Raw genomic sequence first — 56275 nt, 5'->3', positions numbered from 1 at the left:
AGGATCCCCGCGAACGCCACTCCCAGCGAGAAGATCACGAAGACCACGAGGGCGACCCGGACACTGGAGATCCCGCTGAGAAGCGCCGTCTCGCGGTTCGCTCCGAAGAGGATGAGCTGCCGCCCCAGGACGGTCTTGCGCATGAAGACCACGACCAGCACCGTGACGACGAGGAACACGTACACCGGGATCTGCAGGCCGAGGAACGCGGTGTTGCCCCATGACGGCCCCAGGTTTCCGAGGGAGACGTTCGTGCCGCCGGTGATGGTGGCGAGTACGCCTAGGATGACCGTCGCTGTGGCCAGCGTCGTCAGGATCGGGTTCAGCCCGCCCGAGACCACCAGGCCCTGGGCGATGCCGATCGCGCTGAGCAGGACGATCGTGATGAGGCAGGCGAGCAGGATGCTCCATCCGGAGCTGACCATCTCGATGAAGACCACCGCGGCCAGCGCCCCCGACGCCGACCCGGCGATGGAGACGAAGTGGCCGGAGAGGATCATCGGGGTCATCGCGACGGCGACGATGCCCGTGATGGAGGCGCTCAGGAGGATGGCGGCGACGTTCTCGCCGGTGGCGAATCCCGGCGTCGTGAACATCCCGGCCAGGAACAGCGCGAGGACGGCGATGAGGAGATTCACCTCCGGGGAGAAGATCCTCCGCACGGCTGACCCGCGGTCGGGGACGCCACCCGGAGGAGCCGCCACCACTGGAGCCGCCACCGGTGTGCTGGTCATGCGGCGACCTCCTCCTTCTGCATGACGGCCTTGACCAGCCGCTCCTCGGTGAGGTCTTCGGTCCGGTGGATCCCGGTGAGCTCGCCCTTGTAGAAGGCGGCCACGCGATCGCAGATGCCGAGGACCTCGGAGGTATCGGAGGAGGCCACGATGACGGCCATGCCCGCGTCGCACAGCGACGTCAGCCGCTGATAGATCTCCGCTCGCGCCCCCACATCCACCCCCCGCGTCGGCTCTTCGACGATGAGGACCGCCGGTTCCACTCCCAGCCATTTGCCGAGGGCGACCTTCTGCTGGTTGCCGCCGCTGAGGTTCCTGACCAGGGCGTCCACACGGCTCCCGTCGATGGCGAACGCGGCGGCATCCGCCCGCACGCGCCGTGCTTCCTTGCCCCGGGACAGCCATCCGCCGCGCGCGATGGCCCGGAGCCACGGGGAAGACATGTTGTAGCGGACGCTCACGTCGGCGAAGATGCCGTCGCGCTTGCGATCGGCGGAGCAGTACGCCACCCCGGCCTTGATGCCGGCGTGGCGCCGGCCGAGCGCAAGGTCACGACCGCGGATCCGCACGGCGCCCGCGGTGGCCGGCACGACGCCCGCCAACCCGCGCGCGATGTCGGCCGCACCGCTTCCGATCTGGCCGGCCAGGCCCAGGATCTCTCCGGCGCGGACCTCGAAGGACACCGGGGTCCGCAGGGTCGGAACGAGCAGGTCGGTCACCTCGACGCTGACGTCGCCGAAGGTCCCGGATCGCTTCGGATACATGGAGCTGAGCTTGCGCCCCAGCATCATCTCGACGATGTGGTCGGTGGTGAGGTCCTTGAGCGGGCGCGGTGGGCTGGCCCGGCCGTTGCGCACGACCGTCACCCGGTCGGCGATCTCGAAGACCTCCGGCAGGCGATGGGTCACGTAGATGACGCTCTGCCCGTTGTCCGCCAGGCGGCGCACCACATCCAGGACCCGGCGGATCTCGGCGTCGGACAACGCTGCCGTCGGCTCGTCGAAGATGACGATCCGGGCGTTGTCGGCGAGGACGCGGGCGAGCTCGACCAGCTGCATCTCGGCGACCGTGAGCTGCTCCACCAGGGTGGCCGGATCGACGTGGGACAGCCCCACCTCCCGCAGAAGCGGCAGGGCCTGCTGCCGCAGGCGGTGCGGCGTCCACACCGCTGGTGCGCCAGGGCGGCCCAGCGCGAGGTTCTCCGCCACGCTCCGGCAGCCGACCAGGCTGAACTCCTGCTGCACGACGGCGATACCGGCCAGGCGGGCGCGCGTGCCAGTAGACAGGTCGGCGTCGACACCGTCGATCTCGATCACGCCCGCGTCGGGACGGACGAGACCGGTGAGCGTCTTCACCAGGGTGCTCTTTCCCGCACCGTTCTCGCCGAGGAGGGCCATGACCTCGCCCGCACGGAGCTCGAAATCGACATCGGTCAGCGCTCGCACGGCGCCGTACTGCTTCGACAGGCCGCGTACGGCAAGACGAAGGGGCGGGGATGATGCGGGGGGGCGGGTCTCGATCGGTTCTGGCTCAGACATCACTGTGCTTTCTTGCCGAGGGTGTGGGGCCGGCTCTCTGCCGCCGGTGCGAGGCCGGTCAGGCCGGCCGAGTCGCGCCCGGCCGGCCTGACCGCTATTACATGGGGCAGAGCTCTTCGACGGACTTGCCCCAGATCTTCACGCTGTCCAGCTCGTCGACACCGGAGACGGCCACCACCGGCGGACTCGTGATCTGGGACGGCGCCTCCTCCAGGTCCACGGGCGGGGGGCCTTCCGGGCTCACCGGTGCGATCGTGCTGCCCGGGGTGCTCTTCCCCGCCGCGATCACCTGGAGGATCGTCTGCACCCAGATGTGCCCGCTGGCGTCATGGGAGAGGACCGCCTGCGCGGCGACCTTGCCCGTGCGCTGATCCTCGACTCCGTATCCGCTCGTCGAGCAGTCGCCGGAGACGATGGTGACGTCCTTGCCGGGTTCGATCCCGGCCTGCTCGAAGGCCTTGATGACGCCGGCCGTCTGGTCACCGTTGTTGGAGAGCACGAAGTCGATGCCCTCGTTCTTGATCTGAGGCAGGACCTGGGTGACCATCTCGTAGGTGCCCTGCGTGGCGTTGTCCTCCACACGGAGTTCGCGGATGATGTTGAACGGCTGGTCCTCGAACTGCGCATAGGCGGCGGCTTGCCGCCGCTCGTACTCGGGGTAGTTGGGCATCGCCCCCACGACCAACAGGTTGCCCTCCGGGCTGTGCAGCTGCTTCCCGGACGCCTTGACGTCTTCGCGCACCTTCACCAGCGCCTGGCCCATCACCTCTCCGATCGCCTCGGGGTTCAGCCCGGCGAACGCCGAGATGAACTCGAAGTCCTCCTTCTCCGGCTCGATCTGCACTTGCACGACGGGAGCGACGGCGGTGAGGCTCTTGACCGAGGCGGAGACCACCTTCGGGTTGAGGGCCATCACCATGAAGCCGTCCGGCTTCTGTCCGCTGTCGATGAACTGCTGGATCTGCTGCACCTGGGCCGACTGGTCAAGGCCCGACAAGACGTACTTGACGTCCACGCCCAGCTTCTCGGCCTCGTCGTCGACGCCGGCGTACATCAGGTCCAGGCACGGACAGATCGCCCGGTCCAGCCCGAAGAAGACGATCTGCTTGGCACCGGACTCGGCGCTCCCCTCGGAGCCCCCGGCGCCTGCGCCGCTCGCGCATCCGGCCACCAGGACGCAGATCGCCGCGCCGGAGATCAGCGCTTTGCCCCCGCGGCCGATCCGTAGGCCGGAACCCCGCGCCGCGACTCTCAGCGACCGCCAGCCCTGCGCCAACCGCTTCGGCCACCTGAGTGTGCTGCTCGTCGTCGACATGGATCACTCCTTCGTGATGTGGACATCGCTGCCCGCTTGCCTCTAGGACACCGTCAGGTTGAATATCACTCTCGCGGCTGCATTTTGTCAATGGGTTTGGATACGATACGTCAAACCAGTCCGGTCGCGGCTCGGCTTAGTCCGGTCGGCGCCTTTCATATATTGACGCCGAATCTTGCGGCAGTTCCCATATTTGTATATTCTAAACGCACCATCGCGCTCTCATCCGGTCGGCCGATGCAGCAGACGTCCGCACGCGCGCCGCAGCGACTCGCCCAAGTAAGGGCGGTCCGGCGCCCGCATCGCAGGCGCCACACCCTTGCTCGCCACCACCCAGCTGGAGGTCCCGATGTTCGAACCCTTCCCCGGGAGATACGTGTGGAACTTGTCCGTCGGACTCGCTCTGGCCGTGGGCGGCCAGATCGGTGAAGTCGATCGGGCATGCCGCGAGCTTCAGGGCCGCATCGGTGCGAACGACGACAGCGCCGCATTGGCGTTCTTCGAGGAGTGGTGCCGCCTCGGTGATCGCCTCGTCGAACTGGCGAAGGACGACGAGGCCGCCGGCAATCTCCGCAGCGCGGGCCTGAAATACGGACGGGCCTCGGTGTACTACCAGACGGCGGAGCGGATGCAGGCGCGCACGTACGCTCCGCGAAAGGCCGCCTACGCCAACGCCCTCGACACGTTCGGGCGCTTCCTCGAGCTATCGGGCGAGCCCGGCGAACGGGTGCGGGTGCCCTTCGGCGACACGGATCTCGGCGGCATCCTCGTCGTGCCCGATCGGCCGGGGCCTGTGCCGTGCGTCCTCTTCTTCAACGGTCTGGACAGCACGAAAGAGCAGATCTACGGCACCGGCACGGCACAGGAACTGGCTCGCCGCGGGATCGCGACACTGATCGTGGACACACCGGGTTCCGGCGAGGCGCTGCGCCTGGCCGATCTGCGCGCCATCCCCGAGACGGAGATCTGGGCGAGCGCCTGCATCGACTACCTCGAGACCCGCGAGGAGATCGACAGCGAGAGCATCGGCATGGTCGCGTGGTCGCTGGGCGGCTACTACGGCCCGCGGGCGACGGCATTCGAGCCGCGGATCCGATTCGGCGTGGCCTGGGGATCGAACTACGACTGGGGTGAGGTCCAGCTTCAGCGCATGCGCGATGAGGGAGACCGCCCCGTCCCGCACTACTGGGACCACGTCCAGTGGGTGTGGGGAAGCGACAGCCTCGAGGAGTTCCTCGAACTGGCTCCGAAGGTCACCCTCCGGGGAGTAGCGGACCGGATCACCGTCCCCTTCCTCGTCGTGCACGGCGAGCACGACCGGCAGATCCCCCTGCGCTACGCGTACGCCCTCTACGACGATCTCGTGAACTCCCCCGCCCCGCAGTTGAAGATCTTCACCGACCGCGAGGGCGGCGTCGAGCACTGCAGCGTCGACAACATCCCGGTGGTCCGCGACTACATCTGCGACTGGATCGACCGCACCGTGCGGGAGCTCCCGGCCTCGGACGCCCACTCCCGGTCGCGCGCGTTTCCCGAAGCCATCGTCTGAGGCCGGGGTCGTCCGACCGGGCGTCAGGCGAAGTCGCCCAGCTGACGCTCGATCGGAACACCGCCCGACACGGTGACGTCCCCGGTGTGCGCGGTGGTCACCGTCTCGATGAGGACGATATGGACCTCTTCGTCGGCGACGGGGTTGTGCCGGACGCCGCGCGGCACCACGTAGAACTTGCCAGGCCCGAGGTGGACGTCCTCGCTCCCCTCGAGCCCCACCGCCCGGGGGTCCAGTGCGCTACGACGTGGTCGATCTTCGCGGCGATGTCTGTCGCAACAGGTTCGTCCACATATCCAGTGTCGTCGATCACACGCCGGCGGTGCTCACTGCAGCTGCTGCCTCAGCACGGCGGCGTCGTGGATGGCGGACATGTGCCGGAACCTGCCGTCGCGAAGGGTGTAGATCGCGTACTCGACGATCTCGAACCGCCGGTGATGGGGCGCCACCCCCAGCCACTCCTTCGTGGGCGTGCCGGAATTGAGCAGGCGCGCGCCGAGACGATCGCCGTCGACGACGAGCTCCTGCACTTCCCAGTGGAAATCGGGCACCGCATCGGTGATCGAGCGCAGGTTGGCGATGAGGGCGTCGCGCGACGCCGGCTCCCCCTGCTGCGACACGTCCTCGTGAGCGAACTCCTCCATACGGTCGAACTCGTGGGCGTTGAGCGCCTCGATGTAGCGCGCGTAGAACGCCCGTAGGTCTCTGTCGGACATCCGCGGCACCTTCCCGTCGACCCGTGGGTCATCACGCCTGCTCAAGCGGATGCTCGGCGAGCGGATGCACGTCGATGTCCATCCACGGCCACATGGGCAGAGAGCTCAGCACGTCGTGGAGGGCCGTGGCATCCGCGATCGAGTACAGGCTCCAGTTCTCCCGCCTGCCCGGCACCCGCCAGGCGCGCAGGAGAGTGCCGGCTTCGCGGAGCTCGAGTCCTCGAGCCAGTTCTCCTCGGCGCAACTCCCCCTCCACGTCCGCGGGCATGTCCGGCGGCAACTGGATGCGGATGTTCACCAGGAACTCCACGGCGATCACCCTGCCAGGAAATCGGCGATCGGCTGCATCTGGCCGACCAGCATGTGCCTGCCCTCATGGACGGCCAGCCCGCGAGCTGCCGCCGCCGCCAGGAACGGCGTGAGCTCGGCGGAGACGATGACCTCGGCCGCGACGGCGCCCGCAGCGAACCGATCCACGTCGAAGGAGACCTCCGCGCCGGGGGTCATCCCCACAGAGGTCGCATTGACGACCAGGTCGGCGTCGGCCGCACCGGTTCCGCCGACGGTGACGTCCGCGAACCCCAGCCGGTCGGAGAGCCGCTCGGCCAAGGCGTCCGCCTTGGCGAGCGTGCGGTTCTCGATGTCGAGCGAGGCGATCCCCGCGCCGACGAGGGCAGCGGCCACGGCGCTCGCCGCGCCGCCGGCACCCATCAGGCGCACCGAGCGGCCGGCCGGATCAATCCCCTGCGCGCGCAACCCGGCCACGAAGCCGGCGCCGTCGAAGGTGTCGCCCACCAGCCGCCCGTCCTCCGTGCGGCGGATCGCGTTGATCGCTCCGCTGATGACGGCGTCCGGGCCCAGCTCGTCGCACAGTTCCGCCGCATCCTGCTTGTGCGGCACCGTCACGACAGCACCGGCCGTGCTCGGGGTGGCACGCATCACGTCCAGAAAGGAGCGCAGGTGCGCGGCCGGCACATGTGCGGGCACCGTGACCAGGTCGGCACCGCGTTCGCGCCAGATCGCGTTCTGCGCTTGCGGCGTCCGCAGCTGGAACACCGGATCGGCGATCACGAACACGGTCCGGGTCATCCCGGTGATCTCCATCGGGTCGAGCGTCATCTCAGGTCCTCTCCGTGGCCGCGTGCACCGCGGCCCGTCTCATGATCGCCGCCGCCGCCGGGAACACCGGCGCGGCCGGCGCCGAGGGGCCATGACCACTCGGCACCGGCCGCGGGATGCCGCACGGGACGGCTGAGGCGCTGGTTTCGGTCAGCTGATGCCGCGGATGGCGAACGGGCTCGTCTCCAGGTCGCCCTCCGGGTTGATCGCGCCGGCACGACCGCCGGGGAACAGCTCGTTGATCGAGTCGGGAACGGACCGGTTGCGGAACGCGTCCAGCGAGCCCTGCTTCGCTAGCCAGCCGACCGGCTCCCAGTCGGGCATGTAGTTGCGGTAGCCACCGGAGAAGAGCTCGATCCGGAAGCCCGAGGGCTCGCGGACGTAGAGGAACGTGTTCTCGCCCATGCCGTGCTTGCCCGGTCCGTATTCCACCGGGAAGCCCGCCTCGATGAGGACGTCGGCGGCACGATAGACGTCCATCTCCTGGTCGAGCCAGTAGGCGACGTGGTGGACCGCGCCCGAGACGCCGGTGGTGTTGTGCAGGATGCCGAGGTTGTGGGCCTGCTCCGTGGTGGACACCATGCCGAAGAACGGCGTCTCCGGAGACTCGTCGAGCGCGGTGTACTCCATGTAGCGGAAGTTCAGCTTGTCGCGGAACCACGAGACGTCACGGAGCACATCGTCGGTGCCGAAGGTGACGTGGTCGATCGAGCGAGCCGCCACTCCGAGCGGAGAGAACTTCTGGCGACGGTTGGGGTAGGTGGAGCGGAGGTTCTCGGGAACCTCCACGGACTTCAGATCCCAGAAGATCTCGTGCCCGTGTCCACCCGGCGACCGGAACTGGTACGCGCGACCGCGCCCCAGGTTCTCCCCGGTCCACTCGCCCTCGCCGCCGTCGGCGGTGAGCACCTCGACGGCGTGCTCGAGATCCTCGGCGCTGTCGGCACGCCACCCGATGCGCACCGCCTGCGCCTCGGCACCCTCGGTCAGCTGCAGGCTGTAGGGAAGGAAGTCACCCCAGGCGCGGAGGAAGATCCCCGCGTCGTTATGGGCGACCTCGGTCATTCCCAGCACGTTGACGTAGAAGTCCCGCGACTGCTGGAGCTGCGGCGTTGCCAACTCCACATATGCCAGCTGGGAAACCGTGCGGTTTGACATGGTGTTCTCCGTTCGATTGGTAAGGCGACTCGACTGCCCGACGGCGGATCTCCGTTGATGGGTGAGCGGCTCGGATACGACACATCGCTGCATCCAGACGAATCGCGTACGACTTGTATATTATAGGCCCTTTAATCCGCTATCCCAAGCAAATATGCAGTCTCAGTACATGACGAGTCCGGAAGAGACGTTCATGTCCTCACCCGTCACAGACGCGGAATCGTCCGAAGCCAGGAAGACAGCGGCATTGCCGACGTCCTCCGCCGGCGTGAACTGGCCGAGGGGAGACAGGCGGAGGAACTCCGCGTGGACCTCCTCGTACGTGATTCCTCGCGTCTCCGCCTGGCCTCGCAGCATCGCATCCATGCGCGGTCCGTCCGACCCGCTCGGGGAGATGAGGTTGGCGCGCAGACCGTAGGGACCGATCTCCCACGCGAGCGTGCGCACCAATCCCACCAGCCCGAGCTTTCCCGTGGTGTACGCGGTGCGACCGTGCAGCGGGCGCTTTCCCGACGGCGAGCCGATGATGATGATGTTTCCGCTGCGCCGCTCGATCATCGAAGGCAGAAAGGCCCGACAGGTAAGGAAGACCCCGCGGACATTGACGTCGAAGGTCTCGTCCCACTCGGCGGGGTCGATCTTCCACAGCTCCTTCATCGGGCCGGTAACACCGCTGTTGTTGACGAGGACGTCGACGTGGCCGAATCGATCGAGGGTCTGCCGGGCGAGATCGTCGATCTCGTCCTCGGAGCGAAGGTCGGTCGGCACGACGAACGCTTCCCCGCCCGCCGCTTCGATCTCCGCCTGGACGGCCTCCAGGTTCGCGCGAGTTCGCGCCGCGAGGACGCAGCGCGCGCCCTCGCGAGCGAGAGCCAGCGCGATGCCGCGGCCGATGCCCTGACCACCTCCAGTGATGACAGCGACTTTGTCCTTCAAACGCATGGAACCCTCGATTCAGACGTGGGGGAACGGGCAGGTCATCCGTGAGACAGGTCCGGCGAGGGCAGTCGCCCCATCCACGGGTGGAAGAGGCCGGCCGGATCGTACCGGTGACGGATCTCATCCAGGCGCGCCAGGTTCTCGTCCGAGACGAAGCGAGCCGGTCGACGACCGAGGTTCTCGTCAGCCAGCTGGATTCCGGTGGACAGGTGGGCCATCGCGCCGATCCGCTCCTCGGCCCACGTCGCATAGCGGTCGTCGTCCGCGGGATCGTCCCAGACCCCGTAGGCGGCGATGTATGTCTCGTCCTCGACGCTGAACGCCATGGAGGGACGCTCCGGCCAGTCCCCTCCCCAGTGGTTCCACATCATGGCGGAGGGGTAGGGCGGTAGCGTCCGGGCGATCTCCTTCATCCCCGGCAGCAGGTCGGCGGCGCGCGCGTGGGTCCACATGTTGTCGACCGCGTAGCGCGACCCGGCGGGATAGAACCCGCCGACGCCGGCGTACAGGTCGCCCAAAGAGGCTTCGGTGGCTGTCACGACCTCCAGCGCCCGCTCCCGCAGAGGACACTCGGCGACGAAGGCCAGCGCTGCGGCAGCCTCCTCCGCGGTGTCGACCAAGGCAGGAGCTGTGAGCGTGATCTCGGGCTCGCCGTTCTCCGCGCGGTGGATGAAGAGGGAGAGCTCGACCTCGCGGGCGAGCGTCGGGGCGACCTGCTGCACCCACGGGAACAGCTCGTCCGCGACGTCGAAGGGGAATCGCATCAGGCTGCTCGCGATGTAGCCGGGCGCCTTGTAGAGGCGGACATGGAACGCGACCACGACGCCGAAGAAGCCGGGCCCGGCCCCGCGGGCCGCCCAGAACAGGTCAGGATGCTGGTGCTCGTCGGCGTGTACGAGCTCGCCATCGGCGGTGACGACGTCGATCGCCTGAACGCTCATGCATGCCGGACCGTGGACGCGGCCGTTCCAGCCGAAGCCGCCCTGCAGAAGGTAGCCGCCGACGCCCACGTCGAGATCGTGGCCCCCCGGGAAGAAGAGCCCGTAGGGCTGGAGTGCGCCGGCGAGCCCCTTGAACCCGGGTCCGACCACGGCGGTCAGGGCCTCGGAATCCACCTCCAGCTGGTTCAGCCGTGAAACGTCGAGCAGCATGCCGCCGTCCCGCAGGTGATTGCCCGCCCAGCTGTGCCCGCCGGACTTCACACCGATACGCATCCCACGTTCGACGGCGCGGCGCACGGCAGCCACGACATCGCCGGCACTCTCGGCGAGCACGATCTCGTCCGGGTAGCGCGCCGGAGTGCGCCCATTCCAGACGGCGTTCCGTCTGGCCTCCTCGTAGGCGGCGTCTCCTTGAGCGAGCAACACTGGTTCCGTCTTTGCCATGTCCGTCATTGGGCACTCCAAGATTCTGGATATTTTGCAGGTAAAATATGCGTTATCGAGGAAGTATAGACCCTGAAAGCCTCGGGAGCCTCAGGCCGACATTTCGACGAGACGCTGGTGCTGAGGCGGGAGGCTTTCTCGAAGATCGCGTGCGAACCGCTCCCTCTCTGTCGCGCCGCCGATCGTGCCCATCATGCGAGCCAACCGCATCCCCGCCTGGATGTGGTGGCGGGCGAGTTCGCGCGCGACTGCTTCACCGTCCCCCGCCTTTGCCGCGTCCAGGATGGCGCGGTGCTCGGTGAAGCGTTCCTCCCAGAAGCGCGGTAGCCCGGTCGCAAACGCCCATCGGTAACGGCGCACGCCGTCAATCAGGTCGGCGATGGCTCCGAGGAAGACCGGTCCTGCCGGCGCCACCAGCCCCAGGTGGAACGCGACGTGGGGGCGTTCCAGTCTCTCGAAGTCGGCATTGCCGATGTAGTGCGACATTTCGGCCATCAGGCCTTCCAGCCGCGCGAGGTCGTCCATATCCAGGCGCGGAACGGCAACCCTCACGGCAGCCGATTCGAGCGCTATGCGGGCGATCTGTATCTCCCCGAAAGCGCTCATCGAGAGCTCGGGCACTTTCAAGCGACCGTTCGGCAGCACCTGAAGAAGCCCTTCGGCCTGCACCATGCGCACAGCCTCGCGAAAGGGCGTGCGGCGGACACCGAGCAGGTCCATGACGGCGTCCTGCGAATGCAGGGTTCCTTCACGCAGGCGACCCTTGAGGACCGCCTCCCGGAGGCGGTCCCGAACCTCCGGAACCCCGACGGCACCCTGTCCCTTGACGACCGTCACCGCGGTCTCCGCTCCCTTGCCGAGGTGTTGATTCGCACCACAGACGCTCTTATATCGATTGCCACACGCCGCCCCCCGCGAGGGTCAGAGAATGGCGACCGGTCCGGGAGGAGCACCGGCGGACCCCGTGAAGGCGAGGGGCGGCGCAGAGAAGAAGACCTCGTATCGCCCCTCCTCCGCGCAGGCCTGGGACAGCCCCTCGAAGTCGAACATCTCCCCGAGCGCGAGCCCCATGTAGACCAGTGCAGGGATATGGAAGGGCTGGAACGCCCCAGGGAGTTCGTTGGGCCGGACTTCGACGCCCCAGGTGTCGCTAGCGATCGCCGCGATCCCGTGCGAGGCGAGCCACGGCACGGTGTAGTAGCTGAGGCCCGGCGCGTCGCCACCGGCATACGCACCCCACCCCTCGGCGCGGGCGCGCTTGAGCTTGCCCGTCCGCAGCAGGAGGATGTCGCCCTCCCGTATCTCGACCTTTCCGAACTCCGCCGCCGCGTCCAACTGGTCGGCGTCGATGGCGTGCCCATCCTCGAGCCACTCGACTCCGAGTGTGGCGGGCAGGTCGAGGAGCACCGCACGGCCGACCAGAGTCTCGCGCCAGAGTTCGGCCCCGCTGAACTGGGCTCCCGCGGCAGTGACCGTCGAAGCCGGGCGCCCGTTGTACATGCGCCCGTCATGGAAGATGTGCGAGAGCACATCCCAGTGTGTCGCGGACTGCAACGGCATCACGATGACGTCGTCAGCGAACCCGAAGCCATGTGGCAGCGGCTCCCCCGCCAGGCGTTGCAGTCCTTCGGCATGATCGGTGCCCGTCGCCGTGGAGTATCGCAGGCAGTTGGTCCGTCCCAGCACCCCGGTCTGCGGTCCGTTCTGGTCGAACGGCAAGCCCAGCCCGACGACACGCCCTGCACGCACGGCATGAGCGGCGCCTCGCACGATCGATGGGGTGATGAGGTTGACCGCTCCGAGCTCGTCGTCGACCCCCCAACGGCCCCAGTTCGAGTACTTCGCGATGTACTCCTCGATGGCCTCCGTGGTGACCAGCGGCGTACCAGCACTCATGCGGACACTGCCCTTTCGTAGTCCTCGACGTGCGGATAGATGAGGATCTTGGCGTCCTGCCCCTTGAGGGCTCGCTCCATCGCCCCGAGTCCGTCGTCCAGGGGAAAGCGCGCCGTGACCATGCTGGTCAGGTCGAGCTTCCCCGCGGCGTGCAGCGCGATGACGGCGGGGAACCCACCCCCGAGGTGCCCCAGTGTGAAGTGCATGGATGCTGCCCGGAACATCAGCTTGATCGTGTCCACTTCGACCGGTGCCATGTTCGCCCCGACGGAGACGATCTTGCCGCCCACCGCGATGATCGGAACGATCTGCGGAATCACGAGTCGACCTACGCCCGTCGCGTCCACCGCCATGTCGACACCGGCACCGCGAGTCACCTGGAGCAGCCACTCCTCCGTCCGCCCGGTAGTCGGATCGAAAGTCTCCGTGGCGCCGAGCGCGGAGGCGATCTCCCGCTTGGAAGGGACAGGGTCGATGGAGAGCACGCGGCCCGCTCCCAGCGCGTTCGCCAGTGCGACCGCGGCCAGACCGATCGGACCGGCGCCGAAGACCGCGACGGTGTCGCCGGGGCGGAAGCCCCCGGCGCGGTTGACCATCCCGTTGTATGCGACGCTCGCCGGTTCGACGAGGGCGCCGATGTCGGCCGCCTTGCGCTCGCCGAATCGCTCCGCCACATCCGTCAACGGCCAGCAGTGCCGTTCGTGCGCGACGGACATCGTGGCCGTGCCTCCGTCGAGCGTGAAGCCGCGGTCCCACAGGTTTTCGCAGGCGGCCTTCAGGCCCCGCAGGCACGCGCGGCAGGTTCCGCACTCCACCTGGGCCTCCACGGCGACGAGATCGCCGGGCTTGACGCGGGTCACTTGGCTTCCGACCTCGACCACAACGCCGGAGTTCTCGTGTCCGAGGGCCACAGGAACGCGGAAGGGCGCCGGAAGGTCCATGTACCCGTCCCCGTCAGAGATCACCATATGAAGGTCGCTTCCACAGATGCCGCTGGCGACATTGCGGATCAGGACGTCATGGTCACCCGCGAGTACGGCGTCCGGGCGCTCGGCAACCGCCAGGGTCGGGTTATGAAGAACCTGGTTCGCCAGTCGCACGCGACCGGTTCGTTCCTCCGCAGCGGTGACCCGGTAGCCCTCCTTGGGCGTCCAGTCCGCCGATACCACAAGACCTCTCATGCGCCATTGCCCTCTCATGTGCCTGAATATCCTGAACACCTTATCGGGTTCAATACACGCGAAAGTATACAACTGGCTCAATTGGCGAACAATAGCGAGACGCATGTCCACCTGGTCCCAGCCAGGGAGAACGGCGCCCCGGCTAGACGGCACGGGGCGTCACAGAGGGTGGCCCTCCGCCTACCCGAGCTTCAGGACGTCCGACCGGACGCTCGGAGCAAGGCTGGCCATAACGGCCGCCTCGAATTTCTCCCGGCCGGCTGCGCCGTCGGAAGCCTGCGTCAGGTCAGCGAGCAACAACCCCGCCCTCAGGTAGTGCCGAACGAGCTGCGCGACGGCAGCTTCGACGTCCCCGGCGATCGCGGCATCCAGAATCGCCCGATGCTCCGCGGTCCGATTCACCCAGTCGTCGCGCAACTCCACCGCGTGAGCCCACCGATAGCGCCGCACGCGGTCGCTGAGTTCGCCGATCTTCGAGACGATCGTCGAACCAGCGTCGACGATGAGCCCGTGATGGAACTCCAGGTGCGGAGTCTCCACCCGATCGAAGTGATCCGAACTCAAGTAGTGCGACATCTGGGCCATGTATCCCTCGAGATGCGCAAGATCCTCAGGCCTGAGCTTCGGGATCGACAACCGGAGGGCCGCTGACTCGAGGGCGATTCGGGCGACCTGCACCTGTGTGAAATCGTCCATCGAGAGCTCGGGTATGCGGAGCCTCCCGTTCGGAAGCATCTCGATGAGCTGTTCGACCTGAACCATGCGCAGGGCTTCGCGGAACGGCGTCCGGCCCACGTCGAGGAGTTTTCGCACCTCGTCCTGCGCGTACACCGCGCCCGGCCGCAGCTCGGTGCGCAGCACCGCCTGCCGGAGTTGATTCCGCGCCTCCGTGACACCCACCGCCCGATCATCGGATTCGACAGCCATAGGCACGGTCACCTCCCGCTCTCTGCACCGGTCCAAGCAAACATACGACCAGTATGCCAGCGCAGGCGAGGAATATCAGGGAGGCTTCTGTCGACGGCACCAGTCCGGGTGCACGTACGATGTCGCCCATGACGACGATGCTCATCACCGGAGCCAACCGGGGACTCGGCCGCGAAGCCGCCCGACGCCTGATCGACCTCGGACACGATGTGTGGGTGACCGCCCGCGATTCGGAGCGCGGCCGCGAGGCGGCCGATGCGATCGGCGCCCGCTTCGTGCGCCTTGACGTCACAGACGACGAGAGTGTGAACGCAGCGGTCCAGACGGTGCGCCAGGCAGGCACCGGGCTCGATGTCCTCGTCAACAACGCCGGCATCTTCGGGCGATCGGTCGCCGTCGAGGACACGACGGGCGATGACGTCGAGGAGGTGATGCGCACGAATGTTGCGGGCATGGTCCGCGTCACCAACGCGTTCCTTCCCCTCCTGCGCGACAGCGCGGCGCCTGTCATCGTCAATGTCGCGAGTGGCCAGGGATCGATTGTTCTGACCAGCGACCCCACCCGCGACGAGAACGCGAGCAACAATGTGACGTACGCGCCGAGCAAATCGGCGGTTGTCATGCTCACGACGCAATATGCGCGCGCGCTCCCCGGGGTACGGGTCAATGTCATCGACCCGGGCTACACAGCCACCGATCTCAACGATCACAGCGGCCCGCAGACCGTCAGAGAGGGCACCGACGCGATCGTCGCCATGGCCACCATCGGTTCGGACGGGCCGACGGGAACATTCACCGACCGCCACGGGATCGTGCCCTGGTAGAGCGCGCAGGCTCCCTTGAGAACCCACGGGTGCACACGCCGCTGTAGAAGATATACTTCGGCTGTCACGGCATACTTTGGCCGGTGATCACGAGCGAAGGAGCACGCGATGCAAGGCAAGGTGATCGCCGTTACCGGCGCCGCGTCCGGGCTGGGGGAAGCGTGCGCGCACCTTCTCACCGCCCGCGGAGCCACCGTGATCGGCATCGATCGCCACTCGGGTGCGGCCCCGCGCGGCGGCAGCTGGGCGACCTTGGATCTCACCGATGTCGACGCCATCGCCCCCACTCTTCACGATGCTGTCTCCGTTCACGGCCGCCTCGACGGTCTGGTCAACGCCGCCGGCATCATGGACACCCAACGTTTCGACCGGATCACCCCCGACGCTTTCGATCGGGTGTTCGCCGTCAACATCCGCGCTGCGTTCTTCCTCCTCCAGGCCGCGGCCGCGCAGATGGCTCGGTCCGGCGGCGGAAGCGCCGTGCTGTTCTCGTCCACGGCGGGCCGCGCGGGACGCCCTCTCGCCGCCCACTACGCAGCCTCGAAAGCGGCGATCGTCTCACTCGTGAGGTCGACGTCGGTGGCGCTCGCGGAATCGGGAATCCGGGTGAACTGCGTCTCGCCGGGGCTCGTGGAGACCCCCATGCTTCAGGGTATCCGCGTCGCCCGCACGGCCCAGGGGGCCGAGTCGCCCGATGCCGTCCGGCAGGAGTGGGAGAGCCGGATCCCGCTCGGGCGCCTGGGCTCCCCCGCCGAGGTCGCCGAGGTCGTCGCCTTCCTGGTCTCGGACGCCGCCACCTATGTCACCGGGGAAGACCTCGGGATCCACGGCGGACTTCAGGGGTCCTGAGCGCGATAACGCGGGCACGGGTACGACAACGACAACGACAACGAAAGGGAGGGACCGGCGATGCGCGGACTCATTCTGACGGCCCAATGGAAGCCCAGGGCAGGCTACGAGGTCACCGCCGCTGAGGAGAGCTCCCGCCGGGCGCGCCACGGCAATCAGGTGTGGTTCAACCCGCGGATGGCGGTGGGGGAACGGCCCGATGCGGCCATCAGGGATGAGCACGACGTCCTCATTCGCAACCGGGTGTGCGGGATCTGCGGGTCGGATGTGCACATGTACGTCCCGGACGCGGACGGGTATCTCAATCATCCGGCGCAGTCGCGCGTACCCATTGCGATCGGGCACGAATATTCTGGCGAGGTCATCGCCGTCGGCAGCGCCGTCACGCGCGTCGCACCGGGCGACCTCGTGGCCGTCGAGGCACAGGTGAACTGCGGACGCTGCCGGCCGTGCCTGCGCGGCATCCCCAGCAGTTGCGACAACATCGAGGACCGCGGCATCACCCTCGACGGGGGAACAGCGACCATGTCCGTCGCCGAGGAACGCTACTGCTGGCCGTTGACCGCCGTCGCGGAGCGGTACGGGGAAGCATTCGCATTGGATGTCGGCGCACTGACCGAGCCCGGTGCGGTCGTTTACAACGGCATGGTCGCGCGCGCTGGCGGCTTCCTCCCCGGAGACACCGTCGCCGTGTTCGGCTGCGGACCCATCGGGCTTGCGGCGGTCGGACTGGCGGGCGCGCTGGGCGCGGGGAAAGTTCTCGCCCTCGAGCCGGAAAAGGTCAAACGCGACATCGCCACCCGGCTGGGAGCCTCGGCGACGTTCGACCCCACCTCCGGCGACGCCGCGTCCTGGCTGATGGATCAGACGGGCGGGGTCGGCGTCGACATGGTCGTGGATGCCAGCGGCGCCGGGTCACGCGTCATGCCGGCGATCTTCGCCTCCATCGCCGTCGGCGCCAAGATCGTCGTCCTCGGCGTCAACAACGGGCCGTTTCCGATGGACACCAATCCCCTGATGTTCCGCTCCGCGTCGATGCACGGCGCCGTGGCTCACCTCGGCGGCGGTTACCCCGCGGTGATCGCCCTGCACGCCGCCGGACGACTGGACTTGACGCCGATGATCACCGGGCGGTTCGCCCTCGAGGACGCGATCGCGGCCATGGACCGCGCCGCGACCGGACGCGACGCCAAGCTGTTCATCCATCCGCAGGGGCTGCCCGCGTAGCGGACCTCAGATGTGGAAGCCGCCGGCGATGTCCAGGACGCTGCCGCTGATATAGCCGATGCCGGGGCTGACGAGGAAGCACACGGTCGAGGTGACCTCGTCCAGCTCGGCGATGCGCCGGATGGCGTGGTAATCCATCATCGTCGATGGCACGTTGTGTGCGGCATCCGCGGCCATGTCGGTGGGCATGACGCCCGGCTGCACGACGTTCACGGTGATGTTCCGCGGGCCGAGGTCACGCGCGACGCCCTTGGCGTACCCGGCGATGGCGGCCTTACTGCCGGCGTAATCGGCGACCCCCGTGAAGGCCACACGGCTGGCGATGGCCGAACCGATGAAGACGATCCGGCCACCGTCGGCGATCACGCGGGAGGCGGCGCGCGTGACGGCCACGACTCCGAGCACATTGGTGTGCCAGAGGTGGTCCAGGTCCTTCCCCCGCAGCTGCGGGTCGTCCACCTTCTGCCCCTGGACGGTGATGGCGGCGTTGTTGATGAGGATGTCGAGCCGCCCGAAGTGGGAGATCACCGCGTCCACCAGCGGCCCCGCGGCGGTCAGGTCGGCCTGGTCGCTCTGGATGGCGATCGCTCGGCGGCCGAGCGCTTCGACGAGCCGCACGACATCGCCGGCTTTCTCGGCCGACGCCACGTAGCTGATGGCCACGTCGGCTCCGCGCTCGGCGAGCGCGACGGCCGTGGCCGCTCCCAACCCGCGGGCGCCTCCGGTCACGAGGGCGACCTTTCCGTTCAGTTCATCGGTCATGAGATTCCTTTGCTTGGTTGCTTGGTTGCTTGGTTGCTTGGTTGCTTATTGGTTGGTGCGCCGCCGGACCAGGCGGCAGCGATCCGAGGGAGGAGAAGTACGTCAGGGGGCCAGTTGGGTGAGCAGCGTCTCCGCATCGTGCATCGACGAAAGGTGGAGGAATCTCCCGTCTCGGATCGTGTACACGGCGAACTCCACGATCTCGAACGACCTGCCTGTGGGCTCCGCCCCGAGCCAGGTCTTGGACGGGGTGCCGGTATTGATCAGGCGCGCGGCGAGGCGTTCACCGTCCACGGCGATTTCCTGCGTGACCCAGTGCATGTCGGGAACGGCGTCGAGGATGCTGTTGAGCTGCTCCACGACTGCCTCTCGCGTGCTCGGCTCACCGTGAAGGGTGATGCGCTCGTGCACGAATTCGTCCATGCGATGCGCCTCGTGCGCATTGAGGACTGTGATGTAGCGGTGATAGAAGTTCCGAAGGTCGTCGGCGACCATGATGTCCTTTCCGGGGGCCACGGCGCCCGCCGGCTCAATGGGGAGCTACGAGAGCGTCAGTTTCGAACCGGGTTACGCGGGGGTCGGCGTTGCGGGCTGTGGCCGAAAACACGGCCGGCGACCGTGGCGTTGAAGGCGGCGATCGGTTCCACGAGCTCCGTGTACGGCTCGTCCTCGGGGCTTTTCAGCCCCCACCCCCGGCTGTAGTTCTCCGAATAAGAGCACCAGTGCCACCCGACGAGCCAGGGCTCGTCGACCACGGCCTCGAATGCGGCGATGTAGTCATCGGCCCGGGCGCGCTGGTCGGCGAGTCCGCTCGCGCGCTGAGGATTGTGCGCCGTGGCGCACCAGTTGCCGATGTCGGCGATGAGCACGGGCTTCCCGCTGCGTTCATGCCATCGGGCCAGGTCGTCTCGCATCCGCCTACGCCCTGCGCGGTCGGCATCCGGGAAGTACTGCACCGACAGGACGTCCACGTAGGGCGCCATGGCATCCAGCACGACATCGGGGATACCCACGTTGCCGTTGTACCGGTCTCCGAGAATCAGATGGTGCGGGTCGTACGCACGGATGGCGTCGTGGATGCTCTGGTAGTACCGCTTCGCGACCGCGGCCAGTGCGACCTCATCGCCCGGCTGCTGCCCGGGGAAGTACGCGCCGGTGGCATGCGTGCGCCACGATGGGATGTCGACGAAGAAGTAGCCCACCAGCAGCGGGTCATCGGCGTGGTCGGCCACGAGCGATCTGCCGATGTAGTCGCACCATTGCTCCCATTCCTTCGAGAAGACGTCCGGGAAGGCCGGGTGCAGGTTCCACTCCTCGAACGCGGCGACCGGCAGGGCGATGCAGTACGGCATGCCCGCGGTGGCGAAGTCGGCCCGTGCCCACTGCGGTGAGTGCCGGGCGTCATATGGTGCGTCGTAATCGTTGACCTTCACCTCTCCCAACGCGACGCATTCCGTCGTCCACCCGATCGTGTTGAACCCCCAGCTCGTCAGGTCGGAAACGACGCCTCGCGTGATCCACGACGCGCGCGACCCATACCGCTCCCGCCAGATGTCGAAATTGCTGAGGTACTTGAGGTTCGACTCATCCGCATGGTTGACCGCCAGGCTGAAGAACGGTTCACCCGCCAGGTCGGTGAATGCCCATCGCCCGTCGGTGTCGGCCAGCTGGAAGTACCGCGTCGTATCCGTGTGCTCGGGTGCCATCACGGTCACAGATTCGTGTTCCCGAGCGTCTCCTGCAGCTCGCGCGGCGCCGGACGCAACGGATCCCGTCCGTCCCAACCGTCGGCGGCGACGGCCAGTGACGACCAGAACTCGTTGAACATGGGGAAGGGACGGTGCACCTCGATCGTGTGCCCGAGGAGGGGCGCATCGAACAGCAGGGAGTCGTGCGGTCCGTTGGACGCTTCGAACAGCAACTCCAGCCCCATGTCTTCGAGACGGGCCCGCTCTGCGGCGAGGTCATCCGTGACGTAGGCGACGTGATTGATGCCGGTGGTTCGCTGGTACGCAGCACCGAGCGCGTCGGCCGGCTCGAGTCGATGCACCTCCTGCAGCTCGACGGAGACCCCACCCCACTGGCCGAAAGCCGCCGAGTGGTCCCAGATGATCGGCCCGCGCGCGTTGCGGAGCAGGGCGATGCGGATGTTGGGCATCAGGAAGAACGGACCGGCCCCTGCGGCGGCCGTGAGGAACTCCACCGTCTCCTCGATGCTCGCCACCGCGTATCCGATGTGGTGGACGGGCCGACCGAGGATGGCTCCGACCTGAGCTCTGTCGACGTCGATGGAGGAAGTCACGGCGGTGCTCCGTTTCACGGTTGATGCGGGCAGGACAGAGCCGACCGTCATGGCGGTCACAGGCTCTCGGGTAGCGCGGGGACGGGCTGGAGCGCGCCGGGCTGGCCGACGTCTCCGCCGTTGATGGCCTCCATGAGGACGCTTTCGGACAGGCGGTCACCGGCGATCTCACCGACCACGCGGCCGCCGAGGAAGACGAGCACGCGATCGCAGACCGCGGCCATCTCTTCGAGGTCGCTCGAGGTGTAGAGGACCACCTTGTCGCTGGCGGCCATCTGCGCGATGACCGCGTGCATCTCTTCCTTGGCCCCTACGTCCACGCCGCGCGATGGGTCGTCGAGCAGGATGACGGACGGATCGGCCTCCAGCCACTTGGCGAAGACGATCTTCTGCTGGTTGCCGCCCGACAGCGAGCCCGCCGCCTGCTCAGGCGTGGCCATCGCGATCTGGAGGGTCTGACGCCAATGCTCGGCCCTGCGTCGCATCGCCCCGCGCCCGAGGACGATCCCCATGCGCTTGAGCGGACCGCCGCGCACCGTGCTGATGTTCTCGGCGATCGACACGTCGAGCATGAGGCCGAGACGCTTTCGATCGGCCGGGATGTAGGCGATCCCGGCCTTCACGGCGCGGTTCATCGTCCGCGGCCAGGGACCACCGCCCGGAAGGGTGATGCGGCCCTGGCTGGGGCGTTGCAGTGCGAAGACGACATCGAGCACGCTCCGCGCACCGGATCCTTCCAGACCCGCCAGACCGACCACCTCACCGGGGCTGGCGACGAGATCGATCGGCTCGAGCATGCCCGTAACGGCGATGCCCTCGAGGATGAGGGGTCCCGCCGACGCCGACGCGCCGCTGAAAGCGGCGGAGCTTTGAGACTGCCTCTCCTGGACGGCCGTCTCGCCGAGCATCGCCTGCACGGCTTGTGAGATCGTCATCTCCTCCCGCGGCCGGCGCGGCACGACGACTTCTCCCGACCGCAGGATGGTGATGCGGTCGGCGACGGCGAAGACATCCTCGAGGAAGTGCGAGACGTACACGACGGCGACGCCCCGGTCCCGCAGATTGCGGACGACGCCGAGAAGCCGCTCCGTGTCGGCGGCCTGCAGGGCGGAGGTGGGTTCGTCGAGGATGAGAATCTTCGGGTCTTCCAACAGCGCACGCGCAATCTCGACGAGCTGCTGCTCCCCGAGGCGGAGAGTCCCGAGCGGGCGACTCACGTCCAGGTCCAGCCCGATCGCCTCGAGCACCGGGGCGGCCAGGCGGCGCATGGCCCCGCGGTCGATGGAGATGCCACCGGCGAGCGGTTCGCGGCCGAGGAAGAGGTTCTGCAGCACGTCGAGGTGCGGGAAGAGCGTCAGCTCCTGCGACACGATCGCCACGCCGCGGCGAGCAGCATCCCGGGTGTTCGAGAAGCTCACCGGCTCGCCGTCCAGTTCCAGCGTGCCCTCGTCGGGGTAGGCCGCTCCCACGAGGACTTTGATGAGGGTGGACTTTCCCGCTCCGTTGGCACCGAGCAGGGCGTGCACCTCGCCGGGGGCGATATCGAAATCGACGCCAGCGAGGGCCTTCACTCCACCGTAGGTCTTGTGTAGATCTCTGACCGTGTACATGAGGTCCTCGCTGACGTCGCTTCGATGATTCCGATTACTTCCAGGCGTCCGTGATCGGAGCAGCCTTGGGCATTCCGTCGGCGAACAGCTCGTCCACGAGCGGCTGGTAGAACGTCGCCGGGTCGTTCTCGCGCATGTCGACCTCATCCACATTGGCCGGCGTGAACAGCGAGCCACCGGTCGAAACGAATCCTTCCGGAAGCTCCTCGCCGCGGGCGGCCATGGTGAGCATGCGCGCGGTGGTGTAGCCCATCAGCCACGTGTTGGCGGACTGGACGGCGGTGACCAGGCCGTCCTCCAGACCCGCCACACCCTCGGCGGTGAGTTCCATGGCGCCGAGAGCGAAGTCGTATCCGCGCTCTTTCTTCAGGCGGTACAGGCTCTGGCCATCGGGCTCGCAGGTGCCGGCGGCAAGGATGGCGTCGGGTTCGGCCGTCAGCGCAGACGACCACCGGTCCTGGTTCTCCTTGACCGAGGGGGCGGTGACGACCGTCACGACGTTGGCGTTGGGCAGCAGTTCCTCGACGGCGTCGACGAAACCCGCCAGCCGCAGGGCGACGGTTCCGGTCGTGTCGGCCGTGCACGGGCCGAGAAGCACGGTGCCGGTGCTGGATTCCGGAAGGCCCGCCTCCTTGATGGTCGCCTCCATGAGCGCCTTCGACTGGCCGCGGTCGTTGTAGCCGACCGTCGTCTTGACAGCGGCGGCGGCGGCGTCCTCCTCCGCGGAGGTGGGGCGCTCACTGAACGCGATGACCTTGCCGTCCAGCTGCTCGGCGGCATCCTTCATCGTGCGCACCCACAGGTCGGGGGGCTGCGGGGTGAAGCCGACCGCATCCGGCTGAGTCGCGAGAAGGTCGCGGATCTGCTTCTGGGCGATCTCAGCGTCGTAGGCGGGCGGTCCGGTGACGGTCAGGTCGACGTTGCCATCCTCCGCACCGAAGTCCTTCGCCCCTTGCATCTCCTCCTGGTAGTACTTCGCGGCCGTGTGCAGCACCGTCATAGCGACGACGACTTCCCCGTCGCCTCCGCCCGAGCCGGCCTCCGACCCGTTGTCGCTGGCGCAGCCGGCGAGGCCGGCGGTGAGCGTCAGAGCGGCAAGGCCGGCGAGAGTGCGCGTCGTCCTACCGAAGTTGTTCCTATTCATGCGTCTGAGTTCTCCTTTGACTCGTTCGTGCGTGATCTGGGGGAAGGCGTGTCGCCGATCAGCGGCGCCGTGCGTCGCGGCGACGCCGGAGCACCGCATCCGAGCAGACGGCGATGACCACCACGGCGCCCGTGACGAAGCTCGTCCAGTTCGGGTCGACGCGGAAGAAGACCATGCCGCTGTTGATCACCGCGACGATCAGTGCTCCGATGAGGGCTCCGGGCACGGTGCCTGTGCCTCCGCTGATCGCCGTTCCACCGATGATGGCCGCCGCGATCACCTGCATCTCGAAGCCCACCCCGACCGACGGGTCGGCGCCCTGGTAGTACGCCAGGCTCAGGATGCCGGCGACTCCGGCGAGACCGCCGGTGAGCATGAGCGCGTACAGCCGGATGCGCCGCGTGGGGATCCCGGAGAACTCCGCCGCCTGGTAGTTCGAGCCGCTGGCGCGAACCATGGCGCCGAAGCGCGTCTTCTTAAAGATGAAGGTGAGGATGACGCCGAGGAGGAGCGCCGCCCACGCCGCGGCGGGCAGCCCCAGCACGTTCTCGCCGAGCACGCTGAAAAAGCTCGAATCCAGCGGCAACCCCGTGGCGGGGCTTCCCCCGGTGATCACCTGGACCAGACCGCGATACGCCGTGAACGTGCCCAGCGTGATGATGATCACCGGCACGCGGAAGATGTTCGCGAGGAGGCCGTTGATCGCGCCCAGACCGATCGCGACCACAATGGCCAGTCCCGCCGCGATCCACGGGTCGATCGACGTCATCCACTCCGCCGCGAGGATGATCGCCACGGCGTAGGTGCCGCCGACGGACAGGTCGATCTCGGTCATCGCCAGCAGGAACACCATCCCGTAGGCGGTGATTGCGACGAGGCACGCGGTGCGGAGCGTGGCCAGCAGGACGTCCTCATCGAGGAAGCGGGGCTGAAACGCACCGATGATCAGGACCAGCGCCAGCAGGGCGAGCAGCGGACCGAGCTCGTCGAACGACAAGAGCCGGCGCAGCGTCGTCTGCTGTCGGTCACGGCCGAAGGGCGCGTCGGTGCGGACAGTCGGCAACGTGTCGGTCGGTGCCGCTGTAGTACCTCGAGTCTGATCCATCTCTCCCTCGATCTCGTACGCCGTTGTTACGAGCGGGTCCCACTCATGACTTCATAGTATACGAATCCCCTATGAGTCGTCAAAGCGGGGTTCATATACTCCAAGCGGTTAGTACACCTATAAGCTCCATGATATCCGGGCGTGCATTCTTCGCACCTGACGTGAAAGTGATTGTGGCATGCATAACATTTCTGATCGCGACGGCGCGGTTGGCGGCGGCCTCGACGACCTCTCGAGCGACTCTCCTCACGAGACCGTGAGCGGTGTGTCCGTCTTCCATGTCGGCTTGACAGTGAGCGACCTGGACGCGGCGATCGACTTCTTCACCTCCTGCTTCGGGATGGAACTCGTCCACGTGCAGGTGCAGGACAACGCCTACTCGCGTCTTCTCGTCGGCGAGCCCGAGGCTCGATTCCGGATCGCTCAGTTGCGTTTCACGGATGGCCCGCGGCCCAGGAGCGGCCACGTCGTCGAGCTCATCTCCTATGACGAGCCCGAACTCGCGCCGCTCGCCCTGCGGAACCCCCAGCCCGGCGCGATGCATCTGGCTTTTCTCGTGCCCGACATCCGTCCGGTCTTCGCCCGCGTCACGGCGCGGGGCGCGATCCCCCTTTCGGAGCCTGTCGCGATCACCGCGGGGATAAATGCCGGCGGCTGGGCGTGCTACCTGAGGGGCCCCGATGGCATCACCATCGAACTCCTGCAGCGCCCATCCGCGCGCGCCGAGAGCCGCACGGTCTGAGGCGGGGAGGGGACGCCGCATGGGTGATGCGACAGCCCCGAAGACGGGCGCGGAGAAGACCGTCTCCGCTGGGGCAGAGGCTGACCACGATGAATGAATTTCTCGTGCGCATGGAGGTGCAGATCCCCGAGTGGGTCTCGCCATCCGAGGTGCACCATCTCCGGCGGCGAGTTCGCGAGTCCCTCGCCGCGCTGGCGGGGCAGGGCTCCCTGCTGCGCGTGTGGGGCGTACCGAGTCGCTGGGTCACCTGGGGGTTGTGGCGCGCGAGGAACACGGCGGAACTGGATGCGATCTTGGCGACTCTGCCGCTGCGCTCCTTCACCGAGATCACCGTGCATGAGACGGAACGGCATCCCGCCGACGCCGGCACCGAGGTGGAAGCTTCTCGCCCCGTCCACCCCGCTGTCACGGCGGAGCGCTGAGCGCAAGCGCCCGTCCTGGTCAGCGCTGAGCCAGGGCCACGTCGTGCCGGTCTCGGGCCAGGGCCGGCCTGTCGACGCCGGGCGCGGCTGCGGCGAGCATCATGAGCTTCTCGGCATCGCAGTAACAGCGGACCCGGGCGAATGGCTGCGTGTTTCCCATGAGGAGCAATAACGTTCTGCGGCTCGGACCTACTCCGGCCGTCACTGAGCCGGGCGCAGACCCCGAGGAGGTGGGCAACCGCTTCCGGGTGCTCACCTCCTCGGGCTGCGGGAGATCAGCTCTTGCCGATGCGCAGGCTGGTGATCAGCACGGCACCCACGAGGACGGCGATCGCACCCACGACGAAGGGCCCGCTGGCCGCCACGTTGTCTACGAGGAGGCCGCCGACCACACCGCCGACCGCCACTGAGACGTTGGAGGTCGTGACGATGAGGCCACCCACCTGCTCGAGGCGCGTCGGTTCCGCGCGCGCACCCCAGGTGAGCATCGCGGTCGGCGTGCCCCCGAACCCGATCCCCCACAGCACCGCACCGATGAACAGCCCGAGCGTCGATCCACCCAGCACCAGGGCCACGAGGAGTCCGAGACCGATCAGGGCCGGGAACAGGAGCACCGCGACACGCAGAGCGCGATCCGCCAGCGGTCCGGCCAGTGCCGCACCGACCAGGTTGGCGACACCGAAGATGCCCAGGAGCAGGGCGAGACCGCCGGCGTCGATTCCGGAGATGAACTCGGCCGCGGGGCGGATGTAGGTGAACCCACTGAAGTGGCCGCCGAAGATCAGGAGCATCGCGAGGAGCCCGGCGAGCATCGTGCCCGAACGCAGCACCCGACCGAGAGCACGAAGACCGTGACTCTGAGCAGGCGTCACGTGCGGAAGGCTCACCAACTGGGCGATGAGAGCGACAGCCGACACGACCGCGGCGAGCATGAACGAGCCGCGCCATCCCCAGAACTCGCCTAGCCACGCCCCGAGCGGAACCGCGATGACGGTGGCGAGCGCGACACCGGTGTTGATGATCGTCAGCGCGCGGCCCAGGTGGTCGGCACTCACGAGGTGAGCGGCCACGGCCGTGGCCAGTGCCCAGAATCCACCGAACGCCACGCCGAGGAGAATCCTCGACAGCATCACGAGTTCGAAGTTGGGCGCGATGGCCACCAGAAGGTCGGAGACGATTGCGAGAGCCGTCAGCACGATCATCACGCGGCGGCGATCGGCGCGCGGCAGGATCGCCGGGAGCAACAGAGCCGTCAACGCTGCGGCGAGGGCCGTCACCGTGACCATCTGCCCGGCGGTGCCCGTGGTGATTCCGAGGTCGTCGCTGATGCGGGGCAGCACGCTCGCCGGCAGGAACTCCGCCATGACGAACGAGAAGATCGCGACGCCGAGTGCGACGACGCCGCCCCACGCTGGCTTGTGCGGAGTCGACCGCTCGGTCGACAAGTTTGCGGTGGTCAACTTCTTCTCCTGAGTGTGAATAGGGTGGCGCGGGTTGCTGCCATCCACCGCTCGAACCGCACCCGGACGGGTTCGATTCCGCGGGAGAGGGGCCCTACTGAACCCCCGGGTACACGGGGAGCTGGTTGAGCCCGGGAGGCGCTCGTAGCTTGTCTTCTGCCCCACCCGGGCACGGAAACAGAAGAAGAAGGAAGCAACATGTCTGACATCGAGACCATGCGTCGCTGGTACGAGCGCTATATCGCGGACCTCAACGCCCACAAGTTCGACGGCATGGATGAGTTCATCAATGACACCACGACGCTGAACGGCGTACCGGCGACCCGTGATGTGCTCCTCACCGTGCAGAAGGCCGACGTGGAGGCGGTTCCCGACCTCCATTGGGAACTGCACGAACTGCTGTTCGACGGTGACCGTCTCGCCGCGCGCCTCACCAACACGGGCACTCCCGTAACGGAGTGGCTCGGCGTCCCGGCGACGGGAAAGTCGTTCTCCATCACGGAGTACGCCATCTACGAGGTGCGTGACGGCCGCTTCATCCACATGACGGCGCTCCACGACGCCGGCACCATGAAGCGGCAGCTCGCGGCCTGACAGCCGGAACCGGCATCGACGACCATGACCGTCACACTCATCACCGGCGGAGCTCGCGGCATCGGCCTCGAAACCGCCAAGCAGCTTCTGGGTGTGGGCCACACCGTTTACATCGGCGATCGCGACATCGCGGCGGGGGAAAGGGCAGCGGCCGACATCGGTGCGCGGTTCGTCCCGCTCGATGTCACCGACGACGCATCGGTGAACGCCGCCATCGCTACGATCTCGGCGGCCGAACCGCGCCTGGACGTCTTGGTGAACAACGCGGGGATCCACGGCGACGGGGTTGTCGATGCCGCCACGGCCCTCCGGGTCTTCGACACCAACGCGGTGGGCTGGGTGCGCGTGACGGAGGCGGCTCTGCCTCTCCTCCGTGCGTCCGCCCACCCCACCGTCGTCACTGTCTCCAGCAGCGCGGGGTCGTTCTGGGCGGTCACCAACCCGGAGCGACCGGAGTACGCGGTCGCACTGCCGTTGTACTCCGCATCCAAATCGGCCATCACGATGCTGACGGTGCAGTACGCGAAGGCCTATCCCGAGATCAAGTTCAACGCCGTGGAACCCGGCACGACCGCCACGGAGATGACGGCCGCCCTGCAGGTCGACGGGAGACCGGCTGCCGAAAGCGCGCGCGTTGTCGTCCGACTGGCGACCCTCGCTCCCGACGGCCCCACAGGGACCTTGCAGGACGACCACGGCATCTTGCCCTGGTAGTCAGCGGACACGCGTGAACCTGACGGAAACGCCCGGGAGAGAATCTCTTCCGGGCGTTTTCGCGTCGACTCACCGCGCGACGTGGTCAGACGGACGGGGAGACTTGTCTCTCCGACCATGCCTGTTGCAGCGCATCCGCCATGAGCTGGGTGGGCTGCACGCCGGCCACCCCGTACCGGCCGTCGATCACGAAGAAGGGGACGCTCGTGATCCCGTAGGCTCCGGCAGCCGCTTCGTCGGCGTGGACAGCGTCCACATACTCCCCCGCTTCGATGGACCGGACGGCGTCCGCGCGATCCAGGCCGAGTTCGTCGGCGATCTGCCCGAGCGTCTCGACGTCGGAGACGTTGCGACCCTGCGAGAAGTAGGCGACGAACAGCGCCTCCTCCGCCTCGGGCTGCTTCCCGCGCGCCTTGGCGTAGTGGATCAACTGGTGGGCCAGAGACGTGTTGGTGAGCAGGGCGGTGTCGAAGTTGATGTCGAGCCCGATGCTCCGGCCGCGCACCGTGACGCGCGCCAGAAGCGCGGTGGCCTCGCTCTCGCTCATCCCCTTGCTCTCGACGTTGAAGTCGAAGACCGACTGCGTCGGCCCGATCGGGAGGTCCGGCTGGAGCTCGAAGCTGTGGAACTCGACCTCGACCGCCCGGCCCTCGCCGAAGCCGGCGGCCTCGAACGAGCGAACCGCCTCCTCGAGACGACGCTTGCCGATGTAGCACCACGGGCACATCACGTCGGCCCAGACATCCACTTTTACTCGGCGATTGCCGCGCGATGCGGCGGTGAGTGAACTCACTTCTGTTCCTCTCAACGGACGATGCGTTGTGCGCGCTGCAGGTTTCGGACGAGGTCCTCGCGGCTCTGCCCATCCACGATGTGGCGCCACATCGGTGTGCCGGGGGAACTGCGCCAGGACTCGCTCAGCGGGCTGTCGTCGACGGCATCGAAACCGAGGTCGTCGTAGAAGCGCGTCAGGAGCTCGACGGCTTCCGGGTAATCGCTCGAGACGACCAGCGCCTTCCGGTCCGGGGCGCCGGCAGGCCGGGCCAGCCGCACGATGGCCGGCAGCGCGTCGCTGGGTACGCGGATCTGGAAACGCTCGTGGAACTGGATGTGACTGAACGCCTTGACGACCATCGATCGAGGCAGCTGCTCCTGACGCAACTCATGGATCGTCTTGAGGCCCGCGTCCACCTCCGGGTAGTTGCCGTCGCGCCAGACCATGTAGTTGTTGTTGTCGATGACGACCTTCCCTGCGAGTTCCTCGACCGGAAGGATGTCATTTGGCGTGTACGGGAAGGCCAGGAACGCGAAGTCCCCAGCGGCGGCGGCTTCTGCCGCGGTGGCGGCACGCGCCTGGGGGCCGAGCTCGGCGACGAGACCTCTGAGGGTCTGGGGTCCGCGCGAGTTGGCGATGACGACGTCATAGCCCGCCCTGATGGCGACGCGGGCGAGCGTGCTTCCCGCCTGGCCCGCGCCGAGAATTCCGATGGTCGTCATGGGTTCTCCTGGCGCCGGGCACGCAGAACCGCGCCCAGCGGGTTGTTCGGGTCGGTCATGGTACGAAAGTACGGCCCCCGCGGGGCAGTGGCTCCCCGGAGAGGGGGCCCTGTCTCCCCCCTGGATCCATCCGTAGGGCTTACGTAGTTGCACGGATGATCGGTTCGCCGCTGCGGGGGTGAATGGATGAGTGCTTCCCCCGGCTGATCTTCCTCCCCTTGCCCGCGCCCGCGCTCCGCGAAAGCGGGTGCGCACGGCCATCGCTGTCGCCGGCGCCGTCGTGGCCATCTCGTTGACAACCATGCCGGTGCCGGCCTTCGCGCTCACCCCCATCGGGCCGGCCGCGGCATCGGCGTCGGCCGAGGACGTGCCGTTTTACGTGGTCCAACCCGCCGTCAACGGCGAGCCGGAGTTCCTCTTCGCCATCGCTCAGCGTTTCCTGGGCGACGGAGAACGGTTCCGGGAGATCTTCGCCCTGAACGAGGGCCGCGTGCAGCCGGACGGCCTGGCGATGACCGACCCGGCCGTGCTGAACCCCGGATGGATCCTGCAGATGCCGCCCGACGCACGTGGCGACGGACTTCAGATGGGACCTCCGATCTCGGATTTCCAGCCGGACAGCCCACTCCCCCCAGCGACGTCCGAGGGGACGAATCCCGGCGGCGGTACGGATGCGGGCGAATCGATCCCGGCCGAGCGGCCCGGAGCGGCAGCATCCGACGCAGCCGTTGCTCCCGCCACTGTCGCCCTCATCGGGGGCCTCATCGCGGCCGCGCTCGTGGCGCTCGCCGCCGCCGCCTTCCTCGTGCTGCGGATGCGCCGTCGCCGGACGTCCGCCGCACGGGGCGTCACACTTCGGGCAGACCGTTCGTCTTCGTGGATCGTGGACAGTGCCTTGAAGATCCTCGTGGCCGCCTGCGCGCGCGAGGGCGTGCGCTTCCCGGGGCTGTACATGGTGACCGTGGACGACGGAGCCGTCCACCTCCTCCTGACCGCGCCCGCCGCCACCGCACCCATCGGGTGGACCGCCTCGGCCGACGGGCGAACGTGGACCACGTCGCTCGCGCACCTCCAGTCGCAGCCCGTCCCACCGGGCACCGATTCATCCTTCTCGCGCCTGGTCTCCCTGGGCATGACCGCGTCCGGAGGCGTGCTCCTGGACTTCTCGCGCGCCGGCGGGCCGGTCAGCATCGACGGGCCCGCCGCAGAGGTCGACGAGGTGATCGACGCGTGGGTCGCCGAGCTCACCACGAGCCCCTGGTCCGACCCCAATCAGCGGGTCGTCAGGGCCGGCGGACGCGAGGAGAACGCAGAGCGGAGCGTGGATTCCCTGCTCGCCCGACTCGAACAGGAGGGCAGCGGCATCGTCGTGCTGGAGAGCACCCCATCCCGCGCGCAGGCGGAGGTCTTGCGGAGCCTCTTCGGCTCTCCCGACTTCTCCTGGGTGGTGCTCGTCAAAGGCGGCTTCAGCGCAGCGCTATGGCGCTTCACCGTGCGCGACGGCCTGCTCACCAGCGGCTTGCTCCCCGACGTGCGCTACGCGGCAACGCGCAGCGCTCCCGAGCCGGCCCGCTCCTGATCCCCCCGACGGCCGGCCCCAGTCCGGCCCTGAAGAAAGAAGGCACACCATGGCCAACCTGAACGTCACGTACGACGAGATGAGGGATGCATCCACCCGTCTCAAGGCCGGTGAAGAGGAGATCAACGCGCGCCTCGCCCAGCTCAAGAGCCTCGTCGACAGCCTGGTCTCCGGAGGGTACGTCACCGACAAGTCATCGGTGGCCTTCGATCGGGGCTATTCCGAATTCACCGACGGTGCGAAGAAGACCATCTCCGGCCTGGACGGGATGAGCACCTACCTGACGAAGGCGGCCGAGCTGCTCCAGCAGACCGATAACGACCTCGCCAACGCCCTGCAGAAGAAGTAACCCCTTCCCCACCGCGGTTCCGCGCCCCCGGGCGCGGAACCGCGGTGCGTTCACCCGGAGCATCCCCCCATGCGCATCACCGCCACCCTTCGCGACCTCGATCGCCGTGCTCGCGACTTCCTCGTCGAGGTCGATGGCGACGCTTCCGTCCGCGACGTCCTTCGCCGAATGGGCGCCGACAGTGCCGCGGCCGCCGCGGGCGACGAGTCGGTCGTCATCGACGGGCGCTGGGTGGACCCGGCCCAGTCCCTGCAAGAGGCCGGGGTCCGCCAGGGTGCGATGATCACCGTCTCCCGAGAACCCGACGGCATGTCGCCCGTGGGCGACACCGGCCTCGTGGACATCGGACTGGCCGGGGGGCGGGGCAGCGGAAGGGTCGTGCGGCTCGGACCGGGTCGGCATGGGATCGGCGGGTCCCGCGCGCGCGGCGCCTATCTGCCGGGGCTGCCCGAGGCGGCACTGATCGTCGAGGTGGATGTGCGGATGCGGGTGCGGGTGCGCGCGGCCGGCGTCGGCGTGCGCGCCGCCCTCGGCGAGCGGATGCTGGACGACGATTTCGTCGACTGGCCATCGGGGACCGACATCCGCATCGGCGACCGGCTCGTGCAGTATCGACCTGCCACTCTCACCGACGCGGTCCTGGAGCCCTCGGAGGACGGAGCCGTGCGGGAGTTCCACCGCCCGCCTCGAGTGCGCTTCTCCGAGCCCGAGTCGACGTTCACGATCCCGTCGGCCCCGGCCGCGCAGAGCCGGAGTTCGTGGCCCTGGGTCGCCGCTTTCCTGCCGCTGGTGGGAGCCGTCGTCACCGCGGTGGCCTTCGGTTCGCCGATGTTCCTCCTCATCGCCGCGCTGACCCCGGTCGTCGCCTTCACCAACGCGTTCGTCGCCCGGCGGCAGGGACGCCGCACCCATGCCGAGCGGGCTGCCGACCATGCGGCGCTCGTCGCGCAGATCGAGTCCGATATCGAGCTGCGCCGTGCCGGAGAGCGCGCCGCCCTGCTCGAGACGGCGCCCAGCGCGGCCGACCTGTGGCCGATCGCCACGCGTCCGGCCGCACAGCTGTGGGCGAGGCGGCCCGGCGACGACGACCACCTCCTGATCCGCCTGGGCACCGCCGATATCGCCAGCCGGGTGGTCGTGGAGGACATGCGGGAGCCGCTCGAGCACCGCCGACGGCTTCCCGCGACGCTGCGCGATGTGCCCGCGACGATCCCCCTGGCGGTGTCGGGCGTCGTCGGCCTGGCGGGTTCGGCCGCAGGGGTGCGGTCGACCGCCGGATGGATCATCGCGCAGCTCGCCGTCCTGCAGAGCCCCCGCGACCTTCAGTTGTACGTGCTGACGGCAGGCGACCGGGAGCCGGACTGGGGCTGGACGGCGTGGCTTCCGCACGCGGTGCCGGCCCTCGGTCAGGACGCCCGCGCACTCATCGGCAACGACGCCGACACGATTGGCCGACGGGTCGCCGAGCTCGCGCAACTGGTCGCATCCCGCCAGGCGCAGGCGGCCGGCTCCTTCGGGAAGCCGGTTCGATTCACTCCGGATGTCCTCGTGGTGTGGGACGGCGCACGCCGGCTGCGCAGCTACCCAGGCGTGGCGGGCGTGCTGCGTGACGGCCCCAGCGTCGGGATCTACAGCGTCTGCGTGGACGATGACGAGCGCTCCCTGCCCGAAGAATGCACGGCCGTCGTCGCCATCGGATCCGACGCACGCGCGGTCATCCGGCGGTCATCCTTCCAGGCGGTGCGCGAAGTACGCCTCGACGGGATCGACCGCGACTGGTTCGAGGAGGTCGCTCGCGCGCTCGCATCCTTGCGCGACCCCGGCGACGAGGACGACGCGATTCCCGACGCCGCCCGGCTCACCGAGGTGATGGGTCTGGAACCCGTCCAATCGACCGACCTGCTGCGGCGGTGGTCGGGGGGCGCGCGCAGCACCCGCGCGGTCGTGGGCGTGTCACTGGACGGCCCCTTCTCCCTCGACCTGTCCGTCGACGGCCCGCACGGCCTCGTCGCCGGGACGACGGGGTCGGGCAAGTCCGAACTCCTCCAGTCGCTCGTGGCGAGCCTGGCCGTGAGCAACCGTCCGGACGGGATCAACTTCGTGCTGGTGGACTACAAGGGCGGCGCCGCATTCAAAGACGCCGTCCGGCTCCCCCACACCGTGGGGATGGTCACCGATCTCGACGCCCACCTGGTCGAGCGCGCCCTGACCTCCCTCGGGGCGGAACTCACCCGGCGCGAACACCTGCTCGCCGGCGTCGGAGCGAAGGACATCGAGGACTACATCGCCGACGGCCGCACCGACCCGCACCGCCCGCCCATGCCGCGGCTGCTCATCGTCATCGACGAGTTCGCCTCGATGGCCCGCGAACTCCCCGACTTCGTCACCGGCCTGGTCAACATCGCGCAGCGCGGACGCTCCCTCGGCATCCATCTCATCCTCGCGACCCAGCGGCCCGCCGGAGTGGTGTCGGCCGAGATCCGGGCCAACACCAACCTGCGCATCTCGCTGCGGGTCACCGACACCGCCGACAGCACCGATGTGATCAACGCGCCGGATGCGGCACGCATCCCCGCATCGCTGCCGGGGCGCGCCTACGTGCGCCTGGGCCACTCCTCCCTCATCCCGTTCCAGACCGCCCGGGTGGGCGGCCGCAGCCTCGGCGCCGGCGCCGCGCACCGGGCCGCGCCGTTCGTCGTCGAAGTGGGGTGGGACAGCGCCGGCTACCCCCTCCCGGCGCCGCCACGCACCGAGACCGAGGACGGCGAGAGCACCGACCTCTCCCGCCTCGTGGATGCGGCGAGAGACGCTGCCGAAGAGCTGGCACTGCCCCCGAACCATTCGCCCTGGCTCCCCGCGCTGCCCACCTCCGTCCTCCGAGCCGACCTGTCCGTCGGCGAGGCCGCGGCCGGCCGCACGGGCGGCGCTCGTCTGCCCGCCGTACCGTGGGCCCTCGCCGACCTGCCCGCACAGCAGGCGCAGCACCCTGTGAGCATCGATTTCGCCGACTTCGGCCATCTCTTCCTCGCCGGATCGGCCCGCAGTGGCCGATCCCAGGCGCTGCGTTCGATCGCGGGAGGCATCGCCGAACGCATCTCCAGCGCCGACGTGCACCTGTTCGGCGTGGATATGGGCAACGGCGCACTGCTTCCGCTGAGCCGCCTGCCGCACACGGGCGCCGTCGTCCAGCGCTCCGAGCGTGAGCGCATCACGCGCCTCTTCGATCGGCTGCAGGCCGAACTCACCCGCCGCCAGGATCTGCTGGGACGACTGGGAGTCGCCGACATCGGGGAGCAGCGCGCCCAGGCCGACGAGGCCGATCGACTGCCGCACCTGGTCCTGCTCGTCGACCGGTGGGAGAGCTTCATCAGCACGTTCGGCGACGCCGACGGCGGCGCTCTCGTGGAGACCGTGCTGGGGTTCCTGCGCGAAGGAGCCGGCGCGGGCCTGCATGTGGTCCTCGCCGGCGACCGCTCGCTGCTGTCAGGCCGGATCAGCGTTCTCACCGAGGACAAGTGGATGCTCCGCATGGCCGATCGCACGGATTACAGCCTGGGCGGCGTCAGCCCACGCGCGGTGCCGGAGGCGATGCCGGAAGGCCGCATGATCCGCGCCGGCTCCGGCCGTGAGGCGCAGGTCGCGCTCCTGGCGGCCGATGTCAGCGCCACGGGACAGGCGGTCGCGCTGACGGAGATCGCCATGCGAGCCCGCGAGCGCGACCGCGGCGTGCCGCGCGCTTCGCAGCCGCTGCGGATCGATCTGCTGCCCAGCTCGCTCACGTGGGAGGAGGCGACGTCCTACCCCCGCACCGAGCTGCACGCCGCCATGTGGTCGATGGTCGGCGTCGGCGGCGACGACCTCGCCGCAGTGGGACCGGACCTGGGCGGCGGCGCGCCGACCTTCCTCGTCGCGGGTCCGCCGCGCTCGGGACGGAGCAACGTGCTGGCCGTGATGACGCGCTCCCTCCTGGAAGGCGGGAGCGATGTCGTGCTGGTGTGTCCGCGCCGCTCCCCGCTCCCGGCGATGTTCGCGGACACCCCCGGCGTGCGCCGCATCTTCGAGCACGCCGAGGTCGAAGAATCCGAGCTCTCCGACGCACTCGCCCCCGGCGAGCGCCCCGTCGTCCTCGTCGTCGACGACGGAGAGAACACCCGTGACATGCCGGCCAAAGACTTCCTCCGCGCCTGGATCCGCGAGGCGGCGGGCGGGGACCGCGGGATCATCCTCGGGGGGAACGCGGCCGAGGTGGGCAGTGGGTTCTCCGGATGGCAGGTCGACATCCGCAACAACCAGCGCGGGGCGCTCCTCAGCCCCCGCACCATCCTCGACGGCGACCTTCTGGGCGTGCGGCTGCCCCGCTCCCTCACCGCTGCGCCGGTGGCGCCGGGCCGGGCCGTCGTGCACCTGGGGGGCGGGATGCTGCAGACCGTCCAGGTACCCCGCCTCCTGGACTGACCCTTCCGACCCGTAGAAAGGCACCATCATGGCCAATCTCATCGTCGATGGCACTCTCGACGACACCAACCGCGACCTCAAAGCGATCCGCGAGGAGTTCACCAACGCGGGCAAGAACGCCGACCAGAACGCCGGCATCTGGGGCCAGCGCGACGTGAGCCGCGCCATGGATGAATTCGCCGACAACTGGCGGGTGCACCGCGACAAGATCATGGAACGCCTGGGCAAGTTCAGCGACCGCGTCGATCAGGCGTGCAGCGTATGGAGCGACGCGGACAAGCAGCTGGCCAGCAGCATCGAGACCGAGGTGTCCCGTGGCTGAGCGTCCAGGGCCGTGGGACCTGCTGGGACGGGACGGCGACCCGGTCGTCGCGGATGTCGTGGCCATCGACGAGCGCGTGTCGTATTTCCGCTCCCTCGCGGAGTCGATGCGGGAGCAGGGCGACCGTCTCGCGCGGATCGCATCCGGCGAGTCACTCAGGGGCGCCTACGCCGACGAGCTGCGCGGCTCCGCCGAGCAGGTGTCCAAGGATCTGACCCAGGTGGTGGGCCGTTACGAAGCGGTGGTCACCGCGCTCACCCGGTTCCGTCCGGCCGTGGATGTGGCGCTGAGGGGATCCAGCGCCGCGCTGGACGACGCGATCGACGCGAGCGGGGCCTCCCGGCAGGCGGAGTCGGTGCCGGAGACCGTCGCCCAACCGGGTGCCGACCTGACGCCGGAGCAGGAGCAGGCGAACGCCGACCGGACAGCGGCGGTGGAGGCCGCTGCGGGCCGGGTCGCGGCCGCGAAGGCGAAGCTGAACGACGTGCTCGCACGGTTCGACGAAGCCGGCGCAGAGGCCGCGCGCGTGGTGCGCGGCGGGTTCGACGACGGACTCAAGGACAGCTGGGTCGACCGCTTCGTGGCGGGGTTCAAGAAGTTCTTGAAGATCCTCGTGAAGGTGCTCACGTACATCGGGATGGCGTTGGCCGTGCTCGCCGTGATCATTCCCGGGGTGGGCCCCCTCATCCTCGCCGGGGCGGTCATCGGCGCAGTGGCCCTGGTCGCCGAGGTCGCGCTCACGCTGATGGGCGACGGGTCGTGGCTGGACCTCGGGCTGGCGATCGCGGGCATACTGACCTTCGGCGCCGCGAAGGCGTTCGCGCCGGCGGTGAAGTCGGCGTTCGGTCCCGCGATGCAGTCGATCCGCGGGGCGGGGCGCGGTGTCCGACCCTCCACGAACCCATCGAGAGGTGCCCCGGATCAGAGGCGGATCGCGGACAACAACCCACGGCCCAACGAGCACATAACCTCCATCCGCGACCGCACCTTCTGCGGCGACCCGATCGACGTCGCCACGGGTGCGGTGGCACTGGAGCAGGAGGATGTGTCGTTGCCGGGCGTGCTGCCACTGGTGATCACCCGCACGCACCTCTCCTCCTACCGCGCAGGCCGCGTGTTCGGACCCACGTGGGCGTCGACACTGGACGAGCGCATCGAGGTCGAGGCGGATGGGCTGCACCTGGCGCTGGCCGACGGGACCCTCTTGCGCTACCCCGTTCCGGCGGCCGGCGAATCGGTGCTCCCCGATACCGGCCCGTACCTGGCGTTGCGCAGGGCGGGCGCCGGCTTCCTCATCGGGGATCCGCAGTCCGACGTGATCCGCTACTTCGCCGGCGGTACCGACGACGTCACGCTCCCGTTGCGCGCGATCCTGGACGGCGCCGGCAACCGCCTCATCCTGCATCTCGAGAACGGAATGCCGGTGGCGATGGAGCATTCCGGCGGTTACCGGGTCGAGATCGACACCACCGACGACCTGGTCACCGCCTTGCGCGTCGCCGGTTCGCCGACTCCGCTCGCGGAATATCGCTACGACTCCGAGCGGAGACTCGTTCAGGTCGTCGGCGCGCTCGGCACACCGCAGACGTTCTCCTACGACGACGAAGGCAGACTCGTGCGGTGGGAGGACGTCAACGGCCGCTGGTACCGCTACCTGTACGACGCCGAAGGTCGTTGCGTCCGCGCGGAAGGCGCCGGCGGCTACCTGACCACCGAGCTGGCGTACGACACCGAGCGCCGCGTCACCACGGTCACCGACTCGCTCGGCGGCGCCACGCGCTACCGGCTCGACGAGTGGATGCGGGTCATCGGCCGATCCGACCCCCTGGGCGGTGCCTCGAGCGCGGAGCGGGACTCGTTCGGGCGGGTGCTGGCCGAGACGGACGAGCTCGGCAACGTCACCCGCTGGGACTACGACATGATCGGCAACATCACCGCGGTGACGCGCGCCGACGGCAGCAGAATCCTCACCGAGTACACCGCGGCCGGCCGCCCTGCAGTGGTGGAGGGGCCGGACGGCGCGCAGTGGCACTACGAGTACGACGAGAACGGAAGTCTCGTCCGCGCCGTTGATCCCACCGGGGCGGCCACCGCCTACACCTACGACGCGGCCACGGGCGCCGTGAACTCCGTGACCGATCCCCTCGGCGCCGTGACCTTGATCCGCTCCGACACCGCCGGTCTCCCGCTCATCGTCGTCGAGCCGGACGGGGGCGAATGGCGCTACACGTATGACGGGCTCGGGAACGCCACGAGTGCGACCGATCCGCTCGGGAACACCACCCTGATGGTGCGCGACGTCACCGGCGACCCCCTGGAGGTTCGCGACGCTGACGGCGCCCTCGAACGGTTCGCGGCGAGCGCCCGCGGGAGCTTCGAGGAGCGCACCGATCAGCGCGGCAGTGTCTGGCGCACCGACTATGCGCACTTCGACCTTCCGGTCGGCGACCGCGGCCCCGACGGGGGCATCCGCACCTACGGCTACGACACCGAGTTGCGGATGACCTCGATCACGGATGAGCGCGGCCTGACCTGGCAGTACGAGTTCGACGGCGCCGGGCGGCTGGTGGCCGAGACCGACTACAACGGCCGCGTCCTGCGCTACGGCTACGACGCTGCCGGGCAACTGGTGCGCCGCACCAATGGCGCCGGGCAGACCATCACTCTCGAACGCGACCGCCTGGGACGGGTCATCCGGCGGAGCAGCGAGGATGAGGTCGCGGTCTTCGCCTACGACGCCGCCGACCGGATGGTGTCGGCGACCAACGAGCACTGCGAAGTCCGGTTCACCTACGACCCGCTCGGGCGCGTGGTGTCCGAGTCGATCAACGGACGCGTCCTCACGTCGGTTTTCGACGCCCTCGGCCGTCGCATCAGCCGCCGGACGCCCACGGGAGCAGAGTCGGTCGTCTCCTACGGCACAACCGGGAGGCCTATGGAGATCAGCACCGGCGGGCGCTCGCTGCGATTCGGCTACGACGCGGCCGGCAACGAACGGACGCGGGCGTTGGTCGGGGACGCCGGCCCGGTGGCCGAAGTTCGCCAGGACTGGACGCCCACGGGGCAGTTGGCGGCGCAGACGGTTCTGCGCGGCACTGACACCCTCCAGCGGCGGGAATTCCGCTACCTGCCCGACGGCCTCCTCGCTGGCGTGGAGGACATGATCTCCGGGGCGCGCACGCTGGAGGTCGACGCTCGCGGACGCGTCCGCTCCGTGCTCGGCGACGAGTGGCGCGAACGCTACGACTACGACCCCGCCGGCGCGGTCACCACCGCCGCGGTGTCCGCTGCGCCGGAGGCAGCCGGTCCCCGCCGCTACAGCGGGAGCGTGCTGACCGCCGCGGGCTCAACCACCTACACGCACGACGGAGAGGGGCGCGTCCTCACCCGCGAACGTGATGGGCAGCGCTGGACCTACGCGTGGAGCGCGGAGAGCCGACTCATCGGCGTTCGAACGCCCGACGGCACCGAGTGGCGCTACCGCTACGACCCCCTCGGTAGGCGAATCGCGAAACAGCGACTGGATGCCGCCACGGGCGCGGTCGTCGATGACGTCGGGTTCGCGTGGGACGGGCAACTTCTCGCGGAACAGATCGACACGGCGCCGGGCCGGTCGACGGTGGCCACGATGTGGGATTACACCTCCGACGCGGAGCTTCCGCTCACGCAGATCGAGCGTTCCCTCGATGCGCCGGGCGACGTCCGCTTCCACGCCATCGTGTCGGACCAGATCGGCGCGCCCGCCGAACTACTCGCCGACACCGGGGCGCTGACGGGACGCCTGCGCACCACGTTGTGGGGCGCGACCACCTCCGTCAGCGAGGGCGCCACCACACCGCTGCGATTCCCGGGCCAGTACTACGACGCCGAGACAGGCCTGCACTACAACCGGCACCGCTACTACGATCCCGAGACCGGCCGCTACCTCTCCCACGACCCGCTGGGCCTCACGCCGGCGCCGGACTCGCTGGCCTACGTCGACAACCCGACCGCGATGATCGACCCCCTCGGCCTCGCCGCGGATCGGGCCACACCGTGCGCGGTGCCCAGCAGCCGCGTTTCCCCGTACGGCAATGGGCGCCCGGGGCCGTCTACGCGCACCCGGAAGTACCCCGAAAGCACCTACGGCGACAAGGACGCCGAGCGCAAGCGCCTCAACACGGAGCACCGCTTCACCATTCATGGCAAACGCACGCACCAGTCCGAGCACGTCGCGGGATACGACGTCTTGGCGGACAACGGGAGGAAGAAGCTCCCACGCTCGGACGCGGCGAGTAAGCCACTCGAGAACAACGCCTACGCCTATTACGAGGACTTCGCCAGCCACCGATTCCACCCCGGAACCGGAAGCGGCAAAAAGGTGCACGAATCCGGCTTCACCAGCGGCAACGTCCGGCAGACCCCGAACACCACGCCTGACGACGCACTGGGATACGACAGCCGGGTCGGGTCCTATCGCAACGCGCAGCGCAACGCGATCGAGGAGAACGATCCGAGCACAGCAACGCAGCTCAACCAGCTCGGATACGCCCACGACCCGCGTTTCCGGAACCCGCAGGGCGCCGGTGCGCAGCAGCAACTGACCATTGCCGACGACTCTTACCACAAGATGGTCGACGATATGCGGGACGGCGGTCAAGGCATCCGGTACAACGCTGAGCCCGGCGCCGCGACCCCCCCGGGCGGACAACGAGTGCCGGGGACGGACCAGGTGACGACGCGACCCGCCGACAAATGGGATGCGGCGGAGATGCACGCCGCACGCGACGCGGCGCGGACAGGCGAGTGGCCGACGTCACCGGATTACGGCCGCTTGTACAAGGATCCCACCCCCGCCGACTGGGACGCGCTCGAACGCGGGGAATTCGATCGCCCGGGGCCGACCAGCCCGGGCGGTGCGATGGACATGGGCGTGTGAGGGCTGACATGAACCAGAAAGACGAGGCTCGGGCAGCCGGGCTGCTCGTCGGGCTCGCCCTCGGCGACGGATGGTCGCGAGCCACCGAGGTCGCGCTCTGCGTCGCCGACGCGGCCGCGACGGGCCTTCCACTGGACGACGCGCGGGCGGTGGACCGTCTGCGACGGAATCTGCGCGAACGGCACGACCTCACCCAGGGCGACGTCGTCGACCAGAGGTCCCGCGACACCACCCTCTCGGCCGCGGCGGTGGTGGCCCTCGCCCACCGCGGCGACCCCGACCCGCAGCGTAACGCGGCCCTGCGTGCCGTACTCGACACACTCGGAACGCCTCCGGCGCACCGAGGAGGGCTCTCTGAATGGGCGGACGCAGTCACACACCTGCTCGCCACGGGGGATGTGGGCGCCGACATGGTGTCGGAGGGCGCATCGCCGGCCCCGGATCAGGCGATCGCGCACGCTCTGCAGACGGCGAGCATGGAGGGCGCTACCGCGCGAGAAAGAGCGCTGATCGCACTATCGCCGCGGTGGGTCGCGATGCAGATCGTGCCGGCGGCAACCGGAGCACTTGTCGGCGCGATGTTCGGGGTGGGCGCGCTCCCCGAGGCCCGCGCCGCTCGCCTCTCCGGGTGGCCGGGGACCGACAGTCGTGCGCTCTTGCGGGTGGCGTCCGCCGTTGCCGCACCGCGCGAGCGTGGCGTTTCCGGCACCGACGTGCCCGTGGGCCGCGGGCGGACAGTCGGGGACGAACCCTCCCCCGCGGCGTCCGCCGGTGGGAGCGGTTATCGCGTGAGACGCGTCGCGCTGACCGCGCTCGACACGGAGACGACGCGATGACCATGGAGAGATCGCTCTGGGCGGTGAGGGTTCATCGCATCCCGCCGGCGTGGCGCGCCGGTGAGGGGGCCGGTGAGTTCGTCGCCACCGCGCTGCCCGGTGGAGAGCAGACGGCCGTCATCACCGTGCGGGAGGCCGAGAACGCGAATCCGGACTACCTGCTCGAGCGGTACGGCGCTCGAGCAGCGGGACCTCTCGGGCGGCCCGTGGTGCAGAGCCTGCCCGACCTGCTCGCCGACGGCGTCTCGATCGTGTCCTTCCCGCAGGCGCAGGACGGCGCGCTGTACGCGCGCATCGATCTGGTGCGTCGCGCCTGGAATCTCGACGTCGTGGTCTCAGCCCCAGGCGTCGCCATCGAGAACGCCCATGCGCTGTTCTCCGACATGTTGGACCTCCTGTGGGAAGTCCGTCCGGAAGGAACCCCGTGACCGCGTATGACATCGTTCAGATCCCCGGATGGGAGAACCTGTCCCTGCGGGCAGCCGACGCGGCCGAGCTCGACCGCCGCCTGAACGAACTCGCCCACGACGCGGTGCCCGACGAGGTTCCGCGCGACACGGCGACTCCGTTCCGGGCAGAACTCCGCAAGCACCTCGTGCGGCTCGTTGACCGCGCGCGCTCGGCGGGGGCGGGGGTGCTGTGCCTGCCGACCCAGCGCATGGGCGAGGTGGCCGTGCCCGCCTCGTACACCGTGTCGGAGTGGCACGACCCGGATGCGGGGACGGTCACACCCGACGAGGTGCTCGCCGCGCTGAGCGCCGACAGCGCGGCAGCGGCCTCCGTCGTCGACATCGACGGACAGCCGGCGCTGCGCGAGGAGGACATCGAACCTCCCGACCCGGAGGCCGACCCCCTCTCCACCTATGCGGGGCGGCGCGTGACCTACACGATCTCCGCGCCCGACACCGGGGGGGCGTGGCTCGTGTTCTCCTTCGTCACCATCGGCGACGGCCGCGCGGACGGCCCGCTCGCCGAGGTACTGGTCGAACTTTTCGACGCGCAGATGGGCACGATCCGGTGGCGGTGATCCCTCTCCACAGGACAGGTCGCGTCCAGAGCCGCGGGCCTCTCACGCTCGTAGACTGGTCGGCGATGGGCCTGGACGGACGTACCGAGGATCTCGCCGCGGTGATCACCCGGGCGGAGCACTATCTCCGAGCATCCCGCCACGGCGAGGCCGCTGCCCTCATCCAGAGCACCAACCCTGCAGAGCTGCCGCTTCCCCTCCTCGACCGCGCCCTGCCCGTGCTTCTCATGGCCGTGAGCGTCGACGCGGGCGAGTTCGAAGCGCGTCGCGTTCTGGAGACGATCGCCACCGGCTCGGGCAACCCAGCCGCGGAGAGCATCGTCGATACGTACCGTGCGGAAGCGGCCAACGACCCGGAAGAGCGGATCCTGCTGGCCGAGTCCGCACTCGAACGACTGGATGAGGCGGCTCCGGTATCCCGGCACCGCGCGCTGTCGGCCGTGGTCACGGCGAAAATCGACCTGGGCAGGGGACTCGACGAAGAGCTGCTGGACCAGATGCTGGCTCAGGAGTCCTCCGTCGACCTCCTCGCACCCGTTGACAGCGCGCTGGCGCACCGCGGCTTCTACGCCTACCAGGTAGGAGAGCTCGATCAGTCGCGTACGGCGCTGCGCACGCTGGCACGCCAGGCGCACGATGCGGATCAGCCGTTCATCGAGAGGATCTTCCGCACCCACCTCGCGACCGTCGACGTCTACGCCGGCCGGCTCGGAACCGCCCACAGGGCGCTCGAGACCGACAGCACCGACCCCCTCTTCCCGGCAGAGGCGCGCGCGCGGGGCCTCGTCGCCATCCGCGTCGGTGACGAGGATGCGCTCCAAGCGGTGCTTCTCGAGCCGACGCTGCAAGGCTCGGAGGCCGTCGGGGAGTTCTCCCGGGCCGCGCTGACCGGGCTGGCCGCCGCAATGCGCGAAGACTGGCGCGAAGCGCACGTGCAGTTGGGGCGCGCGAGGGAGATGGCGGAGAGACTCGGGCTTCACGAGCCCGGTCGACGCCTGTGGATCGACTTCGATCTCGCCCACGCCTCGGCCGAGCTCGGCGACACGGTCGAAGCCACGCGGATCGCCGACCGCCTCGACGATCTCGCACGGGACGAACGGCCGCTTCTCACGGGCGTCGCTGAGCGCATCCGCGGGGTCATCGAGGCGTCCGTCTCCCGGTTGGAGGCGTCAGCGGCGATCCTCGCCGGCGCGGGATTCCCCGACCAGCACGCCCTGACGCTGCTGGCCCTCGGGCGCGCCCATACCGCGGCGGGACACGCAGCTCAGGCCCGACGCGCCCTCGAGCGGGCTGAGGTGCTGGTGCGGCGCACGGGGGATGTGGCGATCGGCAAGCTCATCGCGACAGCGCTCGCATCCGCGTCGTCCGACGGGCGCCTGGCGGTCCTGACCGCTCGCGAGCGCGAGGTCGCACGTGCTGCTGCGGCGGGCGCTTCCAGCCGCGAGATCGCGACTGCCGGGTTCACCAGCCGGCGCACGGTGGAGTCCCAGCTGTCGTCGGTGTACCGCAAGCTCGGCATCCGCTCACGCGCGCAACTGGCCGCTCTGCTGGCCGATGGCACGCGCGGCGGCCTGCACGACGCCGGCCACCGGGACCACTAGGCCCCCGGTCGCGGCTAGCCCGCCACGCCCGTGCGTCGGTGTGCCCGGCCACCGAAGTGCAGGTAGGTCGGTTCAGCGCCTGCGCCGGCGGGATCGAAGAACACGGCGAGAAGAGGTTCGTCGGAGATGGGGAGCTTGAGGAGGAACGAGTCATCCCGCGCCACCGGCTCCAGGGGCAGGTCGACCATCGGCGGCCAGCCCTGGTCTTGCGCGACCCCGTGCGAGGGCGTCACGGTGGCCCGCAGGCGGCCCTCCTCGTCCGCGGAGATCTGGAAGCTCAGCCCCTCCCGCTCGTAGGTGCCGGTGTATCGGTCGGGCTGGGTCACCCGCTCGTCGTCGAGCGCTGCAGGGTCGGGGCGCGGGCCCACGCCCAGGCGGCGCCCGAACAACCAGCCGGCGAGCTCGCGGTACATCCCCAGCGCGCTTTCCACGTTGGTCTGCAGGCAGAATCCGAAGCGCTGCTCGGGGGCCACGCGCATGAAGGCGTTCTGTCCGATGGAGTTGCCGTCATGGCCGATGACACGGACATCACCCCACTGGTCCAGGATCCAGCCCAGGCCCCAGCCCTGCCCGAGCACGGAGTCGTCAACCAGCTCGACCTGCTGCTCGAGCATGCTCGCGGCCAGAGCCCCGTCCAGCAGCCGGGCGCCGTCGGGCGCCACCCCGCCGTCCAGATGCATCCTGGCGAACGCGAGCACGTCGCCGGCGGATGCCACGACGGCCGAGCCCATCGGCCCGAACGCGCGCCACAGTCCCCACGTCGGGCTCACCACCGGCGTCGAGGGATCGTTCGGGTCGGGCACGTGTCCCACGGCGGTGGGGTGGACGATCGCCTCGTCCGCGAACGACACGGTGTGCTCGAGTCCGAGCGGCGTGAAGATCCGATCGCGCAGCGCCTGCTCGAAGGTCGTTCCCATGAGGACTTCCACGATCCGCCCGAGGATCGAGTAACCGCTGTTGCTGTAGCTCCAGATCGCACCGGGGGCGGCGATCTGCGGCAGGTCGGCGCATCCGGCGACGTAGGCGGCGAGCGCGTCGTCGCCGCGGCCGGTGTCGGTGAAGTGATCGCCGTCGAAGCCGCTGGTGTGGGTGAGGAGGTCGCGCGGAGTCACTTGGTCGCGGGCTCGCTGGTCTGCCACCTCGAAGTCCGGCAGGTAGGTGCGGATGGGGGCGTCCAGGTCGAGCCTGCCTTCCTCCACCAGCATCATGATGAGCGTCGCGGTGTAGAGCTTGCCGATCGAGCCGGGAAGGAAGAGCGAGTCGGCGGTCACGGCGAGCCCCGTGCGCACGCTGAGCACGCCCGCAGCGACCTCGGTCACCGTGTCGCCGTCCAGCACCGCCAGCTGCGCGCCGGGGACGTTGTGCTTCGTGATCAGCTCGGTGAGCTTCTGTTCCAGTTCCTGTGACGCGAACATTTCGGCTCCTCATGGGTAGACCTACAGTGTAGGTACAGCATACCTACACTGTAGGTGTCCCTGTCAACGACGTTATGCTCATCCGGTGGCGGCACTGACGCGAGAGCGGATCCTGGACTGCGCGGTCGCCATGGCCGATCGCGAGGGATTGGACGCGGTGACCCTGCGCCGGATCGCCGGCGAACTCGGTGTGCACGTCACGTCGCTCTACAACCACGTGGAGACCCGGGACGCCATCACCGACGGGATCGTCGATTCGCTGCTGGAGCGAGCACACCTGCCCGCGACGCCCGTGCACTGGGAGGAGTGGGTCCGCACGTTCTTCTCGGCGATGAGCGATCTGGCCACCCAGCATCCGGGCGCCTTCGCGGCACTATCGCGCCGGCCGGTGCAGGGTGTGCGCGCTGCCGCCTCGTTCGAGGCCGCCATGGCCGCCTTCGCCGCTGCAGGGCTTTCCCCCGGGGATGCCTACAGCGCGGTCAAGGCAGCGGTGTTCCCCGCGCTGATGGTGGGCGCCGAGCGCAGCATGCTGGCCCGGGGGGAGCTCCCGGAAACGGGGATGGAAGACCTCCCACCGGAGAACTTCCCCCAGTTTCACGCGCTCAAGGACTACGACCCCACCCTGGCGTGGTCGTTCAGTCTCGAGACCCTTGTGGCGGGCCTCCGGGAGCGGATCGCCCAATACGGCGCCGCCCAGCAAGGCAGCGCCGAAGAGACTGGATGAGACGCGGCTGAGGGGACGTCAGTCGGAGTGCCCGCTGTGATCGCGGGTGTCCGGTTCCGCACGAAGGACGTCGGCGACTTCCTCCTCCGGCCGCGGCGCGATGGTCTCGTCAAGCTCCAACTCGGGAACGGCCGGCTCATCCGACGCCGGAATGCGCTGCTCGGACGAGTGCTCGCTGGGGGAAGACATGGCGGATCCTTTGGTCGACGACATCCACAGCGTAGGCCGTTGAGCGCCGGAACCCGACCAGCCCGGGCCCGGCCCTGCTCAACGAGCGCGAGTCGCCCTCCTGTCTCGCGATCACGCGGAGGGCGATCGGGGCACGAACCGGATCACCGGCAGGAGCCGGACTGCGTTCGCCTGGTACTGGCCAAAGGACGGCGCCATCCGAACGAAGCGAGCGAACGCCCTCTCCCTTTCGGTGCCGCTGAGTTCCTGCGCGGTCACGGGCACCTCGCTGATGCCGTCGGCCTCGGCGACCTCGATCAGGGTGCGCGGATGCGCGCGGAGATTCCCGACCCAGGCAGGGTCGCTCGGAGCTCCCATGGCCGAGCCGACCACCATCCACGTCCCGCCGTCTCGCACCGACATCGCGGGGTTGATGCGGGCGAGGCCGGTGCGCACACCCCGATGATGGATCAGCACCAGCCGGTCGCCCCAGGCTCCCACAACGCCGTTGCTCTGCCGGAAATGAGCGATGACCCGCTCGTTGAATTCGGACATGTCGATTCCTTCCGCGTCAGGTCATGACCGTGACGCCTTGCCGGTTTCCTTTCCGGATGAGGGTCAGCTGCCCGCCGGAGTCTCGGCGGAGCGGGGGTAATCCGTGTACCCGGCACTGCCCCCGCCGTACGCCTTGCTGAGATCGGGAAGAGCGATCTCAGCGCCCTGGGCCAGCCGCTCGACCAGGTCGGGGTTGGCGATGAAGAGGCGCGCGAACGACACGAGGTCCGCTGCCCCGTCGGCGACCAGCTCGACGCGCTGCGGATGTGTCAGCGGGTCGGCTGCGGCGGAGTTGAGGATGAGGACGCCGTCCCAGAGCTCGCGCACCGTGGCGGTGAAACTCGGGTCTCCCGCCTCGACGAGGTGCAGGAACGCCAGGTTCAGCGCGCGCAGGCTCGTGACCAGCGCCGGATACACGTCGCGGTAGTCGGTCTCGACGGTGTCGCCCAGGCCGTTGTTGGGGGAGATTCGGAGACCCGTGCGGTCGGAACCGATCGCCTTCGAGACCGCGCGGGCGATCTCGACGGTCAGGCGGATGCGGTTCTCCACGCTGCCGCCCCACCGGTCGCTGCGCTGATTGGCGTTCGGGGCCAGGAACTGGTGCAGGAGGTATCCGTTGGCGCCGTGGATCTCGACGCCGTCGAAGCCGGCGGCGACGGCGTTGCGAGCGGCGGCGACGAAGTCCTCGATCGTGTCCTGGATGTCGTCCTCGCTCAGGGCCACCGGCACCACGTAGTCCTTCTTCCCTGCGGGAGTGAAGATCTGGCCCGCGGCCTTCACCGCGGACGGGCCGACGGGGACGAGACCCTTGTTGCCGACAGCATCCGTGGTGGCCGGATGTCCGATGCGGCCGGTGTGCATGAGCTGAGCCACGATGACACCGCCTTCCGCGTGAACGCGGTCGGTGACGGCGCGCCACGACGCGACCTGCTCGGGAGAATGCAGCCCCGGGGTATCGGGGTACCCCTGCCCGACGGCGCTGGGTTGGATGCCCTCGGTGATGATGAGCCCGGCACCGGCGCGCTGCGCGTAGTACTCGGCCATGTCGTTCGTGGCCGTGGTTCCGACGGCGCGGCTGCGGGTCATGGGTGCCATCGCGATGCGGTTGCGCAGCTGAAGGCGGCCGACCGTGACCGGCTCGAACGCGGAAACGGTCTGCGTGCCGGAATCTGACGTGGTCATTGTTCTCCTTTTCGCGACCCGAGGGCAGGGCCGTTACTTGTTCGAACAACGTATACGCCCGCGCATTCCTTGTTTGAGCAACTTTTTATGCGGGGGGCCGCGATGCGGCTTTCGAAGCGGCGTCAGCGATGGGGTGTGCGCAAGGTCGTCACCCCCCCGTCCACGTCCAGGATGGTTCCCGTCGTCGAGGCGCTCATCGGCGACGCGAGGTAGAGCACCGCGTTGGCCGTCTCTTCGGCGGAGATCAGCCGGCGAATGGGGTTGCGACCGTGGAGCGAACGCTTTTCCGCTGCGGGGTCTGCGGCGCCGACGAGGAGCTTGTCGAGGAATGGCGTGTCCACGGTGCCGGGGCAGACGGCGTTCACACGGATTCGGTCGGAGATCAGGTCCACCGCGAGGGCCAGGGTGAGCGAGATCACAGCGCCCTTGCTTGCGCTGTAGAGCACGCGATTCGGAAGTCCGTTGCGTGCCGCGACTGACGACATGTTCACGATCGCGCCGTGACGCGAGCGTCTGAGGAACGGCAGGCTCGCTCGCGTGGTCCGAGCCATGCCGGTGACGTTGACATCCAGGAGGTGCGCCCACTCCTCGTCGCCGTTGTCCTCGACCGAACCGGTGGCGACGATTCCGGCGTTGTTGATCAGGACGTCGATGCCCCCGAGACTCCGCGCGGCGCGTTCGACGCCGGCTCGGACAGCGCCGTCGTCGGTCACGTCGGCGCCGATCGCGAGAACGTGGTCGGGCACACCGGAGCAGTCGACGTCCAGCGCGGCGACCTCGGCGCCCCGACGGCGCAGGTCTTCCACGACGGCGAGTCCGATTCCGGATGCTCCGCCCGTCACGATCGCTCTGATCCCGTTGAAGTCGCCGCCGTGCCCTCGCTCACCCTCGGGCCGCGCGGCGGATGAGGCGCTCGTCATGATTGCAGGGGCTGCCCCGAGCGCTCCCGCATGACCAGGACAGCGGGGATAGCGACGATCGCAAGCGCGATGAGGTAGAAGGCACCTACCAGGGTGCTTCCCGTGACGGCTCCCAGCCAGATAAGCAGATACGGCGCGGATCCGCCGAAAACCGCCACGGCCATGTTGTAGGTGATTCCGTGACCAGTGACCCTCACGTTGGTGGGGAAGAGCTCGCTGAGCGCGGGGTTCGTCACGCCGGCGTACCCCCCGATGGGGACGCTGAGCAGGATCAGCCCGACAACGATCAAGCCGAACTGTCCGGTCGAGATCAACAGGAAGCAGGGAAGTGCCAGCAGGAGCTGGCCGACGGCAGCGGTGATGAGCACGGGTTTCCGGCCGACCTTGTCGGAGAGCCACGCGGCGACGACCTCTGCGAGGATGGCGCAGGCGACGGCGATGACGGCTGGTGCCAGCGCCTGGAATCCCGTCAGATTCAGGCTCGCCGTCGCGAAGCTCGGCAGATACCCGGCGAGCATGTAGAACGAGGCGGCGTTGAGCGACGTGAGGAAGAATGCGATCGCCAGCAGCCGCCATTGTGCCCGGCCCGTGAGGGCGGTCTTCAGCGGGTTCTCCGAGCGCCGGCTTTCCTTCGCGAGGGCTTTGAAGTAGGGCGTTTCATCGAGCCGGCGACGGATATAGAGGCCGATGATGCCCAGCGGCAGCGCGATGAGGAGGGGAATCCGCCATCCCCACTCGACCATCTGCTCGGGCGTGAGGGTGAGCAGCATGATGCTCGGGACGACGGTGCCGAGGAGGGTGCCGAAGCCGGCACCCACCGTGATCATCCCCACGTTGAACCCCCGGCGGTTGGCCGGGGAGTGTTCCGCGACGAACGAGACGGCGCCGGAGACCTCGCCCCCGGCCGACACGCCCTGCAGGAAACGCAGGACGATGAGCACGATGGGGGCGAAGATCCCGATCGCCGCGTACCCCGGCGTCAGCCCCATCACGGCGGTGAAGACGCTCATGAGGATGATCGTGAACGCGAGGGTCTTCTTCCGGCCGATCCGGTCTCCGAGGGCACCCCAGAAGAATCCGCCGATGGGCCGCGCGAAGAAGGCGACCGCGAAGACGGCGAGTGTGGAGAGGAGGGCGGTTGTCGGGTCGCTGGTGGGGAAGAACACCACTGCGAGCGTGCTGGCCAGCACGCCATACGTGGAGAACTCGTAGAACTCGACGACGGAACCGACGGCCCCGCCGAGGACCGTTCGTCGGACGGCGCGGCGCGTGGCTGGAGTGAGTGTGCTGGTTTCGAGAGTGTGGATCTCGGCTTCGATGGACATGCATGACCTCTCTGTCGATGCGTGCGGGCTCCGTGTCCGTTGACACTGCCGCGGTGTTCGGGTCGTCCCCCGTCAGCGTTCGCTGAGGAGAGTGGTGATGCGGTGGACCTGCTGGCGTGTGCGTGCATCGTCGAGGTCTCCGAAGGCGGCTCGACGTTTGAGAAGAACGGTTCTGATGGCGGTGAGGACCTCCCGCTCGCGGACCATCGCGGTGATCCTGTAGGTCAGCACGCCGTTCGAGGGATCGGGACCGTCGGCGAGCTCGAGCACTTCGCTCGTGGCCATGAGGCTGTCGCCGGCCACGATCGGGGTGGGCGTTCGTACGTTGGTGCAGGAGACTTCGGCCAGTGCGTGCTCGCTCATGTCCTCACTGGTCAAGCCGACCGCGATCGCGAGAGCGACGGGCGCGCTCAGCGGTAGCTGCTGGAAGCTGCCGTCGAAATAGTCGGCGAGGGAGGCGCGGTTGAAGTGTGTCTGGGCCGTGTTCATGGTGAGCAACGACAGGATCTCGTTGTCCGACTCCGTGACCGTGTGCCCTCTGCGATGGTGGACCACTTCGGCCACTGCGAAGTCTTCGAAATAACGCTCACTGGCCATGGCGGCTCCTCACGAGGCTGGTTCGTCGGAATCTCACGACTTCCCGGTCACCGTCGTCGCCGATGGTCTCCCACTCGACGACTCCCCAGCCCGGCCGCGACGAGGACGGTCGCCGCGAGATGACCCGGCTTCCGGCGCTCAGTGTGGTGCCGACGTGGACGGGCTCGGCGAAGACGACGTCGTCCGCCCCGAGGAAGGGGCCACCCGACTCCGACAGGTCCTCTACCGACAGGCCGATGACGATACCCAGCACGAGATAGGGGCTGACCGGGAGCACGGCATGACCCGCGGATCGCGCGATCTCCGCGTTGAAATAACGGGGTTCGTAGAGATGCGTGAGTGTGGCGAAGAGGATTGCGTCGGCTGTCGTGACCGTGCGTCCCCAGTGGTGGACGAAGACGCGGCCCGGCTCGAAGTCCTCGTAGTACGAGATCGCGCTCATCCCTGGATTCCCATCTCTGCCAGGACGTCGGTCCGCAGCGCCAGCAAGGACGCCTTGCCGCTGGCCAGCTTCGGGATGCTCGCGTCGTCGCGGAAAAGGACGTGCGCGGGCGTGTTGTAGCCGGCCGAGTGCTCTCGGACGAATTTCTTCAGTTCGGCCGGCTGGGTGCTCTCCCCTTCGAAGAGCTCGACGACGGCGGCGATGGCCTCACCCTTTTCCGCATCCGGCACACTCACGACGAATGCCTGGCGCACCGCGGGGTGGCGCTGGATGACAGATTCCACTTCGCGCGGGGATACGCTCACGCCGCCCACCTTGATGAGGTCCTTCAACCGGGAGTGGTAGTGCAGCGCCCCCGACGCATCGATGCGGACCAGATCACCCGTGCGGAAGAATCCCTGCGCGGTGAAGGCTTGTCGCGTGGCCTCAGGGTCGTCGAGGTAGCCGGGACTGAGGGGGCCCCGTACGAGCAGATGTCCGACCTCTCCACCGGGCACTTCGCTCTCCGTCTCCGCGTCGACGACCCGGAATTCCCACCCGGGGAGGGCGGTGCCGTCCATTCCCAGACGGACATCCACCGCGTCCGTCGCCGACGACATCGCGCAGAGACCGTGGCACTCGCTCAGCCCGTAGATGCCGCAGATCTCCGTGACGCCGAGATCCTCGATGGCCAGACGCTTGTCCTCCCGCGAGTACCCCGTCAGCCCTTTCCGCAGCGCCAGACGCCTGGGCCGCTCTCGCTGGGCCTTGATCAGCGCCCGCGTCATGTTCCCGAGCCCGTAGTACGCCGTCGCGTTCGTGCGCTCCATCGTGTCGAGGGCCTGGTCGGCGTCGAACGCCTCCTCCAGGACGAGCGCCGTGCCGTGCGTCCAGCAGGCGGCGATCGCGTTGGCGGCGGCGAACGCGTAGAAGAGAGGAACAACCAGCCACAGACGGTCCTCGGCGTTGAGCCCCTGCCGCTCCCCGATCCAGTAGTCGTTGCGGACGGTGTAGTCGTGTCTGGTGATGACGCCTTTGGGCTGTGCCGTGCTTCCAGAGGTGAACAGGATGAAGAGGTCGCTGTCGCCGTCGACGGCCCGCTCTCGCTCGGCCAGCGCGGCAGCTTCCACGGCGTCCCCGCGTCGGAGGAACTCCGTCAGAGGAAGCGATGCGGCGGGCCCCCGCTCCCCCATTGCCACGGTCAACCGCACGGACGAGCGGTGAGGGAGGATCTCCTCGAGCATGGCTGTGAAGTCCTGGTTGCGGAGCCGGTCGGCTGCGAGAATCGCCACCGACTTCGAGCGATCGATCGCCGATGCGAGCTCGTCGGACTTGTGCCAGGTGTTGAGTGCGGTCACCACTGCCCCGATCCGCGCTGCAGCGAAGGAGGCCAGCAGCCACTCGGGACGGTTGGGTGCGAGCACCGCGACGCGCTCACCCGGCCGGATGTCGGCGGCCATCAGGGCCCGGGCCCATTCATCCACGGCGGCATCGAACTCGCGGAAGGTGAACTCGCGGTCTTCGAAGATGACCGCCGGCCGGTCGGGCCAAGCCGATGCGGCGTCGCGGAGCATCCCCCCGAACGTGGTCGCAAGCTTCGGTTCCATGATCCGTCCGTCCGCGTTGTCAGAGTCCCAGAGAGAAGGAGAGTGCAAGACCTCGACGCTCCACGTCGAGGGCGACCACGCGGCCTCCCTTGGCCAACGTCACCACGAGCTGGTCCAGATCCGTCCCGGCGAAGCAGAGGTTCGTCGGCATGGAGCCCCCACCGAAGTGGAGGCTTTCAACGAAGGCGCCGTCGGCGTCGTAAATGTCGACGGCGCCCGAAGACGTCCCCGCGACCAGGACCTCCCCGTCCGCGGTGATGGCCAGGCCGTCAGGGTAACCGTGGTCCATGGTGATCGTGCCGATCTCCTCGAGGGGACCGTCGCCGAGGGCGAAATGACGAACTCTTCCGTAGCGCGTTTCCGCGACGTACAGGGACCGGCCGCCCGGACCGAAGGCGAGCCCATTCGGATACCCGTCAGTCACCAGCTGTGTCTCGAGCTGCGCTGTGCGCGGATCCCACGCCTGCACGCGGCCATTGCGCTTGTTCGAACCGTGCGGGTCGCCGTTCGGCTCAGTGAACCACAGCCTCCCGTCGGGGCCGATGGCGCAGTCGTTCGGCGCGCCGGTGGAGACGACCAGGGGTTGCTGAAGCGCTCCTTGGCTGACCATCTGGATTCCGGCGATGCGGGGCGTCACACTCGCTCGCGGGGGCATGTGGACGCGCCCATTCTGTGCGATCCAGATCGTCCCCGTTTCCGGGTCGACGGCAAGGCCGTTCGGTCCGCCCCCGACCTCGGGCCCGGGGGAAGCGCCCGTGCCGTCGAGACCGACTCGGTAGAGCTGGGCCCGGGTGATACTCGTGACGATGACCGCGTCCCCGGTCCAGATCGGACCCTCTGTGAAGCCGATGTCGGATGCCAGTGGGCGCATCGCCGCCCCTTTACGGCCGGATCCGAGAGACGTCGTCGTCATGTCTGATATTTGATCAAATATCAGACATGGTGTCAAGAGGGCAGACGCGCGCGCCATAGCCCCTCCCGAGCGAGCCGCTCGATCACGAGGTCAGCCTCGACCTCCAAGTGGCGGCGCGTGAGGCCGGCTGCCCGTTCCGGGTCCCGGAGCTCGAGCGCCCGGATCAGCTCCGAGTGCGCCGCCGCCGCGTCCACATCGCGCGGCGAGATGGCGGTGAACAGGCTGCGCGGGAGGTTGTGGGAGAGCTGCTGCAGGATGGCGCGCAGCCGCCGCGTCCCCCCGACCCGGTTGATGAGCTGATGAAACCGCCAGTGCAGATCGTAGAGCCGCCCGGGGTCTTCCTCCACCGACATCTCGTTGTGCAGGCGGCGCAGTTCTGCGAGGTCCTCCTCCGTCATCTCCGTCGCCGCGCGCGAGGCCGCCAAGCCGTGGACCAGTCCGCAGACCGTGTAGTGGTCTCGAAGGTCTTCGGGCGTGAACACGGCAACGAAGGTTCCCCGATGCTGCTCCGTATAGACGAGGCCGTCGGCTTCCAGGGCGATCAGGGCCTCACGCACGGGCAGCCTGCTGATGCCCAGCTGCTCCGCGATCGCGTCCTGGGGAATCTTCTGGCCCCCGGCCAGGCTGCCGCTGAAGATGAGTTCGCGAATCTCGTCCGCCACGCGTTCGGACGTACTCGCCCGCTTCACGCGACGGCGCTCAGTCACGGTCACTCATCGTCTGGGACCGACCCTTCCTGTGTCGCGGCGTCGTCCCGGAGGACGAGGGCGACCTCGACTTCGAGAAGATGGTTCTCCCCGCGCACAAGCGCCCCGGACAGCGTCACATCCACGGTGTCCCCCGTTCCGCGCCGCACGTCCATGACCTCGACCTCTGCATGGACGACATCCTCCGGCATGGCGGGACGAAGGAACTTTACGGAATTGAGAGCCCTCGCGGCAACGATCGGCTGTCCGTGCAGAACGTCATCGGCCACCAGAGACTGGTAGACCGCCAGCGTGTACAGCCCGCTTGCGATGATGCCCCCAAACCTCGTTTTGCCCGCGGCTTCCTCATCGACATGTGCGGGGAGCGGATCCCACGCTCGGGCGAAGGCCATCATCTCGTCCCGCGGCATTGCGCGCTCGCGAGTCTGCCACCGTGCGCCCACGGTGGTGATCGGCTCCACACGTGACGCCGGCAAGCCGCTCATTTCGCAATGATATGACAGGGGCGCCGCACCACATCCCCACACTGCGAGGACGGGTTCGGGAGGGTTGCGCTCTCGTGCTCGCCGAAGGGATGCGGGGCACTCCTGCGGCGAGCACGCGCGGATGGACGGGTCAGGCGATCCTGGCGATCATCTTCCCTGCGCCCCGGCCCGTGAACATCTGCGGGAACGCAACCGGGATCGCCTCCAGACCCTCGATGAGGTGCGTCTCGTTGTGCATCTTCCCGGCCGTGACATGCGGGGTGATGTCGTCGAGGAACTCCGGGTACGAGCCGTAGAACTGCGTCACGTCGAATCCGTGGACAGAGAGGTTGCGGTAGAAGATCTTGCGCAGCACATCGGGCAGGTCGTTGGCACCGGCCGTCAGATCGGTGTTCGTGATCTGCGACATGACCCCTCCCACCGCCACGTGGCCGTTGACGTTCATGTGCTGCATCATCAG

At 68.5% G+C, this 56275-nt stretch carries 56 protein-coding genes (2 of these 56 only partly in view); 18 read left to right on the top strand and 38 right to left on the bottom strand.

The window, feature by feature from the left end:
- The 3 genes from AC2DGY_RS02435 to AC2DGY_RS02425 form a co-directional block, all read right to left on the bottom strand.
- Positions 1 to 734, bottom strand: partial view of an ABC transporter permease gene (locus AC2DGY_RS02435; protein WP_484508110.1) — the 5' portion only. 271 nt of this gene lie to the left of the window's left edge; 734 of the gene's 1005 nt are visible here — the first part of the coding sequence; its start codon is at positions 732 to 734; the stop codon falls past the left edge of the window.
- Complete coding sequence (locus AC2DGY_RS02430; RefSeq protein WP_484508109.1) at positions 731 to 2272, bottom strand: sugar ABC transporter ATP-binding protein; 1542 nt, start codon at positions 2270 to 2272, stop codon at positions 731 to 733. The genes AC2DGY_RS02435 and AC2DGY_RS02430 overlap by 4 nt, the downstream gene beginning before the upstream one ends.
- Positions 2273 to 2369: 97 nt before the next feature.
- Positions 2370 to 3587, bottom strand: coding sequence for a sugar ABC transporter substrate-binding protein (locus tag AC2DGY_RS02425; protein WP_484508108.1), 1218 nt, complete (start codon positions 3585 to 3587; stop codon positions 2370 to 2372).
- Between the two features lie 319 nt (positions 3588 to 3906).
- Between AC2DGY_RS02425 and AC2DGY_RS02420 the strand changes: the two genes are divergently transcribed.
- Positions 3907 to 5136 (top strand): alpha/beta hydrolase family protein, encoded by a 1230-nt coding sequence (locus tag AC2DGY_RS02420; protein ID WP_484508107.1) that lies wholly within the window; start codon positions 3907 to 3909, stop codon positions 5134 to 5136.
- Positions 5137 to 5159: 23 nt separating this feature from the next.
- Here AC2DGY_RS02420 and AC2DGY_RS02415 read toward each other — a convergent pair whose 3' ends face one another.
- From AC2DGY_RS02415 to AC2DGY_RS02365, 11 genes are all read right to left on the bottom strand, one after another.
- Positions 5160 to 5357 carry a cupin domain-containing protein gene (locus tag AC2DGY_RS02415; RefSeq protein WP_484508106.1) on the bottom strand — a complete coding sequence of 66 codons (198 nt, stop codon included), beginning with the start codon at positions 5355 to 5357 and terminating at the stop codon, positions 5160 to 5162.
- Between the two features lie 105 nt (positions 5358 to 5462).
- The gene (locus AC2DGY_RS02410; protein WP_484508105.1) at positions 5463 to 5852 is read right to left on the bottom strand and encodes an ester cyclase; all 390 of its coding nucleotides are present in this window, start codon (positions 5850 to 5852) and stop codon (positions 5463 to 5465) included.
- A 31-nt stretch (positions 5853 to 5883) separates the two neighbouring features.
- Positions 5884 to 6171 carry a muconolactone Delta-isomerase gene (locus AC2DGY_RS02405; protein ID WP_484508104.1) on the bottom strand — a complete coding sequence of 96 codons (288 nt, stop codon included), beginning with the start codon at positions 6169 to 6171 and terminating at the stop codon, positions 5884 to 5886.
- Positions 6168 to 6971, bottom strand: a complete 804-nt coding sequence (locus tag AC2DGY_RS02400) for a shikimate dehydrogenase family protein (RefSeq protein ID WP_484508103.1) — start codon at positions 6969 to 6971, stop codon at positions 6168 to 6170. The genes AC2DGY_RS02405 and AC2DGY_RS02400 overlap by 4 nt, the downstream gene beginning before the upstream one ends.
- A 150-nt stretch (positions 6972 to 7121) precedes the next feature.
- Positions 7122 to 8129, bottom strand: a complete 1008-nt coding sequence (locus tag AC2DGY_RS02395; protein ID WP_484508102.1) for a VOC family protein — start codon at positions 8127 to 8129, stop codon at positions 7122 to 7124.
- Between the two features lie 162 nt (positions 8130 to 8291).
- Positions 8292 to 9071, bottom strand: coding sequence for an SDR family NAD(P)-dependent oxidoreductase (locus AC2DGY_RS02390; RefSeq protein ID WP_484508101.1), 780 nt, complete (start codon positions 9069 to 9071; stop codon positions 8292 to 8294).
- Positions 9072 to 9106: 35 nt separating this feature from the next.
- Complete coding sequence (locus AC2DGY_RS02385) at positions 9107 to 10453, bottom strand: FAD-binding oxidoreductase (RefSeq protein WP_484508100.1); 1347 nt, start codon at positions 10451 to 10453, stop codon at positions 9107 to 9109.
- A 90-nt stretch (positions 10454 to 10543) separates the two neighbouring features.
- Positions 10544 to 11290 (bottom strand): GntR family transcriptional regulator, encoded by a 747-nt coding sequence (locus AC2DGY_RS02380; protein ID WP_484508099.1) that lies wholly within the window; start codon positions 11288 to 11290, stop codon positions 10544 to 10546.
- 84 nt (positions 11291 to 11374) lie between these two features.
- Positions 11375 to 12349, bottom strand: coding sequence for a cyclase family protein (locus tag AC2DGY_RS02375; RefSeq protein WP_484508098.1), 975 nt, complete (start codon positions 12347 to 12349; stop codon positions 11375 to 11377).
- Positions 12346 to 13530, bottom strand: a complete 1185-nt coding sequence (gene iolM, locus AC2DGY_RS02370) for a scyllo-inosose 3-dehydrogenase (RefSeq protein WP_484508097.1) — start codon at positions 13528 to 13530, stop codon at positions 12346 to 12348. Before iolM (AC2DGY_RS02370) ends, AC2DGY_RS02375 begins: the two co-directional genes overlap by 4 nt.
- A gap of 180 nt (positions 13531 to 13710) precedes the next feature.
- Positions 13711 to 14457 (bottom strand): GntR family transcriptional regulator, encoded by a 747-nt coding sequence (locus tag AC2DGY_RS02365; protein WP_484508096.1) that lies wholly within the window; start codon positions 14455 to 14457, stop codon positions 13711 to 13713.
- Positions 14458 to 14585: 128 nt separating this feature from the next.
- Between AC2DGY_RS02365 and AC2DGY_RS02360 the strand changes: the two genes are divergently transcribed.
- From AC2DGY_RS02360 to iolM (AC2DGY_RS02350), 3 genes are all read left to right on the top strand, one after another.
- Positions 14586 to 15281, top strand: a complete 696-nt coding sequence (locus AC2DGY_RS02360) for an SDR family NAD(P)-dependent oxidoreductase (protein WP_484508095.1) — start codon at positions 14586 to 14588, stop codon at positions 15279 to 15281.
- Between the two features lie 108 nt (positions 15282 to 15389).
- Positions 15390 to 16130 carry an SDR family NAD(P)-dependent oxidoreductase gene (locus AC2DGY_RS02355; RefSeq protein WP_484508094.1) on the top strand — a complete coding sequence of 247 codons (741 nt, stop codon included), beginning with the start codon at positions 15390 to 15392 and terminating at the stop codon, positions 16128 to 16130.
- Positions 16131 to 16190: 60 nt separating this feature from the next.
- Positions 16191 to 17357 carry a scyllo-inosose 3-dehydrogenase gene (iolM, locus tag AC2DGY_RS02350; protein WP_484508093.1) on the top strand — a complete coding sequence of 389 codons (1167 nt, stop codon included), beginning with the start codon at positions 16191 to 16193 and terminating at the stop codon, positions 17355 to 17357.
- 6 nt (positions 17358 to 17363) lie between these two features.
- Here the strand turns inward: iolM (AC2DGY_RS02350) and AC2DGY_RS02345 are convergent, their stop codons facing one another.
- From AC2DGY_RS02345 to AC2DGY_RS02315, 7 genes are all read right to left on the bottom strand, one after another.
- A complete protein-coding gene (locus tag AC2DGY_RS02345) occupies positions 17364 to 18119 on the bottom strand; it encodes an SDR family NAD(P)-dependent oxidoreductase (protein ID WP_484508092.1) in 756 nt (251 codons plus the stop codon).
- 102 nt (positions 18120 to 18221) lie between these two features.
- The gene (locus AC2DGY_RS02340) at positions 18222 to 18635 is read right to left on the bottom strand and encodes an ester cyclase (RefSeq protein WP_484508091.1); all 414 of its coding nucleotides are present in this window, start codon (positions 18633 to 18635) and stop codon (positions 18222 to 18224) included.
- A 35-nt stretch (positions 18636 to 18670) separates the two neighbouring features.
- On the bottom strand, positions 18671 to 19825 hold the full coding sequence (locus AC2DGY_RS02335) for an agarase (RefSeq protein WP_484508090.1): 1155 nt from the start codon (positions 19823 to 19825) through the stop codon (positions 18671 to 18673).
- Between the two features lie 5 nt (positions 19826 to 19830).
- The gene (locus AC2DGY_RS02330; RefSeq protein ID WP_484508089.1) at positions 19831 to 20421 is read right to left on the bottom strand and encodes a VOC family protein; all 591 of its coding nucleotides are present in this window, start codon (positions 20419 to 20421) and stop codon (positions 19831 to 19833) included.
- Positions 20422 to 20477: 56 nt separating this feature from the next.
- Entirely contained in the window at positions 20478 to 22031 is a 1554-nt protein-coding gene (locus AC2DGY_RS02325) for a sugar ABC transporter ATP-binding protein (RefSeq protein ID WP_484508088.1), read from the bottom strand.
- Positions 22032 to 22065: 34 nt separating this feature from the next.
- Complete coding sequence (locus AC2DGY_RS02320; RefSeq protein ID WP_484508087.1) at positions 22066 to 23175, bottom strand: sugar ABC transporter substrate-binding protein; 1110 nt, start codon at positions 23173 to 23175, stop codon at positions 22066 to 22068.
- A gap of 58 nt (positions 23176 to 23233) precedes the next feature.
- Positions 23234 to 24280, bottom strand: coding sequence for an ABC transporter permease (locus AC2DGY_RS02315; protein ID WP_484508086.1), 1047 nt, complete (start codon positions 24278 to 24280; stop codon positions 23234 to 23236).
- 178 nt (positions 24281 to 24458) lie between these two features.
- On the opposite strand from AC2DGY_RS02315, the gene AC2DGY_RS02310 reads away from it, so the two are divergent.
- Together AC2DGY_RS02310 and AC2DGY_RS02305 are read left to right on the top strand one after the other, a co-directional pair.
- Positions 24459 to 25022, top strand: coding sequence for a VOC family protein (locus AC2DGY_RS02310; protein WP_484508085.1), 564 nt, complete (start codon positions 24459 to 24461; stop codon positions 25020 to 25022).
- A gap of 89 nt (positions 25023 to 25111) precedes the next feature.
- Positions 25112 to 25444: a muconolactone Delta-isomerase family protein gene (locus tag AC2DGY_RS02305; RefSeq protein WP_484508084.1), complete on the top strand. Its 333-nt coding sequence runs from the start codon at positions 25112 to 25114 to the stop codon at positions 25442 to 25444.
- Positions 25445 to 25463: 19 nt separating this feature from the next.
- Here the strand turns inward: AC2DGY_RS02305 and AC2DGY_RS02300 are convergent, their stop codons facing one another.
- Positions 25464 to 25604, bottom strand: a complete 141-nt coding sequence (locus AC2DGY_RS02300; RefSeq protein ID WP_484508083.1) for a hypothetical protein — start codon at positions 25602 to 25604, stop codon at positions 25464 to 25466.
- Between the two features lie 115 nt (positions 25605 to 25719).
- Complete coding sequence (locus tag AC2DGY_RS02295; protein WP_484508082.1) at positions 25720 to 26904, bottom strand: MFS transporter; 1185 nt, start codon at positions 26902 to 26904, stop codon at positions 25720 to 25722.
- Between the two features lie 198 nt (positions 26905 to 27102).
- Here AC2DGY_RS02295 and AC2DGY_RS02290 point away from each other — a divergent pair, with 198 nt between their 5' ends.
- Both AC2DGY_RS02290 and AC2DGY_RS02285 read left to right on the top strand, forming a co-directional pair.
- Positions 27103 to 27498: an ester cyclase gene (locus AC2DGY_RS02290; RefSeq protein ID WP_484508081.1), complete on the top strand. Its 396-nt coding sequence runs from the start codon at positions 27103 to 27105 to the stop codon at positions 27496 to 27498.
- 24 nt (positions 27499 to 27522) lie between these two features.
- Entirely contained in the window at positions 27523 to 28212 is a 690-nt protein-coding gene (locus AC2DGY_RS02285) for an SDR family NAD(P)-dependent oxidoreductase (protein ID WP_484508080.1), read from the top strand.
- Positions 28213 to 28297: 85 nt separating this feature from the next.
- On the opposite strand, the gene AC2DGY_RS02280 is transcribed toward AC2DGY_RS02285, so the two are convergent.
- Both AC2DGY_RS02280 and AC2DGY_RS02275 read right to left on the bottom strand, forming a co-directional pair.
- Positions 28298 to 29005 carry a DsbA family oxidoreductase gene (locus AC2DGY_RS02280; protein ID WP_484508079.1) on the bottom strand — a complete coding sequence of 236 codons (708 nt, stop codon included), beginning with the start codon at positions 29003 to 29005 and terminating at the stop codon, positions 28298 to 28300.
- Positions 29006 to 29016: 11 nt separating this feature from the next.
- Positions 29017 to 29709, bottom strand: a complete 693-nt coding sequence (locus tag AC2DGY_RS02275) for an NADPH-dependent F420 reductase (protein WP_484508078.1) — start codon at positions 29707 to 29709, stop codon at positions 29017 to 29019.
- Positions 29710 to 29956: 247 nt separating this feature from the next.
- On the opposite strand from AC2DGY_RS02275, the gene AC2DGY_RS02270 reads away from it, so the two are divergent.
- The 9 genes from AC2DGY_RS02270 (at position 29957) to AC2DGY_RS02230 (ending at position 44796) form a co-directional block, all read left to right on the top strand.
- The gene (locus tag AC2DGY_RS02270) at positions 29957 to 31288 is read left to right on the top strand and encodes a LysM peptidoglycan-binding domain-containing protein (RefSeq protein WP_484508077.1); all 1332 of its coding nucleotides are present in this window, start codon (positions 29957 to 29959) and stop codon (positions 31286 to 31288) included.
- A 49-nt stretch (positions 31289 to 31337) separates the two neighbouring features.
- Positions 31338 to 31637, top strand: a complete 300-nt coding sequence (locus tag AC2DGY_RS02265; RefSeq protein WP_484508076.1) for a WXG100 family type VII secretion target — start codon at positions 31338 to 31340, stop codon at positions 31635 to 31637.
- A 69-nt stretch (positions 31638 to 31706) separates the two neighbouring features.
- Positions 31707 to 36092: an FtsK/SpoIIIE domain-containing protein gene (locus AC2DGY_RS02260; protein WP_484508075.1), complete on the top strand. Its 4386-nt coding sequence runs from the start codon at positions 31707 to 31709 to the stop codon at positions 36090 to 36092.
- 28 nt (positions 36093 to 36120) lie between these two features.
- Positions 36121 to 36414, top strand: a complete 294-nt coding sequence (locus AC2DGY_RS02255; RefSeq protein WP_484508074.1) for a hypothetical protein — start codon at positions 36121 to 36123, stop codon at positions 36412 to 36414.
- Positions 36407 to 41332: an RHS repeat-associated core domain-containing protein gene (locus AC2DGY_RS02250; RefSeq protein ID WP_484508073.1), complete on the top strand. Its 4926-nt coding sequence runs from the start codon at positions 36407 to 36409 to the stop codon at positions 41330 to 41332. Before AC2DGY_RS02255 ends, AC2DGY_RS02250 begins: the two co-directional genes overlap by 8 nt.
- Positions 41333 to 41340: 8 nt before the next feature.
- Positions 41341 to 42168: a hypothetical protein gene (locus AC2DGY_RS02245; RefSeq protein ID WP_484508072.1), complete on the top strand. Its 828-nt coding sequence runs from the start codon at positions 41341 to 41343 to the stop codon at positions 42166 to 42168.
- The gene (locus tag AC2DGY_RS02240) at positions 42165 to 42596 is read left to right on the top strand and encodes a hypothetical protein (protein WP_484508071.1); all 432 of its coding nucleotides are present in this window, start codon (positions 42165 to 42167) and stop codon (positions 42594 to 42596) included. Before AC2DGY_RS02245 ends, AC2DGY_RS02240 begins: the two co-directional genes overlap by 4 nt.
- Complete coding sequence (locus tag AC2DGY_RS02235; protein ID WP_484508070.1) at positions 42593 to 43195, top strand: hypothetical protein; 603 nt, start codon at positions 42593 to 42595, stop codon at positions 43193 to 43195. Before AC2DGY_RS02240 ends, AC2DGY_RS02235 begins: the two co-directional genes overlap by 4 nt.
- Before the next feature lie 65 nt (positions 43196 to 43260).
- Entirely contained in the window at positions 43261 to 44796 is a 1536-nt protein-coding gene (locus AC2DGY_RS02230) for a LuxR C-terminal-related transcriptional regulator (protein WP_484508069.1), read from the top strand.
- Between the two features lie 14 nt (positions 44797 to 44810).
- On the opposite strand, the gene AC2DGY_RS02225 is transcribed toward AC2DGY_RS02230, so the two are convergent.
- On the bottom strand, positions 44811 to 46211 hold the full coding sequence (locus tag AC2DGY_RS02225) for a serine hydrolase domain-containing protein (RefSeq protein ID WP_484508068.1): 1401 nt from the start codon (positions 46209 to 46211) through the stop codon (positions 44811 to 44813).
- Between the two features lie 85 nt (positions 46212 to 46296).
- Here AC2DGY_RS02225 and AC2DGY_RS02220 point away from each other — a divergent pair, with 85 nt between their 5' ends.
- Positions 46297 to 46935, top strand: a complete 639-nt coding sequence (locus tag AC2DGY_RS02220) for a TetR/AcrR family transcriptional regulator (RefSeq protein WP_484508067.1) — start codon at positions 46297 to 46299, stop codon at positions 46933 to 46935.
- A gap of 18 nt (positions 46936 to 46953) precedes the next feature.
- On the opposite strand, the gene AC2DGY_RS02215 is transcribed toward AC2DGY_RS02220, so the two are convergent.
- From AC2DGY_RS02215 to AC2DGY_RS02160, 12 genes are all read right to left on the bottom strand, one after another.
- Positions 46954 to 47124: a hypothetical protein gene (locus AC2DGY_RS02215; RefSeq protein ID WP_484508066.1), complete on the bottom strand. Its 171-nt coding sequence runs from the start codon at positions 47122 to 47124 to the stop codon at positions 46954 to 46956.
- A 111-nt stretch (positions 47125 to 47235) separates the two neighbouring features.
- Positions 47236 to 47658 carry a nitroreductase/quinone reductase family protein gene (locus AC2DGY_RS02210; protein WP_484508065.1) on the bottom strand — a complete coding sequence of 141 codons (423 nt, stop codon included), beginning with the start codon at positions 47656 to 47658 and terminating at the stop codon, positions 47236 to 47238.
- Between the two features lie 63 nt (positions 47659 to 47721).
- Positions 47722 to 48840, bottom strand: a complete 1119-nt coding sequence (locus AC2DGY_RS02205) for an alkene reductase (protein WP_484508064.1) — start codon at positions 48838 to 48840, stop codon at positions 47722 to 47724.
- 122 nt (positions 48841 to 48962) lie between these two features.
- Positions 48963 to 49760, bottom strand: coding sequence for an SDR family NAD(P)-dependent oxidoreductase (locus tag AC2DGY_RS02200; RefSeq protein ID WP_484508063.1), 798 nt, complete (start codon positions 49758 to 49760; stop codon positions 48963 to 48965).
- Entirely contained in the window at positions 49757 to 51085 is a 1329-nt protein-coding gene (locus tag AC2DGY_RS02195; RefSeq protein WP_484508062.1) for an MFS transporter, read from the bottom strand. Before AC2DGY_RS02195 ends, AC2DGY_RS02200 begins: the two co-directional genes overlap by 4 nt.
- Before the next feature lie 72 nt (positions 51086 to 51157).
- Positions 51158 to 51682, bottom strand: a complete 525-nt coding sequence (locus AC2DGY_RS02190; protein ID WP_484508061.1) for a MaoC family dehydratase — start codon at positions 51680 to 51682, stop codon at positions 51158 to 51160.
- A complete protein-coding gene (locus tag AC2DGY_RS02185) occupies positions 51672 to 52124 on the bottom strand; it encodes a MaoC family dehydratase (RefSeq protein WP_484508060.1) in 453 nt (150 codons plus the stop codon). The genes AC2DGY_RS02190 and AC2DGY_RS02185 overlap by 11 nt, the downstream gene beginning before the upstream one ends.
- On the bottom strand, positions 52121 to 53710 hold the full coding sequence (locus tag AC2DGY_RS02180) for a class I adenylate-forming enzyme family protein (RefSeq protein WP_484508059.1): 1590 nt from the start codon (positions 53708 to 53710) through the stop codon (positions 52121 to 52123). Before AC2DGY_RS02180 ends, AC2DGY_RS02185 begins: the two co-directional genes overlap by 4 nt.
- Positions 53711 to 53729: 19 nt before the next feature.
- Positions 53730 to 54623 (bottom strand): SMP-30/gluconolactonase/LRE family protein, encoded by an 894-nt coding sequence (locus AC2DGY_RS02175; protein WP_484508058.1) that lies wholly within the window; start codon positions 54621 to 54623, stop codon positions 53730 to 53732.
- A 32-nt stretch (positions 54624 to 54655) separates the two neighbouring features.
- Positions 54656 to 55330, bottom strand: coding sequence for a GntR family transcriptional regulator (locus AC2DGY_RS02170; protein WP_484508057.1), 675 nt, complete (start codon positions 55328 to 55330; stop codon positions 54656 to 54658).
- Between the two features lie 2 nt (positions 55331 to 55332).
- Positions 55333 to 55815, bottom strand: coding sequence for a MaoC/PaaZ C-terminal domain-containing protein (locus AC2DGY_RS02165; RefSeq protein ID WP_484508056.1), 483 nt, complete (start codon positions 55813 to 55815; stop codon positions 55333 to 55335).
- 130 nt (positions 55816 to 55945) lie between these two features.
- Positions 55946 to 56275, bottom strand: the 3' portion of a protein-coding gene (locus AC2DGY_RS02160; protein ID WP_484508055.1) for an NADP-dependent oxidoreductase. It continues 699 nt past the right edge of the window; only the last 330 of its 1029 coding nucleotides appear in the window; its start codon lies off the right edge, out of view; it ends in the stop codon at positions 55946 to 55948.

Source organism: Microbacterium sp. Z6_144, from assembly GCF_057197625.1.
The sequence above is the reverse complement of the archived record's forward strand: the minus strand, read 5'-3'. Positions and strand labels throughout refer to the sequence as shown.

Excerpts from the sequence above, each read along its gene's own strand:
- AC2DGY_RS02255 (WP_484508074.1), top strand. The coding sequence starts at position 36,121 with ATGGCCAATCTCATCGTCGATGGCACTCTCGACGACACCAACCGCGAC.
- AC2DGY_RS02285 (WP_484508080.1), top strand. The coding sequence starts at position 27,523 with ATGACCGTCACACTCATCACCGGCGGAGCTCGCGGCATCGGCCTCGAA.
- AC2DGY_RS02240 (WP_484508071.1), top strand. The coding sequence starts at position 42,165 with ATGACCATGGAGAGATCGCTCTGGGCGGTGAGGGTTCATCGCATCCCG.
- AC2DGY_RS02320 (WP_484508087.1), bottom strand. The coding sequence starts at position 23,175 with ATGAATAGGAACAACTTCGGTAGGACGACGCGCACTCTCGCCGGCCTT.
- AC2DGY_RS02215 (WP_484508066.1), bottom strand. The coding sequence starts at position 47,124 with ATGTCTTCCCCCAGCGAGCACTCGTCCGAGCAGCGCATTCCGGCGTCG.
- AC2DGY_RS02165 (WP_484508056.1), bottom strand. The coding sequence starts at position 55,815 with ATGAGCGGCTTGCCGGCGTCACGTGTGGAGCCGATCACCACCGTGGGC.
- AC2DGY_RS02430 (WP_484508109.1), bottom strand. The coding sequence starts at position 2,272 with ATGTCTGAGCCAGAACCGATCGAGACCCGCCCCCCCGCATCATCCCCG.
- AC2DGY_RS02410 (WP_484508105.1), bottom strand. The coding sequence starts at position 5,852 with ATGTCCGACAGAGACCTACGGGCGTTCTACGCGCGCTACATCGAGGCG.
- AC2DGY_RS02365 (WP_484508096.1), bottom strand. The coding sequence starts at position 14,457 with ATGGCTGTCGAATCCGATGATCGGGCGGTGGGTGTCACGGAGGCGCGG.
- AC2DGY_RS02390 (WP_484508101.1), bottom strand. The coding sequence starts at position 9,071 with ATGCGTTTGAAGGACAAAGTCGCTGTCATCACTGGAGGTGGTCAGGGC.
- AC2DGY_RS02275 (WP_484508078.1), bottom strand. The coding sequence starts at position 29,709 with ATGACGACCATCGGAATTCTCGGCGCGGGCCAGGCGGGAAGCACGCTC.
- AC2DGY_RS02175 (WP_484508058.1), bottom strand. The coding sequence starts at position 54,623 with ATGACGACGACGTCTCTCGGATCCGGCCGTAAAGGGGCGGCGATGCGC.
- AC2DGY_RS02345 (WP_484508092.1), bottom strand. The coding sequence starts at position 18,119 with ATGACCGATGAACTGAACGGAAAGGTCGCCCTCGTGACCGGAGGCGCC.
- AC2DGY_RS02190 (WP_484508061.1), bottom strand. The coding sequence starts at position 51,682 with ATGGCCAGTGAGCGTTATTTCGAAGACTTCGCAGTGGCCGAAGTGGTC.
- AC2DGY_RS02355 (WP_484508094.1), top strand. The coding sequence starts at position 15,390 with ATGCAAGGCAAGGTGATCGCCGTTACCGGCGCCGCGTCCGGGCTGGGG.
- AC2DGY_RS02315 (WP_484508086.1), bottom strand. The coding sequence starts at position 24,280 with ATGGATCAGACTCGAGGTACTACAGCGGCACCGACCGACACGTTGCCG.
- AC2DGY_RS02385 (WP_484508100.1), bottom strand. The coding sequence starts at position 10,453 with ATGGCAAAGACGGAACCAGTGTTGCTCGCTCAAGGAGACGCCGCCTAC.
- AC2DGY_RS02185 (WP_484508060.1), bottom strand. The coding sequence starts at position 52,124 with ATGAGCGCGATCTCGTACTACGAGGACTTCGAGCCGGGCCGCGTCTTC.
- AC2DGY_RS02195 (WP_484508062.1), bottom strand. The coding sequence starts at position 51,085 with ATGTCCATCGAAGCCGAGATCCACACTCTCGAAACCAGCACACTCACT.
- AC2DGY_RS02310 (WP_484508085.1), top strand. The coding sequence starts at position 24,459 with ATGCATAACATTTCTGATCGCGACGGCGCGGTTGGCGGCGGCCTCGAC.
- AC2DGY_RS02245 (WP_484508072.1), top strand. The coding sequence starts at position 41,341 with ATGAACCAGAAAGACGAGGCTCGGGCAGCCGGGCTGCTCGTCGGGCTC.
- AC2DGY_RS02200 (WP_484508063.1), bottom strand. The coding sequence starts at position 49,760 with ATGACGAGCGCCTCATCCGCCGCGCGGCCCGAGGGTGAGCGAGGGCAC.
- iolM (WP_484508093.1), top strand. The coding sequence starts at position 16,191 with ATGCGCGGACTCATTCTGACGGCCCAATGGAAGCCCAGGGCAGGCTAC.
- AC2DGY_RS02400 (WP_484508103.1), bottom strand. The coding sequence starts at position 6,971 with ATGACGCTCGACCCGATGGAGATCACCGGGATGACCCGGACCGTGTTC.
- AC2DGY_RS02395 (WP_484508102.1), bottom strand. The coding sequence starts at position 8,129 with ATGTCAAACCGCACGGTTTCCCAGCTGGCATATGTGGAGTTGGCAACG.
- AC2DGY_RS02180 (WP_484508059.1), bottom strand. The coding sequence starts at position 53,710 with ATGGAACCGAAGCTTGCGACCACGTTCGGGGGGATGCTCCGCGACGCC.
- AC2DGY_RS02230 (WP_484508069.1), top strand. The coding sequence starts at position 43,261 with ATGGGCCTGGACGGACGTACCGAGGATCTCGCCGCGGTGATCACCCGG.
- AC2DGY_RS02375 (WP_484508098.1), bottom strand. The coding sequence starts at position 12,349 with ATGAGTGCTGGTACGCCGCTGGTCACCACGGAGGCCATCGAGGAGTAC.
- AC2DGY_RS02425 (WP_484508108.1), bottom strand. The coding sequence starts at position 3,587 with ATGTCGACGACGAGCAGCACACTCAGGTGGCCGAAGCGGTTGGCGCAG.
- AC2DGY_RS02360 (WP_484508095.1), top strand. The coding sequence starts at position 14,586 with ATGACGACGATGCTCATCACCGGAGCCAACCGGGGACTCGGCCGCGAA.
- AC2DGY_RS02260 (WP_484508075.1), top strand. The coding sequence starts at position 31,707 with ATGCGCATCACCGCCACCCTTCGCGACCTCGATCGCCGTGCTCGCGAC.
- AC2DGY_RS02290 (WP_484508081.1), top strand. The coding sequence starts at position 27,103 with ATGTCTGACATCGAGACCATGCGTCGCTGGTACGAGCGCTATATCGCG.
- AC2DGY_RS02205 (WP_484508064.1), bottom strand. The coding sequence starts at position 48,840 with ATGACCACGTCAGATTCCGGCACGCAGACCGTTTCCGCGTTCGAGCCG.
- AC2DGY_RS02210 (WP_484508065.1), bottom strand. The coding sequence starts at position 47,658 with ATGTCCGAATTCAACGAGCGGGTCATCGCTCATTTCCGGCAGAGCAAC.
- iolM (WP_484508097.1), bottom strand. The coding sequence starts at position 13,530 with ATGAGAGGTCTTGTGGTATCGGCGGACTGGACGCCCAAGGAGGGCTAC.
- AC2DGY_RS02335 (WP_484508090.1), bottom strand. The coding sequence starts at position 19,825 with ATGGCACCCGAGCACACGGATACGACGCGGTACTTCCAGCTGGCCGAC.
- AC2DGY_RS02325 (WP_484508088.1), bottom strand. The coding sequence starts at position 22,031 with ATGTACACGGTCAGAGATCTACACAAGACCTACGGTGGAGTGAAGGCC.
- AC2DGY_RS02305 (WP_484508084.1), top strand. The coding sequence starts at position 25,112 with ATGAATGAATTTCTCGTGCGCATGGAGGTGCAGATCCCCGAGTGGGTC.
- AC2DGY_RS02300 (WP_484508083.1), bottom strand. The coding sequence starts at position 25,604 with ATGGGAAACACGCAGCCATTCGCCCGGGTCCGCTGTTACTGCGATGCC.
- AC2DGY_RS02225 (WP_484508068.1), bottom strand. The coding sequence starts at position 46,211 with ATGTTCGCGTCACAGGAACTGGAACAGAAGCTCACCGAGCTGATCACG.
- AC2DGY_RS02265 (WP_484508076.1), top strand. The coding sequence starts at position 31,338 with ATGGCCAACCTGAACGTCACGTACGACGAGATGAGGGATGCATCCACC.